Raw genomic sequence first — 56,962 nt, 5'->3', positions numbered from 1 at the left:
CGCCGTCGCTGGAAGATCGGCAGAACGCCACCAACGCCGCCGGGCCGTCGGCAACGACACCCAAGTCGCGTGCGACGGTGTCCGGATCGACCGGCCCACCGTCGGTGAGGCCGAGTAGTTGCTGCGTGCGCAGCGTCTGCGTCGACGGTCGGGCCGTCAGCCGGGACATGATGCGGGCGGCCAGCACCGCGGCGCCACGCAGTACCTCCTCGGCATCGTGGGCCAGCGGCCGGGACCCCTGCTGCACCCAGATGCAGCCCGCGAATGCGCGGCGGGCGTCGGCGCGGTGGATACCGACGGCCAGCCGCGGGCGCAGCCGCAACTCCGGGCGCTCAGCCACCCGGACCACGTCGCCGCCGGCGCGCAGGGCGTCGAAGATGCCCCACTGCCCGATCCACCGCAGATGTTCGGGTGGGCCGGCGCGGCCCAGGATCGACAGTCGCCGCAGCTCGTCGGCCTCGTCGTTGGACGCCGAGTAGGCCAGCACGTGCGATTGGTCGTCTTCGATGCTGACCATCCCGTGAACGCGGTCGGCCAGCGACTGTGCCAGCCCGAACAGGTCGGTGTCGGAGTCGTGCTGGGCGTCGCCGTGGTGCTCCAGCACATGGTCGACCAGCCGGTACAGCCGCTCCCATCGGGCCCGCGGATCCACCGCCACCACCGCGGTCCCGAGCGCGACCGCCCTGGTGACGAACGCGTCGGACGGCTCCTTCGCAAAGACGGCTACCGGGGCGGGTCCGGTGGCAGAGCTGCCCAGCCAATCCCGGGCCTCGGTGTCGGAGACGCCCAGCAGGAAGAACACGTCGGCGGCGTCCGCGCCCCGGCCGATCCCGAGCCGCACATCGTCGGAATCGATCAGCGCGGCCAAGGCGACGGTCAGGTCGAGGCCGCGGGGCGCGTCGATCAGTCTGGCCATGGTCGTATCCAGGGCCAACAGCAGTTGGCCGAGGCTGACACCGGCAACCGACATGTTGGCCGATTCTACTAGCCAAGACGACAAAGCTTAGCCAATCGGCCAACAGTAGCGGGCGTGGTCGCTGAGATCCTGAGACATGGACGCTGTCACCGACGTACCGCCACCCGTCAACGAGCCAATTCATGACTACGCGCCGCATTCGCCCGAACGGGCCAGGTTGCAGACCGCTCTCGCCGAACTCGCCGACCAGACGATCGACTTGCCGCACGTCATCGGGGGCGTCCACCGGATGGGCGGTGGTGAACGGATCGATGTCGCCGCACCGCACCGGCACTCGTTGACGCTGGGCACGCTGACCAACGCGTTGCACCGTGATGCGGCCGCTGCCGTGCAGGCCGCGTCGCTGGCTCGGATCGACTGGGCAGCAATGCCATTCGATGAACGGGCGGCGATTTTCTTGCGGGCTGCCGACCTGCTTGCCGGTCCGTGGCGAGAGACGATCGCGGCCGCGACGATGCTCGGGCAATCCAAAACCGCCTACCAGGCCGAGATCGACGCGTCCTGCGAGACGGCGGACTTCTGGCGGTTCAATGTCGAGTTCGCCCGCCAGATCCTGGCCCAGCAGCCGCGCAGCGCCCGCGGTGAGTGGAACCGCACCGACTACCGACCACTGGACGGATTCGTCTATGCCGTCACGCCGTTCAACTTCACCTCGATCGCCGCGAACCTGCCGACCGCGCCGGCCCTGATGGGCAACACGGTGGTGTGGAAGCCGTCGGTGACGCAGACGTTGTCCGCTTACCTGACCATGCAACTGTTGGAGGCCGCGGGACTCCCACCCGGCGTGGTCAACATGGTCACCGGCGACGGCTACGCGGTATCGGAGGTGGCACTGGCCGATCCACGGCTGGCGGGCATCCACTTCACCGGCTCGACGGCCACCTTTCAGCATCTCTGGCAACAGGTCGGCTCAAACATCGAGCGTTACCACAGCTATCCGCGACTGGTGGGCGAGACCGGCGGCAAAGACTTTGTGCTGGCGCACAGTTCGGCACCGCCCGACGTGCTGCGCACCGCGTTGATCCGCGGTGCTTTCGACTACCAGGGTCAGAAGTGTTCCGCGGCGTCACGGGCCTTCATCGCGCACTCGGTGTGGCAGCGGATGGGTGACGACTTTCTGGCCGCAACCGCCGAGCTCCCCTTCGGTGACGTCGCGGACCTGGCGAACTTCGGCGGCGCCCTGATCGACCGGCGCGCCTTCGCCAAGAACGTTGCCGCCATCGAGCGTGCCAAGAGCGCGCCCGGCGTGACGATCGCAGTCGGCGGCGAATATGACGACAGCGAAGGGTATTTCGTGCGCCCGACGGTGCTGGTGTCCGACGACCCGACCGACGAGTCGTTCGCCACCGAGTACTTCGGTCCGCTGTTGTCGGTCTATGTCTACCCCGACGACGAATTCGACCGGGTGATCGACGTGATCGACACCGGGTCTCGGTACGCGCTCACCGGCGCGGTGATCGCCGACGACCGTGACGCCGTACTCGCCGCGCAGAATCGGCTGCGGTTCGCGGCCGGAAACTTCTATGTCAACGACAAGCCGACCGGGGCGGTGGTCGGGCGTCAGCCGTTCGGCGGATCCCGTGGCTCGGGCACCAACGACAAAGCCGGCTCGGCGCTGAATCTGTTGCGCTGGACGTCCGCTCGTTCGATCAAGGAGACGTTCGTGCCGGCCACCGACCACCGTTACCCGCACATGGACACAGCATGAGCGGGCTGTTCGCCCGGACGCTACGGCCGGCGATCCTGGCCGCCGGCCGGTCGCACGGCCTGCAGCACACCGCCGAGCGGTTGACCGTCACCCGCCGGGTGGTCGATCGCTTCGTGCCGGGGACAACCCTGCGGGAGATCATGGACAGCGCTGCGGCGCTGCGCGATTCGGGTCGATTGATCAGCATCGACTATCTGGGAGAACAGGTCACCGACACCGACGGCGCCGCCGCCACCGTGAATGCCTACCTCCGTCTGCTCGAGGAGCTGGGCAGGCGGCCGGACGCCACCCAGCGCGGGGTGCGGCCGCTCGAGGTGTCGCTGAAACTCTCCGCACTGGGCCAGGCTCTGACGCGCGACGGCGAGCAGATCGCACTGTGGCACGCTCACCGGATCTGCGAGCGGGCCGAGCAGATCGGCGCCTGGGTCACCCTCGACGCCGAGGATCACACCACCACCGATTCCACGCTGGCGATCGCCGCCGAATTGCGTACCGACTTTCCCTGGCTGGGCGTGGTGCTGCAGGCTTACCTGCGACGAACGCCCGGCGACTGCGAACAGTTCGCGAGCTCGGGTGCCAGGGTCCGGTTGTGCAAGGGCGCTTACGACGAACCGGCGTCGGTGGCCCACCGCGACACCGCGGCGGTCACGGCGGCCTACCTGCGTTGTCTGCGGTTGCTGATGACGGGGCCCGGATACCCGATGGTCGCTTCGCACGACCCGGTGATTGTCGACGCGGCAGCCACGATGGCGCGCGAAACTGGCAGGGCTACAACAGATTTCGAATACCAGATGTTGTACGGAGTTCGAGACCCGGAGCAGCGAAGGCTGGCGGCGGCCGGCAGCCAGGTCCGCATCTACGTGCCGTTCGGCACCGCGTGGTACGGCTACTTCATGCGGCGGCTGGCCGAGCGCCCGGCCAATCTGACCTTCTTCATGCGGGCACTCGCCAACGTGGGCCACTGACCACGGCGTTTCGCGAATCCTCATACGGGTACGACCTGATGATGAAAGCTGTCACCTGGCACGGCAAACGCGATGTGCGCGTTGAGTCGGTGCCCGACCCCGAAATCCAGCAACCCACCGACGCCATCATCGAAGTCACCTCGACCAACATCTGCGGCTCGGATCTGCACCTCTACGAAGTGCTCGGTCCATTCATGAACGCCGGTGACATCCTCGGACACGAACCGATGGGCATCGTCCGGGAAGTCGGCAGCGAAACCGGGGACCTGCGCGTCGGTGACCGGGTGGTCATCCCGTTCCAGATTTCCTGCGGCAGCTGTCATATGTGCAAGGAACAGCTCTACACCCAGTGCGAGACAACCCAGGTGCGCGACCAGGGCATGGGGGCCGCGCTGTTCGGCTATTCAGAGCTCTACGGCGAGGTGCCCGGCGGCCAGGCCGAACTGCTGCGGGTGCCGCAGGCGCAGTTCACCCACATCAAAGTGCCTGTGGGACCGCCTGATTCGCGCTTCGTTTACCTCTCCGATGTATTGCCCACGGCGTGGCAGTCGGTGGCGTACGCCAATATCCCGGACGGCGGTTCGGTCACCGTGTTGGGCCTGGGCCCGATCGGCGACATGGCTGCACGCATCGCCGACCACCTCGGTTACCGGGTGATCGCCGTCGACCTGGTGCCGGAGCGGCTGGCCCGGCTCGCCGAACGCGGCATCCAGACCATCGACCTCAGCCACATCGACGCCGAAATCGGCGATGTGATCCGCGATCTCACCGATGGGCGCGGCACCGACTCGGTGATCGACGCGGTCGGCATGGAAGCCCACGGTTCACCGGTCGCCAAGGCGGCGCAGCAGATCACCGGGTTGTTGCCGGACATGCTGGGCAAACGACTGATGCAGACCGCCGGCGTGGACCGGCTCGGCGCCCTGTATTCGGCGATCGACATCGTGCGCCGCGGCGGAACGATCTCGCTGATCGGCGTCTACGGCGGAATGGCCGACCCGCTGCCGATGCTCACGCTGTTCGACAAACAGATCACGCTGCGGATGGGTCAGGCCAACGTCAAGCGGTGGTCGGACGACATCATGCCGCTGCTGACCGACGCCGATCCGCTCGGCGTCGACAGCTTCGCCACCCACATCCTCCCGCTCGACGATGCGCCGCACGCCTACGACATCTTCCAGAAGAAGGAGGACGGCGCGGTCAAGGTCATCCTGCGGCCCTGACCTCAGCGCCAGTCCAAGTCAGCCACGCATAACTGCTCATTTTCTGATGCCTAAGTTTAAAGTTAGGCTCACCGAAAACTAAGCAGCGAGGGGTGGTGGATGTCTGGACCTGCGTGGATGGCCTCGCCGCCCGAAGTGCATTCCGCATTGCTCAGCAGCGGACCCGGTGCCGGACCGATGTTGGCGGCTGCCGGCGCGTGGCGGTCGCTGAGTGCGGAGTACGCAGCGGCGGCCGAGGAGGCGCAGCAATTGCTGGCCGGAATCCAGGCGGGTCTGTGGGAGGGTGTCGGTGCGGAGTCCTACGCGGCCGCCCACGCGCCGTACATGGCGTGGTTGCTCCAGGCCGCGGCTGACAGCACCATGACCGCCGCCCAACTCGACACTGCGGCCGCGGCCTATGGCGTGGCACTGGCGACGATGCCGTCCCTGGCCGAACTTGCGGCGAATCACACCGTGCACGGGGTCCTGGTCGCAACGAACTTTTTCGGGCTCAACACGATCCCGATTGCGCTCAACGAAGCGGACTACGCGCGGATGTGGGTTCAGGCGGCCACCACGATGGGCGTCTACCAGGCGGTGTCCACCGCTGCGCTGTCGGCGACACCGCGGACCGCACCCGCCCCGCGAATCGTGAAAGCCGCTGCGGCACAGCCGCCGCAGTTCAACAATCCCTTGCAAGGTCTGCTGGACCAGCTCGCGCCGCTGCTGAAGGCTCTCGGTATCGAAGACACCGCGACCGCCCATGACCCGATGATCTCCAACGAGCTGACCACCTTCATCGCGCAGATCCTGCAGAACTTCGGCGCGAACTGGAATCCCGGCGCAGGCACTCTCAACGGGCAGGTCTACGACTATTACGTCGATGCCAGCCAGCCGATCTGGTACCTGGCCCGGTCCCTGGAACTCGTCGAGGATTTTCTGTACGTCTCGCAGAATCCGGGGCAGGCGGTGCAGGCATTCCAATACCTGGCGGCACTGGCGCTGTTCGACTGGCCCACCCATATCGCTCAGTTGGCCAGCACGGTCAGCCAGTCGCCGGCGCTGTTCGCCGTGGCACTCGGCGCGGTGGTGGCCCCGGCCGGAGCCGCGGGTGGTCTCGCCGGTCTGGCCGGGCTGGCCGGGCTTCCGCACCTGCAGCTGCCTGCGGGCCCCGCGAATCTGCCTGTCGTGCCGGGTGTTTGGCCCGCCTCGGCGACGCCGGTCCCGAGCGTCGCGCCGGGCACCGCGCCGAGTTCGGCGCCCGCTCCCGCATCCACCGCGACAGTCTCCGGTTCGACGCCACCACCGTCGCCGCCGTCGGCCGGCGCGACGGGGTTCGTGGCTCCCTACGCGATCGGACCGCCCGGCATCGGTTTCGGCTCCGGGCTGGGCATCGGCGCCAGCTCCACCGAGAAACGACGGGCGCCCGAACCGGATGCCGCCGCTGCCGCGGCCGCCGCCCAGCTGACCAATCCGAGGCAACGGCGGGCCCGCCGCCGCCAGCGCGAAGTACTCCGCGCCCATGGTGACGAATTCATGGATGCCGCCGGCGATGACCCGGCCGGTTTGGCGCAGACCGAGGCCTCGGATAGCGGCGGCGGACCGCTGGGCTTCGCCGGAACCACCGCCAAGCCCGTCCGCGCCGCCACCGGGTTCAGTGTTCGGACCGGTGACTCGTTCGGCTGCGATCCGGGGCTGCCGATGCTGCCGGCCAGCTGGGAACCGGGCGACGACTAACCGCGCCGTGGCCGCTGACGGTCGTTGGCGAACCCTTGCACCACATGTGCCCGCACGAAGTCGGCGACCACCTCGGGGTCGTCCATGTCCAGCGTCGACGACGGAGTGCTGAACAACGAGAACAAGATTCGGGCAAACCACTCGCCGCTGGCCTGGATGTCGAGATCCTTGCGCACCTCGCCGGTGAGCTTGGCGGCGGCCAGGTGTGGTGCCAGGAAGTCGACACATTCGCGCAGCAGCACCGCGGCGTCCTTGGTCAGCAGCAGGCTGACCGCCTCTTCGTCGAAGTACTTCTCCGAGGCGATGGCCCGCCGGGCCTGCGTGACGAAAACCGCTGCGCGCGCGAGCTTGTCCTCCAGCGAACCACCGGTGTCCATCGCGATCGACATCTGCCGGTAGAACTGCTCGGAGGTGTGCTCGGCGCAGGCCTCGACGATCGCCGCCTTGTCGCGGAAGTACTCGTAGATGGTGCTGCGGGCTACATTGGCCACCCGGGCGATGTCGACGATCGTCGCCTTCTGCAATCCCTGCTTGCGAAAGCAGGAATACGCCGACTCGATGATGATCTCGCGGGTGTCGGCCCAGGTCGATTCGGTCACCGGGCGGCTCACTGCCCGGAAGCGAGAATCAACCCGCTGGTCGGCACACCGGTACCCGAGGTGACGAGTACATGCTCGACATCGTCCACCTGGTTGTGCGAGGTCCCCCGAACCTGGCGCACGCCTTCGGTGATGCCGTTCATCCCATGAATGTAGGCCTCGCCGAGCAGCCCGCCGTTGGTGTTGATCGGCAGCTCGCCGCCCAGTGACAACCGCTCGACCGTCGCGAAGTCCTTGGCCTCGCCGCGTCCACAGAACCCGAGTTCTTCGAACTGGGTGAACACGAACGGGGTGAAATGGTCGTAGATGAAGGCGGTTTGGATGTCGCTCGGCTTCAGGCCGGAGTCGCGCCACAACTTGTCGGCGACCACGCCCATCTCGGGCAATCCGGTGATGTCGTCGCGGTAGTAGCTGGTCATCATCTCGCCGTTGTAGGCCGCACCCTGCGCGGCCGCAGAGATGATCGTGGGGGGTTGCCTCAGATCGCGGGCCCGCTCGGCGCTGGTCACCACGAGTGCCACACCGCCGTCGCTTTCCTGGCAGCAATCCAGCAGCCGCAGAACGGGTTCGATGATCCACCGCGAATTCTGGTGATCCTCCAACGTGATCGGCCGCTGGTAGAACCACGCGTCCGGGTTGTTGGCAGCATGGGCGCGGTCGACGACGGCGATCCGACCGAAGTCGGAGTTGGTGACTCCGTACGTCGACATGTAGCGCTGCGCATGCAGCGCGACCCACGCCGCGGGGGTGAGCAATCCGAACGGGGCGTAATGCGCCATGAACAAGGGGGTTTCGGCACTGGTGCGCCCGCTGCCACCGAAGCGAATCCCGGAGCGCTCGTTGAACGCGCGGTAGCAGACCACGACGTCCGCGACGCCGGCCGCCACCGCCATCGCGGCATGCGCGACGGTTCCGGCTGCGGCACCGCCGCCAGGGGGACGCGGGAGAAGAAGGTCAGATCACCGATGCCGACGTTGCGGGCGACCTCGATCTCGTCGCTGGAATCCATCGTGAACGTGACCATGCCGTCGACGTCACCGGGCGACAACCCGGCATCGTCGAGTGCGGCGCTGACCGCCTCGCAGGCCAATTGCAGTTCGCTGCGGCCGGATTCCTTGGAGAACTCGGTCTGGCCGATACCGGCGATGGCGGTGGTGCCGGCCAGCAGCGAAACACTCATGCGCCTGCTCCGTCCAACAGGCTGAGGACCGCGGTCCCGGAGACGTGGTTGCCGAGGCTGTTGGCCGCCTGGAAACTGACCTCGACGAAATTCTCCCCGTCCGAGCCTTCTTTCTTGCCGGTGACGTGTCCGGTGAAGCGCAGCGGGTCATCCGGAAACGACGGCACGCCAAGGCGAATGGACAGTTTTGTGACCATCGCCTCAGGGCCGGCCCAGTCGGTGAGGAACCGGACGCAGTAGCCGTTCGAGGTCAGGATGTTCATGAACAGATTGGGCGAGCCCTGCTGCTTGGCATAGGCCGCGTCGTGATGCACCGGCATGAAGTCACGTGAGGCGATGGCGCCGGCGACGATCATCGTGGTGGTCAACGGAATCTCCAGCGGTGTCACCTCGTCACCGACGCTGATGTCCGCCCACTTGCACGTGGAGGTGCGGGAGGCTGTCATGACCGTCCTTCCCCAGCCGGCCGGAACTGGTGCAGCACAAGCTCTTTTTCCCCGGCGTCATTGAATCCGCGGTAGTAGACCTCGACCGGCATTGAGACCTGCACATCGGCCGGATCGATATCGGTCAGGTTCGACACGATCCGGACGCCTTCGTCGAGTTGGATGAGCGCGACGATGTAGGGATAGTCGAAGAACGGGAACTGCGGCTGCTGCGGCATCACGTAGCTGTAGACGGTGCCGCGGCCGGAGGACTCGATCGCTTCCCAGTCCAACGAACGGCATTTCGGGCACATCGGCTGCGGCGGATTGCGGATTGCCTGACATCCGTTGCAGCGCTGGATCAGCAGCTTGTGTTCGCGCAGCCCGTCCCAGAAGAACTCGGTGTCCGGGCTGATGGCCGGCGCCAGTCGGGTGTCCATCAGTTCGCCGGCTTGAATCGCAGGACCCGGAACCGTTGCCTGCCAAGCACTTCACCGTGCTGATCGCTGTAGGTGAGCACCCACGTCACGAAGAATCCGGTGCCGAGTGCCGTGGTCTTCTCGTCGGAGACCTCTTCGTACACCGACGTCGCGCTGATCTCGTCACCCAGTTTGGGGTAACGGTTGATCTCGAACTCCGAGTTGGTCGCGACGATGCTGGTGTAGCCGGCTTCGTCGAGAAAAGCAGTGGGGTTGTTGGTGATCTCGACGGGGGAGCCGCCCCGCTCACCGATTCCTTCGAGCTTCGGCGCCGGCATGGTCCAGGTCTGCAGCATCACCGGCGGCGACACGATGCCGCCGAATCTCGACGCCGCGGCGAACTCCGGGTCGAGGTAGACCGGGTTCATGTCGTTGAGCGCATACGCCCAGTGCCGAATCATCGGTTGATTCACCGGATCCGGCGCGACCGAGGGTTTGGCGCTGCCGCCGGTCGGCTGGCCGACGAGGGCCTCGAGCTTGCTCTGCAGGTCGGCGTCGCTCACTGGGTGGATCCTCCCGATTTTCCGTTTTTAGACTGGGCCGTTGAACGACGGTGATCGGACAGGTTGTCTCGAAGTGTCCGGATCGTTCTGTCTACTCCGGGCGCTCTGGTGGTGTCAATATGCCTGCCATTGAGGAGAAATACCGTGCCACCAGGGCGAGCATTGACGACATCAGCGGAACCGGTGTAGACCAATCGATGAGCCGCCGGACCGTTCTGGCCCCGGACCCCCAAAGGAGTGGACATGGCTGACCCACGCTCGTTGATCGACACCTACGCGGTCTACATCGACGGCCGGTGGGTCGAGCCGGACGGTACGGCCGGGACCGGTGGCCGCTACGACGACGTCAACCCCGCCACCGAGGACGTCATCGCGTCGGTGCCCGACCCCGGCCAGGCCCAGGTCGGCAGCGCGATCGCCGCGGCCAGAGCGGCCTTCGATGCCGGCCCCTGGGCCGCCGCCGACCCCGAAGAACGCGCCGGCTATCTCAACCAGCTGGGCGAGGCGCTGCTGGCGCACGCCGACGAGTTCAATGCACTGGCCCAACAAGAATGGGGCTGCACGTCCAACGAGCGGGTCATCCACGTCGAAGGTCCGGCATTCGCTGCTCTCAACGCCGCCGAACTGGCCACCCATCCGATCGAAGAGCCGATCGAGGCATACGGCGCCGCGGGTAAGACGCTGTTGCGCTACGAGCCGCTGGGCGTGGTGTCGATCCTGACACCGTGGAATTTTCCGCACACCCTCAACGTGATGAAGCTCTGCGCCGCGTTGGCGGCGGGCAACACCGTGGTGCTCAAGCCGTCGCCGCTGGCACCGCTTGCCGGGTTGGCGCTGGCCCGAATCATCGACGAGCACACGGATATTCCCCCGGGCGTGGTCAACGTCGTGACGCCGACCGACATCGAATCCAGCAAGCTGCTCACCGTCGACCCCCGCATCGACATGGTCAGCTTCACCGGCAGCTCGGTGGTCGGCCGTGACGTGATGTCCGCCGCCGGTGCGACCATCAAGCGGCTGCTGCTCGAGCTCGGCGGCAAGTCGGCCAGCATCGTGCTCGACGATGCGACCCTGGACGACGACACGTTGCAGCGAATGTTGTTCGAGTCGTGCTCATTTCACGCCGGCCAGGCCTGCATCCTGCACAGCAGACTGCTGTTGCCCGACGCGATCCACGACGAGGTGGTCGAGCGACTGGTCGGTGTAGCCGATGCGGTCAAGGTCGGCGACCCCGCCGATCCGGACGTCACGATGGGCCCGTTGATCAGCGATGCGCAGTGCAAACGTGTTCAGGCCCATGTGGATCGAGCGGTCGACGACGGTGCCACGGTGGTCACCGGCGGCGGGCGCCCGGCCGGGGTGGAGCGTGGCTTCTACTTCGAGCCGACGATTCTGACCGGGGTCACACCGGATTCGACCATCGCCCAGGAGGAGGTGTTCGGTCCGGTGCTGTCGGTTCTGCGCTACAACGGCGACGACGAGGCGGTGCGGATCGCGAACAACTCGCAGTACGGGTTGTCCGGTGCGGTGTGGGGTGCTGACGTGGACCGGGCGATGGCCGTCGCGCGGCGGGTTCGCACCGGTCAGATCGCGGTCAACGGATTCGGGCCGGGCGGCGCGCCGTTCGGAGGCTTCAACCAGAGCGGAATCGGCCGGGAAAGCGGCGGGATCGTCGGGATCCGTCAGTACATGGAACCGAAGGCGATGGGATACCCGGCCTGAGTGGCCGACCGCGTGATCGGCGAATGGCCGATGGGCTAGCCTGCTGACGTGCTGCTGACCTCGCTGAACCCCTCCGTCGTGGCAGGTGGCCGCGATCTCGCCGACGCCGTGCGGTTCGGCGACGTCACCCTCAGCCGCAGTGACGTGGTCGGGGCAGCCAACTCGGTCGCCGAACGGGTCCGCGGCGCGGGTGTGATCGCCGTGCTGGCCACCCCGACCGCGCCGACAGCGCTGGCCATCGCCGGCTGCCTGATCGCGGGGGTGCCGGTGGTCCCGGTGCCCGCCGACGTCGGGCAGGCCGAGCGACGCCACATCCTCACCGACTCCGGCGCGCAGGCCTGGCTGGGCCCGGTCCCGGACGAACCCGAAGGGCTGCCGCACATTCCGGTGCGGATGGGCGCGCGGTCATGGCACCAGCAGCCCGAGCCGTCCGCGCGGGACACCGCGCTGATCATCTACACCTCGGGCACCACCGGTCCGCCGAAAGGTGTGCAGCTCAGCGGTCAGGCCCTCGCCGCGGACCTCGACGCGCTCGCCGAGGCCTGGCAGTGGAGCCCCGACGACACGCTGGTGCACGGTCTGCCGCTGTTCCATGTGCACGGTCTGGTGCTGGGTTTGCTCGGGTCACTGCGCGTCGGAAATCGCTTCGTGCACACCGGAAAACCCACACCCGAGGCCTACGCGGCCGCCCAGGGATCGCTGTACTTCGGTGTGCCGACGGTGTGGTCGCGGGTGGTGGCGGACACCGCGGCCGCCGAGGCGCTGCGCTCGGCGCGACTGCTGGTGTCCGGCAGCGCGGGTCTGCCCGTGCCGGTGTTCGACCGGCTGGTCGCGTTGACCGGGCATGCGCCCGTCGAACGGTATGGCGCCACCGAATCGCTGATCACATTGTCGACGCGGGCCGACGGCGATCGTCGTCCCGGCTGGGTCGGACTGCCGTTGACCGGCATCGAGAGCCGACTGGTCGACGACAACGACAACACGGTGCCGCACGATGCGGAAACCATTGGGCGACTGCAGGTTCGGGGGCCGACGCTGTTCAACGGCTACCTGAACCTCCCGGACGCCACCGCCGAGGCCTTCGATGCCGACGGCTGGTATCGCACCGGTGACGCCGCGGTCATCGACGGCGACGGCATGCACCGGATCGTCGGCCGCGAATCGGTCGACCTGATCAAGTCCGGGGGATACCGGGTAGGCGCCGGCGAGATCGAAACGGTCCTGCTCGGGCACCCGGGCGTTTCCGAGGCGGCGGTGGTCGGACTGCCCGACGACGACCTGGGCCAGCGGATCGTCGCTTTCATTGTCGGGGATGCGCAGCCTCGAGAGCTGATCGACTACGTCGCACAACAGCTTTCGGTGCACAAGCGACCGCGCGAGGTGCGGATCGTCGAGGAGTTGCCGCGTAACGCGATGGGCAAAGTGCTCAAGAAGCAGCTTCTGAACCAGGGCTGACCGGGCCCCGTCCGACCGCGCGCCAAGTGTGACAGCGGCGCGGGATTCTCCTACCGTCGTAGCCGTGCACCCCGCCGGCGAAACGACGATGATCGCAGACGCGCCCGCCGCGACGCCGATGAGCCGCGTTGCCGCCGCCTGTCTGGTCGGCTCGGCGATCGAGTTCTACGACTTCCTGATCTACGGCACCGCGGCGGCGCTGGTGTTTCCCACCGTCTTCTTCCCGCAGTTAAGCCCGACGGTCGCGACGATCGCTTCGATGGGCACCTTCGCCAGCGCCTTTGTGTCCAGGCCCATCGGCGGCGCCACGTTCGGCTACCTCGGCGACCGGTTGGGTCGCAAGAAGTCCTTGATCGCCACCCTGCTGATCATGGCGGTTGCGACGGTCGGGGTCGGCCTGGTCCCGACCACGGCCAGCATCGGTGTCGCCGCGCCAGTCATCCTGGTCTTGCTGCGACTGGTGCAGGGGTTCGCCGCCGGCGGTGAGTGGGCCGGATCGGCGTTGCTGAGCGTCGAGTACGCGCCGGCCGGCAAACGCGGCCGCTACGGCATGTTCACCCTGCTGGGCGGCGGTGTCGCGGCAATTCTCACCAGCCTGACGTTTCTGGGCGTCAGTGTGAGCATCGGCGAGAGCAGCCTCGCGTTCATGCGCTGGGGGTGGCGCATACCGTTCCTGCTCAGTTCGGTGCTGGTCGGAATTGCGCTGTATGTGCGGCTGAGAATCGACGAGACGCCGGTGTTCGCCGAAGAAGAGGCCCACCGGCAGGTTCCCAAAGCTCCGATCACCGAACTGCTTCGCAACCAGCGGCGAGAAACCGTCCTGGCCGGCGGGAGCATCTTGAGCGGGATGAGTTCCGTCTATATGGCGCACACCTACCTGCCCCACTTCGCCCACTCGCACTTCGGCTACAGCCGGAGCTTCATCTGGACCGTCGGGGCGCTCGGCGGGCTGGCGAGCATCACGGTCGTGACGATCTCGGCCATCGTGAGCGACCGGGTGGGCCGGCGCCGCATGATGATGCTGGGCTGGGCGGGTTGCGCGCTGTGGGCACTCGCGGTGGTTCCGTTGATCAACACCGGGGCGCCGCTCTGCTACGCGATCGCAGTGATCGGAATGCTGGCGATCGCCGCAATCGGATCCGGGCCGACGGGCGCGTTCATTCCCGAGCTCTTCGCGACCCGCTACCGCTACAGCGGATCGGCTCTGGCGATCAACCTCGCCGGGATCTTCGGCGCCGCGCTGCCACCGCTGATTGCCGGAACCGTGCAGGCGGCCTACGGGACCTGGGCCGTCGGCGTCATGCTCGCCGGTCTCGCGTTGGCCAGCTTCGGCTGCACCTATCTGCTTCCCGAGACCAAGGGAACTGCGCTCCGCTCCGCGTGACAATTCGGCACTACGGCGTCAAGCCGACGGTCATGCCCCGGCAGGTGTTCGCGTGATCAGTTGGCGTGCAGGTCCTCGTTCAAGGCGATGCCGCGGCCGCTGCGCTCGACGACCTCGACCGCGCCGCTCACCGAGTTGCGGCGGAACAACAGGTTGCTGCCACCGGCCAGCTCGCGCGCCTTGATCGAATTGCCATCTGGCAAAACGACTTTCGTACCCGCGGTGACGTAGAGACCGGCTTCGACGACGCAATCGTCACCCAGCGGGATGCCCAGCCCCGAGTTCGCGCCGAGCAGGCAGTGCTTGCCGAGCGAGATCACCTGGGTACCGCCACCGGACAGCGTTCCCATGATCGACGCCCCGCCGCCGACGTCGGAACCGTCGCCGACCACGACGCCCGCCGAGATGCGGCCCTCGACCATCGAGGTGCCCAGCGTGCCCGCATTGAAGTTGACGAAGCCCTCGTGCATCACGGTGGTGCCGGAAGCCAGATGCGCACCGAGCCGCACCCGGTCGGCGTCGGCGATGCGCACCCCGCTCGGCACGACGTAGTCGACCATCCGCGGAAACTTGTCCACGCCGTAGACCGCGACCGGTCCGCGCCCGCGTAACCGGGCCCGGGTCAACTCGAAACCCTCGACGGCACAGGGGCCGTGGCTGGTCCATACGACGTTGGTCAGCACCCCGAACAACCCGTCGGCGTTGAGCCCGTGCGGGGCGACCAGCCGGTGCGAGAGCAGATGCAGCCGTAGATAAGCGTCGTAGGCGTCGACGGCCTTGTCGTCCAGCGAACCGATCACAGTGCGCACCACGACGGTTTCGACGTCGCGCTCCTCGTCGCGGCCGGCCAGCACGGCCAGGTCGTCGGGAACCTCGGCCACCGACAACCGGGTGGTGCCGGGTTCGCCGGTGGCGATCAGTTCCGGTGCGGGGAACCAAGTGTCGAGAACCGATCCGTTGGCGGCCAGCGTCGCCAGCCCAATACCCGAAGCTGCAGTCACGGGCTTCACGCTACCGACCCACTACGCTGGCACCGTGCTGGACCTCCGCGGTGACCCGATCGAGCTGACGGCCGCTCTGGTCGACATTCCCAGCGAGTCGCGGCACGAAGAACGCATCGCCGACGAGGTCGAGGCGGCGTTGCGGGCGCAGACGCCCCCCGCCCTGGGTTACGAGGTGGTCCGCAACGGCAACGCGGTGCTGGCCCGCACCGCGTTGGGTCTGCCGAGCCGGGTACTGCTGGCCGGCCATCTCGACACCGTGCCCGCAGCCGGCAATCTGCCGAGCCGCCGCGACGCCGAGTCGCTGCACGGCTGTGGCACCAGCGACATGAAGTCCGGCGACGCGGTCTTCCTGCACCTGGCGGCGACGATCACCGCGCCCGCCCACGACCTGACCCTGGTGTTCTACGACTGTGAGGAAATCGAAGCAAGCGCAAACGGTTTGGGCCGCATCGAACGCGAGCTGCCGGACTGGCTGACCGCCGACGTGGCGATTCTCGGCGAGCCGACCGGTGGTTACATCGAAGCGGGCTGCCAGGGCACTTTGCGGGTCGTCATCCAGGCCAACGGGACTCGAGCCCATTCCGCGCGGTCGTGGTTGGGTGACAACGCGATCCACAAGCTGGGCGCGGTGCTCGATCGGCTCGCGGCGTACGAGGCCCGCAGCGTCGACATCGACGGATGTGTGTACCGCGAAGGACTTTCGGCGGTGCGCATCGACGGCGGGGTGGCCGGCAACGTGATCCCCGACGCCGCGTCGGTGACGGTGAACTTCCGGTTCGCGCCCGATCGGTCGGCCGACGCCGCGCTGCGCCACGTCCACGAGGTGTTCGACGGCCTGGATGTACGGATCGAGCAGACCGATGCGGCCACCGGGGCACTGCCCGGTTTGTCCGCGCCCGCGGCCCGGGCGCTCGTCGACGCGGCCGGTGGGCAGGTGCGGGCGAAGTACGGCTGGACCGACGTGTCGCGGTTCGCCGCCCGTGGTGTGGCCGCGGTCAACTACGGGCCCGGCGACCCCAACCTCGCGCACACCCGTGACGAATTGGTTCCGGTGCACCGGATCACCGACGCCGTCACCATGCTGCGCGCCTACCTGAGCCGCTAGCCGGACGCGCCGTCATTCAAGCCGGCGGGTGGCGGGCGCGGGGTGCAATCGGCTGTCACCAGAACGGCGGCACCGGGGGAGGCGGTCCCCACGGACCGGGTCCTGGGCCGGGAGGTCCCCAGGGGCCGGGAGGTCCCCACGGCCCTGGAGGTCCCCAGCCCGGTCCGGGACCTGGTCCCCATCCGGCGGGTCCAGGACCCGGAGGTCCCCAGCCCGGCCCTGGGCCGGGACCCCAGCCGCCAGGGCCGGGTCCAGGACCCCCAGGCCCCGGGCCGGGGCCCCAGCCACCGGGATGCGCGGGTTGCAACCCAGCCGGTGCGGAGTGGGCCGGTCCGGCCCCGGCCGCGGGCGCAGCGTTCGCCGCCGGTGCGACCCCCAACAGCAGTGCGCCCGCCAACACGCCGGCACTGGTGGCGCCGATCGTGAAGCGACGGGCTGATGCCAACGAAATAGACATCTCGTATGCTCCTTGGTCAATGGAACTTTGATATCCACGACGCTATACATTTACGCTTGGCAAATCTTAATCGGCTGCGAAAAATTGGCTGAGAATGAAAACATCAATCGACTGCTATTATCTGCATGCGGAACGCATCAGTTCCCTGATTTACTGATCGAAAAATTGTTGACCACCGTATAAAAGCAGCTCGAAGGACGCTTACTGATTTAATGAAGCGCACTTTTACGTACGTCATCATTCATGCCGTTCAGTAATCGCTGATTTGTCGGTCAGCGGGTGGCATCTGCGGTCGATAGCAAATGCATCTACCGGGGAGCGTGCGCAGGGTGAGCGCTCACACCCGCTTCGCCTGGGCGGTGGCATCGGCGGCCGCCGGATGTAGTCCGCGATCGGCCAGGTCGGCGGCGACGTCGGCCAGCCCGGCGGCATCGCCCGCGGCCAGCGCCCGGGCGTGCGCCAGCGTCAGTCGTCCCAGCACGCAGTCCACCTCGCCGGCCAGCCGCCCGGCCCGTTGTGCGGCCCGCACGTCGCCGAGGCGCGTGCAGTCCTGCACCGCGCGCAGCGCTATCGCCGACTGCCCGCCGCGCTCCGCGGTCTGCACCGCTTCCCGCGCGGCTTCGATCGCACCGGTGGTATCGCCGTGAGCCGCCTTCGACCACGCCTTGGCCAACGCCAGCTCCGGCGCGAACAACGCCGACTTCAGCCCATGCAGCGACTCCGCGCGACTGAAAGCCTTTGCCGCGTGCAGTTGTTCACCCTGCTGCCCCAGCGCCTGGGCCAGCAGCATCAGCGACAGCGGGCCCCAGGAGTAGCCGGTGCGGGCCAGCGGGTCGGCCGCGCGGCTGAGCAATGTCACGGCGGTGTCGAAATCGCCCTGCGCGATCGCCACATAGCCGACCAGCGTCTCGCCGATCGCCCGGCCGGGCTGCTGCAGCTCGGCGAAATCGGTGTAGCGCTGGGCCAGCGTGCGGGCCTCGGTCAGCCGGCCGGCCAGCACCAGAGCGGTGATCCGGCCGAAGCCGCTGGTGAACCGCAGCAACCCTGGATGGTCGGCAGCCGTCGCGCGCCGGGCCAGCGTCTCGACGTCGCCGAACTTCCCGGTGCGGGCCGCGCTCAGAGCCGCCGCCGAAGCGGCCCACCCCACCGCGACCCCGTCGGCGTGCGGCGACGCCAACACCTCGTCGGCGATCCGCAGGGTCCGCAGCGGCGTGCCGGCGTTCATCGCGAACGTGGCGGTCAACGCGTCGAGGGTGGCCTGCGCGCCCGGCGACGGGACGCGGCTGCGGGTGGTCTGCAGAAACGCGGTGGCCTGCGCGGGTTCGCCGAGCATCCAGAACTGGTTGGCCGCCCGCGGCAACGCCCAGGCCATCAGCTCGGGCGGCGACAGCCGATCGGGGTCCACGGCGGCCAGTGCCGCATCGGCCTCCCGGCCGCGGCCCTGCCAGGCCAGCGCGTATCCCAGCGCCAGCCGGGCCGGCAGCTCGTCGCGACGATCCAGCGCCGCGCGGGCCAGCCGTTCGGCGAAGGTCAGCTCGCCGAACCGCAGCGCCAATTGCGCCGCGCCCGCCAGGTCGTCGCGCCGGCCGTCGTCGTCAACTGGGCCGTCACCCGGGGCGTCGACAGCCAGCGCCGCGAGCCGCAGCCGGTCACCGATGTGACCGTGGTCGGCGAGTTGTCCGAGCAGCGCCATCCGCAGCGCCCGCGCGGTATCCGGCGCCTGCGCCGCCCCCGCCCGGGCCGCGTACAGCGGGTGGGCCGCGTAGACCATGGCGTCGTCGTCGACCGTCACCGCGTCGGCGGCCTCAGCCTGCCCGACGGCGTCGTCGCCGGCCAGCGCGGTCAGGTCGACACGCCGCAGCGGCTCGGCCAGCGCCAGATAGTCCAGCGCCGTACGTGCGGCTGACGGCAGCGCGGCAAGATAGTCGTCGACCCGTGCCGTCAGGTCGGCAGCCGTATCCGGCGCGGTGACCTCGACCCGGGTCAGCAACCCGTCGTCCCACAGCGCCGAGACGGCGTCGGGCAGCTCGGCGCCGGATCGGACGGTGACGATCAGCCGTGTCGCGCCGCTGAGCGCCAGCTGGTAGATCAGCGTGGCCGACATCCGGTCCAGCTGGTGGGCGTCGTCGACGACGAACAGTTCCCGGCCGGCGAGCCGATCCTGGGCGGCCCGCAACAGCTCGGCCGGACGGGCCTCGTCGCTCATCTGCCCGTCGGCCAGCAGCGCGCGGAACGCACCGAACGGGATCGCCCGCCCGGTCGCGGTCCCCACCACCCAGGAGGCGTCCGGCGCCGCCGCGGCGCGGGCCAACTGCGTCTTGCCGGCCCCGTCGGGCCCGACGATCGCCACGCCGCGATGCCGGGGGTCGTCCAGAGCGGCTGCGACCTCGCGCAGCACGGCGTCCTGCGGCGCAGCAATCCAGGCACTCGGCACCGCCGGATTTTATGGCGCGAGCACCAGACGGTATGCGGTTAGGCCCAAATGCGCTCGGCGGCAACGGGGGTCTACGTTGCGTGTGTGTCCCGCGACCCCGGTGCAGCCCAGCCCTGGGCGGTCTGTGTCTACTGCGCGTCCGGCCCCACCGACCCCGAGCTGCTGGCGCTGGCCGCCGAAGTCGGCGCCGCGATCGCCGACCGCGGGTGGACCCTGGTCTGGGGTGGCGGCAACGTCTCGGCGATGGGCGCGCTGGCCGTCGCTGCCCGCGCCCACGGCGGCCGGACGGTCGGGGTCATTCCGAAGATGCTGGTCAGTCGCGAGGTCGCCGACCACGACGCCGACGAGCTGATCGTCACCGACACCATGCGCGAGCGAAAACAGATCATGGAGGACCGCGCCGACGCGTTCATCACGCTGCCGGGCGGCATCGGCACCCTCGAGGAGTTCTTCGAGGCCTGGACGGGCGCCTACCTCGGCATGCACGACAAGCCGGTGGTCATGCTGGACCCCGGCGGGCACTTCGACGGACTGCGCGCCTGGTTAAGCGGGCTCGTCGACACCGGATACGTCTCGCAGGCCGCGATGAACCGGCTGGTGATCGTCGACGAGGTAGGCGCAGCGCTGGCGGCCTGCCGCGGCGATTAGGCTGACCCGCGACCTGCAGGCGCGCGAAATGAGGGTGGACGTGTCCGACAACAACTCCGGAACTGACACATCGGGTCCTGGCACGTCGATCGGACTGCTGGACATCGCGACGCGGGCGCCCGCGGTATTGGCCGACCTCCCGGTGATCGCCCGCAGCATTCTCACGCTCGCCCGGGCGCAGCCGAACTTCAAAGTCTCGATCGGCAAGGTCTTCCAGGACCGCGCCGAACGCTACGGCGACCGGATCTTCATCCGGTTCGGCGACGAGCAGCTGACCTACCGCGAAGCCAACGCCGCCGCCAACCGGTACGCGGCCGTGCTGGCCGCCCGCGGTGTCGGCCGCGGCGACGTCGTCGGGATCATGCTGCGCAACTCACCCAACGCCGTGCTGATGATGCTGGCGGCGGTCAAGTGTGGCGCGGTCGCCGGGATGCTCAACTACCACCAGCGCGGTGACGTGCTGGCGCACAGCATCGGCCTGCTGGAAGCGAAGGCTCTGGTCATCGAATCCGACTTCGTCGACGCGGTGGACGAGTGCGGCGCCGCCACCATCGCCCCGACGACCATCGAGGAGATGGAACGCCTGTCGGCCACCGCGCCGACCACCAACCCGCCGTCGGCGTCCGCCGTTCTGGCCAAGGACACCGCGTTCTACATCTTCACGTCGGGCACCACCGGCCACCCGAAGGCCAGCGTGATGACCCACAAGCGCTGGCTGTCGGCGCTGGCGGTGTTCGGCGGACTTGGCCTGCGGCTCAAGAGCTCTGACACGCTCTACAGCTGCCTGCCGCTCTACCACAACAACGCGCTGACGGTCGCCGTCGGATCGGTGATCAACTCCGGGGCGACGCTGGCGCTCGGCAAGTCGTTCTCCGCGTCACGGTTCTGGGACGAAGTGATCGCCAGCAAGGCAACGGCTTTCATCTACATCGGTGAGATCTGCCGGTATCTGCTGAACCAGCCCGAGAAGCCCACCGACCGCGCCCACAAGGTGCGGCTGATCGCCGGAAACGGGTTGCGCCCCGAGATCTGGGACGAGTTCACCAAGCGGTTCAACATCGGCCGGGTCTGCGAGTTCTACGCGGCCAGTGAGGGAAACACCGCCTTCATCAACGTGTTCAACGTGCCGCGATCGGCGGGCTGGGCGGCGCTGCCGGTCGCCTACGTCGCCTACGACGCCGACACCGGCGAACCGCAGCGTGGCGACGACGGATGGGTGCAGAAAGTGCCCTCCGGCGAACCCGGCCTGCTGCTCAGCCCGGTCAGCAAGCTACAGCCGTTCGACGGCTACACCGACAAGAGTGCCAGCGAGAAGAAGTTGGTACGCAACGCGTTTCGCAAAGGCGACTGTTACTTCAACACTGGCGACGTGATGAGCCCGCAGGGCATGGGCCACGCCGCCTTCGTCGACCGGCTCGGTGACACCTTCCGCTGGAAGGGCGAGAACGTCGCCACCACCCAGGTGGAGCGGGCGCTGAGTTCCGACAAGTCGGTGGAGGAGTGCACGGTGTTCGGGGTCGAGGTGCCGAACACCGGCGGTCGCGCCGGGATGGCCGCGGTCAAGCTGCGCGAGGGCGCCGAGTTCGACGGCAAGTCGCTCGCCCGGACCGTCTACGAGAAGTTGCCAGCGTACGCGCTGCCGCTGTTCATCCGGCTGGTCGAGTCGCTGGAGGCGACCAGCACGTTCAAGAGCCGCAAGGTGGACCTGCGCGAGCAGGCTTACAGCACCGACATCGAAGACCCGGTGTACGTGCTGGCCGGGCGCGACGAGGGCTACGTGCCCTTCTACGACGACTATCCCCAGGAAGTCGCCGACGGCAGTCGGCCGCAGGGCTGATTCGCCACATCTGCCACATCGGCACCGGCAGTGGGGTGCCACCCGATTTTCAAACCGTGACCACCGGCGATATCAGCCGGCGGTGGTCGGTGACGGACGATGCTGCTGAGTCCAGACCCTCAGAACCGGCATGCCGCCGACACCAGGCACCATGGACTCGTGCAGTCCACTCTGTGCGGTCGCCCGGTGAGCGACGAGCGCGCATTGATCATGGCCATCGTCAACCGCACCCCGGACTCGTTCTACGACCGCGGCGCGAATTTCGCCGATGACGCCGCCCGGGCCGCCGTGCACCGGCTGGTCGCCGAGGGCGCCGACGTGATCGATGTGGGTGGCGTCAAAGCGGGCCCGGGGGAGCGCATCGACGCGGACGCCGAAGTCGCCCGGGTGGTGCCGTTCATCGAGTGGTTGCGCGACGCCTACCCCGACCAACTGATCAGCATCGACACCTGGCGTTCGGAGGTGGCGCGGCTGGCCTGCCGGGCCGGCGCGGACCTGATCAACGACAGCTGGGGCGGCTATGATCCCGCGATGCCCGAGGTAGCGGCCGAATTCGGCGCCGGCCTGGTGTGCTCGCACACCGGGGGCGCACGGCCGAGAACCCGCCCGTTCCGGGTCAGCTATGGGACCACCGTCCGCGGCGTCGTCGACGACGTGATCGGCGAAGTCACCGCCGCGGCCGAACGGGCCGTCGCCGCCGGGGTGGCTCGCGACCGGGTTTTGCTCGACCCGACCCACGACTTCGGCAAGAACACTTTTCACGGGTTGGCGCTGTTGCGGCACATGGAAGATCTTGTTAACACCGGGTGGCCGATTTTGATGGCGTTGAGCAACAAAGATTTCGTCGGGGAGACTCTTGGGGTGGACCTGACCGAACGTCTGGAGGGAACCCTGGCCGCCACCGCGCTGGCAGCGGCGGCGGGAGCCAGAATGTTCCGGGTGCACGAGGTCGGGCCGACCCGACGGGTGTTGGAGATGGTGGCGTCGATCCACGGGCAACGCCCGCCGGCGCGCACCGTGAGAGGACTGGCATGACGGCATCTGAGCTGGTCGATCTCGCCGCCGAGGGGGCACTGGCCGCCTCGCCGGGCGATGTCTGGCTGGCCGACCGTAGCTGGACCCGTCCGCAGTGGACGGTCGACGAGCTGGAAGCGGCCAAAGCCGGCCGGACCATCTCGGTGGTGTTGCCTGCGCTCAACGAGGAAGACACCGTCGAGTCGGTCATCGAGAGCATCTCGCCGCTGGTCGGCGGGCTGGTCGACGAGCTGATCGTGCTCGACTCCGGATCCACCGACGACACCGAGATCCGGGCCATTGCCGCCGGCGCGCGCGTCGTCACCCGCGAGCAGGCCCTGCCCGAGATCGCCCCCCGCCCGGGCAAGGGCGAGGTGCTGTGGCGGTCGCTCGCGGCCACCAGCGGCGACTTCGTGGTCTTCGTCGACTCCGACCTGATCGAGCCGCATCCGATGTTCGTTCCGCGGCTGCTCGGCCCGCTGCTCACCGAGGACGGCATTCACCTCGTCAAGAGCTTCTACCGGCGCCCGCTGAACATCGGCGACGCCCAGGACGCCAGCGGCCGCGAGGGCGCCACCGGGGGTGGGCGGGTCACCGAGCTGGTGGCCAGGCCGCTGCTGGCTGCGCTGCGACCGGAACTGGGCTGCGTCCTGCAACCGCTGGGCGGTGAGTACGCGGCGTCCCGCGAGCTGCTGACCTCGGTCCCGTTCGCGCCGGGCTACGGCGTCGAGATCGGCCTGCTGGTCGACACCTACGACCGGCTGGGCCTCGACGCGATCGCCCAGGTCAATCTCGGTGTGCGGGCCCACCGCAATCGGCCGCTGGCCGAGCTGGGGCCGATGAGCCGACAGGTGGTTGCGACCCTGCTGTCGCGGTGCGGCATTCCCGACTCCGGCGTCGGCCTGACCCAGTTCTTCGTCGACGGCCCGGACGGGATGTCTTTCACCCCGCGGTACTCGACGGTGTCGCTGGCCGACCGGCCGCCGATGAACACCGTTAAGCCCGTGGCGGTCGGGCGCCGCCACACCTGCACGGAACCGTCGGACCGATAGGGCAATATCGACGCCGTGGCGTTGGTGTTGCTCTACGTGGTGGTTCTGATCCTGGTGGCGATCGTGCTGTTCGGGGTCGCCACGCTGCTCTTCGGCCGTGGTGAGCCGCTGCCGCCGCTGCCCCGTGGGACCACGCCGACCGTGCTGCCGGCCTCCGGCGTGACCCGCGGCGACGTCGAGGCCGTCAAGTTCACCCAGACCCTGCGCGGATACAAGACCAGCGAGGTCGACTGGGTGCTGGACCGGCTCGGCCAGGAGCTCGACCTGCTGCGCGGTCAGCTGTCGTCGGTGCATGCCGCCGCCGTGAACGAGGAATCGCGCGACGAGGCTGAGAATGACCCCGATGACGACGACTGACGACGGGCTGGTCCGCTGCGACTGGGCGATCGGTAAGCCTGGCAGCGCCGATTTCGAGCTCTATCGCGACTACCACGACCACGAGTGGGGCCGGCCGTTGCACGGCCAGGTCCCGCTGTTCGAGCGGATGAGCCTCGAGGCCTTTCAGAGCGGCCTGTCCTGGCTGATCATCCTGCGGAAGCGGGCGAATTTCCGGAAGGCGTTCGCCGGGTTCAAGCCCGCGAAGGTCGCCCGGTTCACCGATGCCGACATCACCCGGTTGATGGCCGACGAGGGCATCGTCCGCAACCGGGCGAAGATCGAGGCGACCATCGCCAACGCGCGGGCCGTCGCGGACCTCGACGTCGACCTGTCGGAGTTGCTGTGGTCGTTCGCGCCGGCCCGCCGGGCGCGGCCCGCGACGCTGGCCGACGTCCCCGCCGTCACGCCGGAATCCACCGCCATGGCACGCGAATTGAAGCGCCGCGGCTTCAAATTCGTCGGCCCCACGACGGCCTATGCGCTGATGCAGGCGACCGGGATGGTCGACGATCACCTACAGGCGTGCTGGGTGCCCGGCACGGTCGCTTGAAACGCCGAGCCGGAGGTCATGTGCACCTATTCGCGCGGATAAGGAACAATGGTCTGGTGAATGTGCAGTTGACGGGCCAGCTCGAATCTGGAGGGAGCGCTCGATGGCGGCGATGAAGCCCCGGACCGGTGACGGTCCACTGGAAGCGACGAAGGAGGGGCGCGGCATCGTGATGCGGGTACCGCTGGAAGGCGGTGGCCGGCTCGTTGTCGAGCTGACACCCGACGAAGCCGCTGCACTGGGCGACGAACTCAAAGGCGTCACCAGCTAGATCCCGCCGCATCACCCGCACGCGACGTCAGGTGTCACGCGCACACCTTCTGGTAGATCTCCAACGTCTGTTGCGCGATCTGGGCCCAGGAAAACTCGGCAATGCAGCGCTGTCGTCCCGCCTGGCCGTAGCGCGCCGCCCGCTGCGGATCGGCGACCACCGCGTTGACCCCGGCGGCGAGCCGGGCCTGATAGCCGGCCGCATCGTCCGGGTCGTAGTGCACCAGCGCACCGGTCACCCCGTCGTCCACCACCTCCGGTATGCCGCCGACGTCCGAGGCGACCACAGCGGTGCCGCAGGCCATCGCTTCCAGATTCACGATACCCAGTGGCTCGTATACCGACGGACACACGAAAGCCGTTGCTGCCGAGAGTATCTCGCGAATCTTACCGATCGGCAACATCTCCCTGACCCAGAACACCCCACTGCGTGCGGCGGCCAGCTCGGCGACTCCGGCACTGACCTCCGCGGCGATCTCCGGGGTGTCGGGCGCCCCGGCGCACAACACCAACTGCACGTCGGGCGCGAATTCGTGGGCCGCCGCCAGCAGGTGTGACACGCCCTTCTGCCGGGTGATCCGGCCGACGAACGCGACGATCGGCCGGTTGAGGTCCACACCGAGCTCAGCGAGCACCGACTCGCCGGGTAGCGGCGGGGCCGGGTACCAGACTTCGGTGTCGATTCCGTTGCGTACGACGTGAACTCGGCCGGGGTCGACGCCTGGGTAGACCCGCAACACGTCCTCACGCATGCCCGAACTGACCGCGATCACCGCGTCGGCGGCGTTCACCGCGGTCTGTTCGACCCACGACGAGATCCGGTAGCCGCCGCCGAGCTGCTCGGCCTTCCACGGGCGCAGCGGCTCCAGCGAATGCGCCGTCAGCACGTGCGGAACACCGTGCAACAGCGACGCCAGGTGCCCGGCCATCCCGGCGTACCAGGTGTGGCTGTGCACCACGCCGGCGTCCGCGGCGGCGGCGGCCATCACCAGATCCGACGACAGGGTGGCCAGCGCCGGATTGGCGCCCCGCAGTTGGGTGTCGGGTTGATAGGCGAACGCCCCGGGCCGCGGCGCACCCATGCAGTGCACGTCGACCTGGCACAGGTTGCGCAGTTGCGCGACGAGCTCGGTCACGTGGACTCCGGCGCCGCCGTAGACTTCCGGCGGGTACTCCCGAGTCATCATCGCCACTCGCATACCCGGCACCGTAGTAGTCACCGGCGTAGTGCGCAGGGGCCGACCCCCTGCCAGAATGTGACCGGCGTCTCTTTGTAGAGATCGAATTTTGTTGATGGACAGTCCCGCAGCGTGGGTATTCCCCGGTTTGATCTGGCAGGGGTTCGCGACGGCCGTTAGGTTTGATGCATGAGGGAAGCACCGCACGTGCTGGGCATCGTCCTGGCCGGGGGTGAGGGCAAACGGCTGTACCCGTTGACCGCCGACCGCGCCAAGCCCGCGGTTCCCTTCGGCGGCGCATACCGGCTGATCGACTTCGTGCTGTCGAATCTGGTGAACGCCCGCTATTTGCGGATCTGCGTTCTCACGCAGTACAAGTCGCATTCACTCGACCGCCACATCTCGCAGAACTGGCGGCTGTCGGGATTGGCCGGCGAATACATCACCCCGGTTCCGGCTCAGCAGCGACTCGGCCCGCGGTGGTTCACCGGCTCGGCGGACGCGATCTACCAGTCGATGAACCTGATCTACGACGAGGATCCGGACTACATCGTGGTTTTCGGTGCCGACCACGTCTACCGGATGGACCCCGAGCAGATGCTGCGTTTTCACGTCGAGAGCGGGGCCGGGGCCACGGTGGCCGGTATCCGGGTGCCGCGCGCGGAGGCCAGCGCCTTCGGCTGCATCGACGCCGACGAGTCCGGCCGGATTCGCAGCTTCGTCGAAAAGCCCCCCGACCCGCCGGGAACGCCCGACGATCCCGAGGCGACCTTTGTGTCGATGGGCAACTACATCTTCACCACCAAGGTTCTGATCGACGCGATCCGAGCCGACGCCGACGAGGACAACTCCGACCACGACATGGGCGGTGACATCATTCCGCGGCTGGTGTCCGACGGGATGGCCGCGGTCTACGACTTCAACGACAACGACGTGCCGGGCGCCACCGAACGCGACCGCGGATACTGGCGCGACGTCGGGACGCTGGACGCGTTCTACGACGCGCACATGGACCTGGTGTCGGTGCACCCGGTGTTCAACCTCTACAACAAGCGCTGGCCGATCCTCGGCGCGTCGGAGAACCTGCCGCCGGCCAAGTTCGTCAACGGCGGCTCGGCCCAGGAGTCAGTGGTGGGAGCGGGCAGCATCATCTCGGCTGCCTCCGTGCGCAATTCGGTGCTGTCGTCCAACGTCGTGATCGACGACGGGGCGATCGTCGAAGGCGCCGTGGTCATGCCGGGCGCGCGGGTCGGCCGCGGCGCCGTGGTGCGCCACGCGATCCTCGACAAGAACGTCGTCATCTTACCCGGCGAGATGGTCGGGGTGGACCTGGAGAAAGATCGCGAGCGTTTCGCGATCAGCGCCGGCGGCGTGGTCGCCGTGGGCAAGGGCATCTGGATCTAGCGTCGCCCGTCTGCCGCGAAACAGCAGCCATGGTCAAGGGACGGCCGGTTTCGCGACCGCTGCTGCTGTTTCGCGACCCCGGTCACGACGTCACCACACGTAGGGCACCAACCGGTAGCGCACCCGCTGGGTGTATTCGCGGTAGCCGGCCAGCTCCTGGTTCAGCAGGTCCTCTTCGTCGCGGATGCGCAACACCAGCACCAGCACCCCGGGGACCAGGAGGAAGAAGTCCCAATAGGTGCCGAGCGCCAGCGGGATGCCCAGCATCAGCACCACGTTGCCGGTGTACATCGGGTGTCGGACCAGCCCGTACAGTCCGGTCGACACCAGCGTCTGCCCGGTCTCGACGGTGATATTGGCTGCGGCGTAACCGTTTTGAACAATGACCAGCATCGCCATGCCGAGCCCGGCCGCGACCAGCACGTCGCCGACCACCGACAGCGCCACCGGCATCGACGACCAGCCGTATCGGTGATCGAGACCGCCGACCACGAACGACAGCGGGAACGCGATGAAGATGACGGTGATGAGAATCCGCTGCAGGGGCCGGGCCTCGGCGGTGGGCCCGGCTCGCATGCGCCGTTCGAGTGCCGCGGGATTGGTGCGGCTCAGGTAGACGATGGGGATCCAGGTGATCAGGGTGAACACTCCCAGAAACGCCCAACCCTGCCAGTAGTGTGTGGTTCCGGCCGGTATGAACAGCATCAGCCCGAATGCGACCAAGCCCAGAACAGCTGAGAGTGCGCCTTTGGCAAGGGTTTTCATGACGTCCTCCCGCTACGCCTGGATGTCCCGGCGGCGGAAGGCCGCTAGGCCCAGTGCGAGCAGCGCGGCGTCGATCGTCAGCAGGGCGAGCAGGGGCGCGGGTGTGAATGTGTCGCCACCGACCAGCGGGATGTGGGCGAACGGCTCCAGGTCGAGCACCCACTGCGGGAAACCGGACAACTCGCCGATCAGGTAGAGCGCGACGAACCCGGTCAGCACGCCCCACGCCACCGAGCTGAAACGTGGTGCCAGCCCGAACAACACGACGGTCAGCGCAGCGGGCAGCCACACGGCCGGCAACTGAACCAGCGCGGTGCCGACCACCATCGGGAGCTTGCCGCCGACATCGTGTGCCGCGACGCCGTAGGTCAGCCCCGCGACCCCGCCGGCGATCACGATCGCGGTGGCCGATCCGACCAGTGCGATCACCAGATGTCCGGTCAGCCAGCGACTTCGGCTCACCGCCCCGCTCAGCAGCGTCTCGGCCCGCTGGCCGGTCTCTTCCTGGTGCAGCCGCAGGATGAGCGAGACGGCGAACGCGGCGGCCATCATGCCCAGCATGCTGAATGCGGCGGCCACGAATGCCTGTTCCAGCACCTTGGTACCGCCCATCCGCACGACGATGTCGCGCGCGGTGTCGCCGCCGAGCTCGTCGCCGATGCCGTGGACGATGCTGCCGATCAGCGCGCCGTAGAGGCACAGGCCAACCGTCCAGAGCAGCAGGGCGCCGCGGTCCAGCCGCCAGGCCAGCCCGAAAGCGCTGCGCAACAACGTCGTAGCGCTGGAAGGGCCCGGGCGTTCGGCGATCAGCCCGGCGCCGACGTCACGGCGGGCGAGCAGCCGGTACGCCAGCGCGGTCAGCAGCGCCGCCGTCGCCAGATGCAGCACCAGCACCCACCACCGATCGCCGGCGTAGGGACGGACCTGCAGCGACCAGCCCAGCGGCGAGAGCCACGACAGTGCGGCCGACCCGGCGTCACCTGCGGCGCGCAACGTGAAAGCCGTTGCCAGCACGGCGAATGCGGCGCCACGGCCGAACCGCGCACTCGTCGACAGTTGAGCGGTCACCGCGGCGACCGCGGTGAACACCAGACCCGAGCAGGCCAGCGCCGCGCCGAAGGCCAGCGAACCGTGCGGCGGGACGTCGGTGCCCAGCAGTCCGGCCGACCCGATCAGACCGGTGCACAGCGACCCTCCGAACGACAACAGCAGCGCCGCGGTCAGGCTGGCGTAGCGGCCGACGGCGGTCGAGTCGATCAGTTCGGCGCGACCGGTTTCCTCGTCGGCGCGGGTGTGGCGGATGACGGTCAGGATCACCGCCACACCGATCAGCACATGGAACATGCCGGCTTTCCAGATGCCGGTCGCACCCAGGCTGTCGTTGTAGATGTTTCCGTACAGTGCCCGCTGCGCCGGGCTGGCCATGATGGTGGCGGCGAAGCCGGCGCGCGCCGCCTGGTCCGGGTAGACCTTCTCGATGCCGCCGATGTAGACGGTTGCCAGCGGTGTCGACAGCAGGAGCACCCAGAGCGGCAGCACAATCCGGTCGCGGCGCAGATAAAGCCGGAGCATGCCGAGGGTTCCGGTGAACGCCGACGCATGTGAAGGCGCCTCGTGCACTCCGCGTTCCAGCGTCGCGGTGCTCATGAGCGCGCCAGTTCGCGCTGGCCGTCGGCGCCGTAGTGCCGCATGAAGAGTTCCTCGAGCGTCGGCGGCTGACTGACCAGGCTGCGCACCCCGGTGTCGCCGAGTACCCGGATCAGTTCGCCGAGGCCTTCGCTGTCGACCTGGGCGTGCAGCGTGGTCCCCTGGTAGCTGACGTCCTCCACACCGCGGATGCGGGTGAGGTCGCCGGGGTCGCGCAGCAGTTCGGCGGTGATCGTCGTCCGGCTCAGGTGCCGCATCGACTCCAGTGTCCCGCTTTCGACCGTCTTGCCGGCGCGGATGATGGTCACCCGCTCACGCAGTCGCTCGGTTTCCGCGAGGATGTGGCTGGACAGCAGGACGGTGGCGCCGCGATCGCGGGCCTCGGCGACGCATTGCTGAAAGATGTTCTCCATCAACGGGTCCAGGCCGCTGCTCGGCTCGTCGAGCAGCAGCAGTCGCGCCCGCGACGAGAAGGCCGAGATCAGCGAAACCTTCTGCCGGTTTCCCTTGGAGTACGTCCGCGCCTTCTTGGTCGGATCGAGTTCGAACCGCTCGATCAGCTCGGCGCGCCGGTGCTCGTCGATACCGCCGCGCATGCGGGCCAGCAGGTCGATGGTCTCGCCGCCGGTCAGATTCGGCCACAGCGTGACATCGCCTGGTACGTAGGCGATCTGACGATGCAGTTCGACCGCGTCGGCCCAGGGATCACCGCCGAGCAGGCGTGCCGTTCCGCTGTCGGCCTTCACCACGCCGAGCAGCACCCGGATCGTCGTCGACTTCCCGGCTCCGTTGGGCCCGAGGAAACCGTGCACCTCGCCCTCGTGCACCGTCAACTCCAGGCCGTCGAGCGCCCGGGCCTTGCCGAACGCCTTTCTCAGGTCGTGAATCTCAATGGGATGCATCGCCTTCTCCTTCCGCTTGGGCCAGAAATGCGTCATACATGTGGCTGTCGGTCATCAACCCATCGGTGTACAGCTCGAGTGCGGGCAGCACCATGTCGTCGGCGTAGTCGCGCAGCACCGCCCGCAGATCGGTTGGGGTTTCATGCATCTGGATGTAGAGCAGGAATCCGCCGCCACCGGTGATCGCCAGGTATTTTGCCCGGGCGGCCGGGTCGCGACTGGGCTTCAGGATCCCGGTCTTCACACCCTCGTCCAGGTAGCTTTTGGTGTTGTCGATCATGTTGCGCCACAACGTCTTCGCCAGCTCGCCGCCGGACTGCATGCTGCGCACCAGATACGCCATCATCGGCGCGTACTCCTCGATCTCGGCCATCGCGGCGAACCAGGTCGCCGGGTCGCTGGAGTTCATCGCCTCGGACTTGCCGGTGCGGATCTCCTCTGCGACGTAGTCGTCGCAGGCCTTGCGCAGGCCGTCCTTGGACCCGAAGTGATGGATCACCAGCGCGGCGCTCACCCCGGCCGTCTCGGCGATCGAGCGCAACCCGACGGCGAAGCCCTCGTCGCCGAACCGTTCGATCGCCGCATCGCGGATCCGCGCCACGGCGGTGAGATCGTCGGCTGAACGCATGTTCAAGACACTAAACACTCGTTTAGTGACGTGTCAAGGGCGGACCGGTCACGAATTCATCGACGCGGTGGTTGGCAAAACCGGGGTGGTAGGGAAACCCTTGACGCATGACCAAGCGCATCGTGCACGTCGTCAGCAACGTCTCGCACTACGACGACCCGTCCGAGCCGACGGGACTGTGGCTCTCCGAACTGAGCCACGCCTACGAGGTGTTCGCCAAGGCCGGCTACCAGCAGACCATCATCAGCCCGAAGGGTGGTCGTTCACCGCTGGAGCCGCGATCGGTGAAGTTCCCGAACTACAACAGGAGCGCGAAAGCGTGGAAGTCCGACGACCGCAAGATGATGCTGCTGCACCGGACACCCTCGCCGGAGGAGATCGACGGGCAGGAGTTCGACGCGATCTACTTCACCGGCGGCCATGCGGTGATGTTCGACTTCCCCGATAGCGCAGGCCTGCAATGCATCACCCGCGAGATCTTCGAGAGCGGCGGTGTCGTCTCCTCGGTCTGTCACGGCTACTGCGGGCTGCTCAACACCACGCTCTCGGACGGATCGCATTTGGTCGCCGGGCGAAAGCTCACCGGGTTCGCCTGGTCGGAGGAGGTGCTGGCCAGGGTCAGCAAGCTGGTGCCCTACAACGCCGAGGAAGAGATGAAAAAGCGCGGCGCGCAGTACGGCAAAGGCCTGATTCCTTTCGCCCCGCACGTCGTCGTCGACGGGAGACTGGTCACCGGCCAGAACCCCGGCTCGGCGAAAGCGACCGCCAAGAAGGTGGTCGCGGTGCTGGAGAGCTGAACGTCAGTCGCGAACGGCGGCCAGCAGGCCGTCGCCGAGCGGCACCAGGGCCGGGGTGAGCAGCTCGTTCTCGGCGATCAGCCGCGCGGCCTCACGGACCGCCGCCACCTGGGCGTCGTGCGCCGCCGGGTCACCGGCTCGTCCGCCCGCAGCCGCGCCGTGCACCACGATCACGCCCCCGGAGCGCAGCAGCCGCACACCTTCGACGACGTACTCGGGCTGGTCGAGCGGGTCGGCGTCGATGAAGACCAGGTCATAGGAGTCGTCGGCCAGCCGGGTCAGGACTTCCTGGGCCCGGCCCCCGATCAGCCGGGTGCGCGACGGGCCGATGCCGGCGTCGGAGAACGCCTCCTTGGCGATCCGCTGGTGCTCCGGCTCGATGTCGATCGTGGTCAGTACGCCGTCGTCGCGCATCCCGGACAGCAGCCACAAGCTGCTCACCCCGGCGCCGGTGCCGACCTCGACAACGGCCTTGCCGCCGCTGAGTTTCGCCAGCAGGCTGAGCAGCGCCCCGACGGCCGGCGTGACGGCGCCGGCGCCGATGTCGGCGGCTCGCTCGCGGGCCGCCAGCAGGACGCTGTCTTCGGAGATCGAGCCCTCGGCGTGCGCCGCGAGCGACTCGGCCCGACTCGTCCCGGGTGTGCGGTCGGTCGTGGCCATGGCGTGAGCGTAAGTCCAACCCCCGGCGCCCGCGATCAGGCGCGCCCGATACCCGCCCGGCGACACGCGTGAGCGATCGTCGTGATCGAAACGTGATGTGACCGATATGACCAGCGCAACGGGGGTTTCGGCGCCGTTCTCAGTGAAAGCTCAGTGCGGTCATATCCCGCACATACGCCGATAGACGACGGTATCTTTCATGGAGCGTGGTGGCCGCTGGTCCGGGAATACATCCCGTTTTTTTCGCGTTGCGCGCGGGTATGAACTGTCCAACATTGATGGCAGTCTCAACCCCGAGGATGTTGACATAACCACCTTGATGAGCCCGTCCAGCATGACGCACCCCGAGCGGTACCGCGATGCTGACTGGGTCGAGCCCGCGGAGGAGCCGTACGGCACCGCGGTGTTCGACGCGACCGGCGACAAAACCGCCATGCCGTCCTGGGACGAGCTGGTGCGCCAGCACGCCGACCGGGTCTACCGGCTGGCGTATCGCCTGTCCGGAAACCAGCACGACGCCGAAGACCTGACCCAGGACACCTTCATCCGGGTTTTCCGCTCGGTGCAGAACTACCAGCCCGGCACCTTCGAGGGCTGGTTGCACCGCATCACCACCAACCTGTTCCTGGACATGGTGCGCCGTCGCGGCCGGGTCCGGATGGAGGCGCTGCCCGAGGATTACGACCGGGTGCCGGCCAACGACCCCAACCCCGAAGAGATCTACCACGACGCACACCTCGGGCCTGACCTGCAGGCGGCCCTGGATTCGCTGCCGCCGGAGTTCCGCGCCGCGGTGGTCCTGTGTGACATCGAGGGACTGTCCTACGAGGAAATCGGCGCCACGCTCGGGGTCAAGCTCGGCACCGTCCGCAGCCGCATCCACCGCGGACGGCAGGCGCTGCGCGACTATCTGGCGACGCACGCGGACACGACCGCTGCGGCCGACGGCGGCGGCAGAGGCTAGACACACGCTGCCTGATCGGCTGTTCAGTGGTGTTCGGTATTCGGTCGGCGCGCTACATTCGACGTAGTGCCGCGACACCTGACGCGATACCGAGAGGAGCTGGTGATGGTCGAGCGGGGACATGTGTTCCGCCGAGCCTTCTCCTGGTTGCCCTCCCAGTTCGCTTCGCAGAGCGATGCGCCGGTGGGCGCGCCGCGGCAATTCGGCTCCACCGAGCACCTCTCGATCGAGGCCATCTCGGCGTTCGTCGACGGGGAACTGCGGATGAACGCTCATCTGCGCGCCGCGCATCACATCTCGCTGTGCCCGGAATGTGCCGCCGAGGTGGACGGCCACCGTCGGGCCCGCGCCGCCCTGCGCGACTCGCACCCGATCAGGATCCCCAGCTCACTGCTCGGGTTGTTGTCGCAGATTCCGCACTGCCCGCCCGAGGACGAGCCGGACCACCAGCCCGACGGCCAGTGGCGCGACACCGCGGCGCGGCGACACAGTGACCCGCCGCCGGAACGCCGCCGACCGGAGACGATGCGTGACCGATTCACCGACGGCAACAGGCGCGATCGCCCAGAGCCTCGGTAGGGTGGATAGCAATTTGGCCAAGCCGGTGCGCGACGCCGTGCCCGAATCCACAGCGCTTGCCCTGGGCGCTCGGAAGAGGATGACGTGACCTCTGATCAAGACAGCAACGGCGCCCCCCGGCTGGCGCCGCGTCCGGTGTCCCGGCCGCCGGTCGACGCCGCGACGGGTCAGGCCTTCGGCCGTCCCGACGGGGTACACGGCTCGTTCGTCGCCGAGCGGGTTCGGCCGACGAAGTTCCGCGACTCCGGTGAATTCACGCCACAGACCGCGCCGGCCGATCCGGTCCTCACCGAGGCCTTCGGCCGACCCTTCCCCGGCGGCGACTCCCTGCAGCGGCACCCGGCCGACGCGGGCGCGCTCGAGGACGGCAAGGCCGGCGACGAGCTCGAAGATCCCGAAGACCCGTGGCGCGACCCGGGTGCGGCCGCCGCTCTCGGCGACCCGGCGATCACCAAGTCCGGCGCATCGGGCGGCGAAGCGGTCCGCGACGTGCTCGGGGTGCGCGACGTGCTGTTCGGCGGACGGGTGTCCTACCTCGCGTTGGCGGTGCTCGCCGTGCTGGCGCTGCTGATCGGGTTGGTCGGCGGTGTGGTCGGACGCAAGACCGCGGAGGTCGTCGAGGCCTTCACCACGTCGAAGGTGACTCTGTCGACCAACGGCAACAGTGAGGCTCCTGCCGGCAGGTTCGCCAAAGTGGCTGCCGCAGTGGCAGATTCGGTGGTCACCATCCAGTCGGTGTCCGACCAGGAAGGCATGCAGGGGTCGGGCTTCGTGGTCGACGGCCGCGGCTACATCGTCACCAACAACCACGTCATCTCCGAGGCGGCCAACAACCCGAGCCAATTCAAGACCACGGTGGTGTTCAACGACGGCAAGGAAGTGCCCGCACACCTGGTGGGCCGCGACCCCAAGACCGACTTGGCCGTGCTGAAGGTCGACAACGTCAACAACCTCTCGGTCGCCAAGCTCGGGGACTCCGACAAGGTTCGCGTCGGTGACGAGGTGCTTGCCGCCGGCGCCCCGCTCGGCCTGCGCAGCACCGTCACGCACGGCATCATCAGCGCGCTCCACCGCCCGATTCCGTTGTCGGGGGAGGGTTCTGACACCGACACCGTGATCGACGGCATCCAGACCGATGCCTCGATCAACCACGGAAACTCCGGTGGTCCGCTGATCAACATGGACTCTCAGGTCATCGGCATCAACACCGCCGGCAAGTCGCTGTCCGACAGCGCCAGCGGACTGGGCTTCGCGATTCCGGTCAACGAGGCGAAAGTCGTTGCGCAGACCCTGATCAAGGACGGCAAGATCGTCCACCCGACGCTGGGGCTGAGCGCCCGGTCGGTGAGCAACGCCATCGCGCAGGGCGCGCAGGTCGCCAACGTCAAGGCCGGCGGTCCCGCCGAAAAGGGCGGCGTGAAAGAGAACGACGTGGTGGTCAAGGTCGGCAACCGCGGGGTGGCGGATGCCGACGAGTTCGTGGTCGCGGTGCGGCAGTTGACCGTTGGGCAGCCCGCCCCGATCGAAGTGGTCCGCGACGGTCGCCACGTCACGCTGACGGTGACCCCGGGGCCGGACGGCGGCTAATGTTCGCCAATGTCGGCTGGGGCGAGATCCTGGTCCTCATCGTCGTCGGCCTGGTCGTCCTGGGGCCCGAGCGTTTGCCCGGTGCCATCCGGTGGATGTCGTCATCGCTGCGGCAGGCCCGCGACTATCTGAGCGGGATGACCACCCAACTGCGCGAGGACATGGGCCCGGAGTTCGACAACCTGCGCGAGCCGCTCTCGGAGTTGCAGAAGCTTCGTGGCATGACGCCGCGGGCGGCGCTGACCAAGCATCTGTTCGACGGGGACGACTCGTTGTTCCGCAGCTTCGAAGAACGGCCGATCAACGGCACGCCGGCTACACCGTCGCCGAACGGGCCGGTGGTGCAACCGATCACGGCGCATCAGGCGAAGCCCGCCACCGGTCCGGCGCCGTATGACACCGACGCCACCTGAAGCTCAGCCGCGCACAGCGGCGGTGGCCTTGACCAGAAGATCCGACAGCAGCTGCTGGGGGTGGAGGTCGTCTTCGGCGCCACCCAGGACGGCGATTGATGTCTGGTCGCTCAGCGCGGCCGTGAAGACGTACCCGCCGGGTGACTTGTCGGTGGCAGGCTTCAGCCTCAACCCTGTGGTCGTGACGCCCGCGATCTGAGGCGCGGGCACAGCTTCGGCTGTTCCGGTCGATTCGTCAGACCCGGACATCGCGACATGACCACAGCCTGCCGGCGGTGGACTGACCGAAACCGGATGTGGCAATCGCAGTGCGACGATGAAGAATTCACCTCGATCACCCTCCGCGCTCAGTATCGCGGCCTGGGCGCCCACCACCGGCTCGACATAGGACGGGATGACAAGCGCCCGACACTGTGGCGGATCGTAGGTGGCTTTGGTGAAGGGGATGATGCGCGCGTTGTCGATGTCGTCCTGGGTCAGGGTCGTCGGCGGGCTCGGCGCCGTCTTGAAGGCGGCGGGCACGTCGTTCTTGACGTTGTTGACGCGGGAGATGTCGTACTGCTCGGTGCTGCTACTCGACGACGACCCCGCCTGGGCGGCGGACGGCTTCGACTCGTGCGACCCGCCGCAGGCGCTGGCGGATGCGGCGACCAAGGCCAACGCGGTGAGTGTGGAACCAATCTGTCGCGCAGCTCGTCGCGAGAGTGTCAGCACGTGTCCACCGTAGCGGCGCAGGGCTCAGCGTCGGCTGGTGTCCAGTCCCAGTGACATACCGGCCAACCCGCGGCGCCGCGCCGACAGCGCGTCGGCGACCTTGCCGAGTTCCTTGCCGACGGGGGAGTCGGGCGCGCTGAGCACGACCGGCAACCCGGCGTCGCCGGCGGTGACCAGCGCGGGATCCAACGGGATCTGGCCGAGCAGTGGCACGTCGACACCCATTGTGCGGGAGAGCCTTTCAGCGACCTGAGCGCCGCCGCCCGCGCCGAACACCTGCATCGTCGAACCGTCGGGCAGCAGCAGCCCGGACATGTTCTCCACCACGCCGATGACGCGCTGCTTGGTCTGCAGTGCGATGCTGCCGGCCCGTTCGGCGACTTCGGCCGCCGCGAGTTGCGGCGTTGTGACGACGATGATTTCGGCGTTGGGAATCAGCTGGGCGACCGAGATCGCGATGTCTCCGGTGCCCGGTGGCAGGTCGAGCAGCAACACGTCGAGGTCACCCCAGTAGACGTCGGCCAAGAACTGCTGCAGCGCCCGGTGCAGCATCGGCCCGCGCCACACCACCGGGGTGTTCTCACTCGTGAATTGGGCGATGGAGATGACTTTGACCTCGTGCGCGATCGGCGGCAGGATCATCGACTCGACCTGGGTGGGCCGGTCGGTGGTGCCCATCATGCGGGGAATCGAGTGGCCGTGGATGTCGGCGTCGAGCAGGCCGACCGCGATGCCGCGCGCGGCCATCGCCGCGGCCAGGTTGACCGTCACCGTCGACTTGCCGACGCCGCCCTTGCCGGAGGCGATGGCGTACACCCGGGTCAGCGACCCGGGCTGGGCGAATGGGATGACCGGCTCGCGGGAATCGCCGCGCAACTGCTTGCGCAGTTCGGTGCGCTGCTCGTCGTTCATCACGTCGAGGCTGACCCGGACCGCGCCGGTTCCCGGCACGTCGGCGACGGCTTGGCGCACCCGGTCGCTGATCTCGGTCTTCTTCGGGCACGCCGCGGTGGTCAGGTAGATCTCGACGTGCACGTCGCCGCCCGCGTCGCTCTCGATACTTTTGACCATCCCGAGTTCGGTGATGGGGCGGCGCAGTTCGGGATCGATCACCTTCGCCAGCGCGGCACGAATGTTCGCAGTCGGATCAGACATCACCGCCGAGTCTAGTGGTGCGACGATGCAGGCGGATAACGCCTGCTGAGGAGCGGCACCGTGGGGCTCAGGCGTGCGACGATGCAGGCGGATAACGCCTGCTGAGGAGCGGCACCGTGGGGCTCAGGCGTGCGACGATGCAGGCGGATAACGCCTGCTGAGGAGCGGCACCGTGGGGCTCAAGCGTGCGACGATGCAGGCGGATAACGCCTGCTACCGGCGCGAGGATGCGGCCTCGCCGGACTGGCCCGGGTCGGGGCTCCAGCTGCTGGGCATCATCGGCATCCGGGGGCCCTCGCCGTATTCGGTGCCGGCCAGCGTGGTCCACCCCGCCGCCCCGGCCACGCGGTCCAGGATCGCGGTTCCGGCGAAACCCACGCCTGCCGAACCCCGGTCCGATGCGACGGTCGAGGCGATGTGCGCATCGAGGGTCGCGGGCCCTGGTAGATCGTCGTCGAGGTCCATGTATTCGACGCCCCGAACACGTTCGACGACCGTCGCGTGCCTGCGACGCCGTCGCGCCGGGGCTTTCCCTGCCGCGGCTGCCGCCGCCGACTGCGCTGTGGCCGCGGCGGCCCCACTGGCGGTCGGCTCCTGCGCCTTGGCGCTCATGCTCGGGCCGAACCCCACTCCGGGCGGAGCCACCAGGTAGGGGTAGGCAAACGCTTCCACCCCCGTGACCGCCGGCAGCGGTGGCGGTGAACCGGCCGGCGGCGGGCCGGGCGCAACAGCGTGCGCGGTGGCCGGAGCCGAACTCGGACTCACGGTGATCGTGGTCGGCGTCGGTGTCACCGCCGGCAGCGCGGCTTGCGCTTGCGCCGGGACCGGCCCGACGTCGGCGGGCACGACCGGCGCCGGGACAAGGCCGGCCAGTCCGGACAACCCGGCGAGCCCACCCAGCGCTCCGAGACCGATGACTGGCACCACCGCCATCGGAGCCAGCAGGGGGGCGGCGAGCATCACCAGTTGACTTCCGTGGACCGCAGCCATCGACACCTAGACGACCAGCAGGAGAAACGTGCCGCTGGTCGGCTGCGTGAGCAATTGCGGGAGGATGTCGGTGAACAGTCCCTCGATCGTGCCGGTGAAGCCCTCCAGGACCATCTCCGGCGTGAAACCGGTACTGGCGGGGTCGATCATCCACTGGATCAGGAAGTCGTACTGCACGGTCAACTGGTCGATCAGCCAGCCGAGTTGTTGGGCGGGGTCGGACGGCGGAACCGGGGGGCCCATGTCACCCATGTCGTCGCCCATGTCCATGCCGCCTGACCCGTCGCCCATATCGCCCATGGCCGACGCGGATTGCTGCATGATGCGAGGCGCCGGCTCAGCCGGCGGCACGGCTGCCACGGCGGCGGTGGTGGTGGCTTGATAGACGCTCATCGTGGTGGCGGCCTGAATCCACATCCGCAAGTAGTCCGCCTCGTTGAGTGCGATCGGAATCGTGTTGATGCCAAAGAAATTCGTCGCCAGCAACGCCCCGTGCGTGACGTGGTTGGCGGCCAGTTCGGGCAGCGTGGGCATGGTGGCCAGGGCGGTGGTGTAGGCGGCTGCCGCGGTCAGGTGCGAGTCGGCCGTCACCGTGCTGTCGGCGCCGGTTCGAGCCAGCCACGCCAGGTACGGCGCGTGGGCGGCCAGGTACGCCTCGGCGCTGGGTCCCTGCCAGGCCCCGGCCTGCACCGCACCCAACAGTCCGGTCAACTCCTGTGCCGCGGAGGCGTATTCAGTACTCAGCGACGACCACGCCTCGGCGGCGGCCAGCAGTGGCCCGGGCCCGGGGCCGCTGCCGAGCAATGTCGAATGCACCTCCGGTGGCAACGCCATCCAGACCGGAGCAGTCATCAGCCGTTGCCCTCGCACGCAGCAACCCAGGCGCTCACGCCGTCGCTCATCACATCGCGGATTGAATACGACGCAGCGTCGTAGCTACAAGACCCTCACCGGGTATGGGGTATCCGAGCTACGAGTCCTGTTGTGAGATAACAAGATCCGGCCAACTGACGTTCGGCCGCCTGGTTTGCGACAGGTCAGGCCGGAGGGCCCGGCGGCGTGCCGGCGGGTTGCGCGGGCGCCGGGACGACCGGAGCGGCAGGTGGAACGGCGGCGGGGACCGGTACGGCGGGCGCCGGCGCGGCCGGCGGAACAAATGCCGGCGGAACAACGGCGGGCGGCGGGACCTGCGGGGGCAGGAACGCGGGTCCGAACGGCGGCGGCACCATCCCGGCCGGGGCCTGAGGTGCCAGCGCGTCGGGCGTCGGCACGTTGATCTGGGCGGGTCCCGGCGCTTGCTGGCCGATGCAGATCACCGTGCACGACGGGCCGTAGCCGACCGGGCCCTGCGCCGACCAGGGTTGGCCGTTGCCCGCGTTGCCGCTGAGGTCGATCAACGGCGATCGGGCCATCGGGTCGCTGCCTGCCAGGCCGTGCATGTTCAACGGCAGGTTGGGCCCGAGGCCTTCGGCGTGCTCGAGGTGCGCGTCGCCCAGTGGTGGGGCGGGCCCGGTCAGCGGCGGCAGGTCGACCGGCACGACGCCGGTGGCGTACGCCGCGGCCCAGCCCAGCACATTCTGGGCGTAGGGCATCGAGTTGTTGTAGCGCAGGATCGACGACAGCACCTGCGACTGATCGCGCAGGTTCAGCCCGCCGCTGCACAGGTATCGGGCGGCCGCAAGCGTGGCGTCGTACAGGTTCTGGGGGTCGGCCGTGCCGTCGCCGTCTCCGTCGGAGGCGTAGCGCGCCCAGGTGCCCGGCAGGAACTGCATCGGCCCCATCGCGCGGGCGTAGTTGACCCGCCCCTGCGCGCTGCTCTGGACGATCACCTCGTTGCCCGGCAGCGTGCCGTCCAGCGTCGGCCCGTAGATCGGCCGGACCGCGGTGCCGCGCGCGTCGGTGGCGCCGCCGTTGGCGTGGCCCGACTCGATGCGACCGATACCGGCGAGCAGGTTCCAGCTGATGCCGCAGCCCGGTTCGGAGGTGGCCAGCATCCGCTCGGCGTTGCGGTAAGCGGTCAGTGCCATCGCCGGAATGCCCAGTGTCCCTGGGGTATTGACGACCAGTGTCGGCGGCGGAGCCGACGCGGCGGCTTCGGCGACGTGGAAGCCGACCTTCGGGTGCTCGACCGCGACCACCAGGGGGCCGGCCGGGTCGGTGGACGCCCGCGCCACCGCGGCGACCGGGGTGATTGCGGCGTCGCGCACCGTCGACTTGGTCAGCGGGAACGGCGGTGCACCGGCACCGTCGACGCTGGCGTAGATCAGGCAGGCGATCATCGCCACGCCGAACGCCGGCGACTTGGCGCCGCTCGTCAGTGATCGCTGGACGGTCGAGGTGGCGGCCCGGGCGGCGAAGGCGACCGCGTCGTAGCCGTCCACCACGAGGTCGTAGGCGTACAGGATGCGCAGGTTGTCGGCCGTGTGGAAAAGCGCGCCACCGACCGCAGAGGCCGTATTGCCAACGACGGCAGGCAGTTTCGGGGCTTTTGGCATGCGAAGGACTGGCTTTCGCATCTTTGCAAGGGCTGGACGTAAGCCCATGCGTCCCCCTACCCGCCTCGACCTGTTTGGTGCTCGAGAGCCTCGTGAACTACGTCACCATACATAACAGTGGTGACTCCAGTGACAACAATGGCGGACTCGCTGCCTGTGAAAACGCCGTGTCCGCGCCGCCGTGTCAATTAGGCGAGGGAGCGCGCCGGCCGACCTCGTCGCCGGCGTCTTTCTGTCCTCTGGAGATCTGTTCCTGCAGCAGGTCTCGCAGATCTTCGATCTCGCGGCGCAAGGACTCGCGGTTCTTTGCCACGTCGCCGATCGCCAGTCGCAGCGCGGCCAGCTCGCGGGCCAGGTATTCGGTGTCGGCCTTGGTTTCCTCGGCGCGTCGCCGATCCTGTTCCAGGGTGACCCGGTCGCGGTTCTCCTGGCGGTTCTGGGCCAGCAGGATCAACGGGGCTGCGTAGGCGGCCTGGGTGGAGAACGCAAGGTTGAGCAGGATGAACGGGTAAGGGTCCCAGCGCAGGCTGACCGCGAAGACATTGAGCAGAATCCAGACCATCACCACGATGGTCTGGATCAGTAGGTAGCTGCCGGTGCCGAAGAAGCGGGCGATCGACTCGGTGAAATTCCCGACGGCATCGGCGTCCAACCGCGGGGCCGACAGCCGTGAGATGCGCGGGGTGTAGAGCCGCGAGCGCGGCGCAGACGACTTGCTCACGCCATGCCTCCCACGCCGAGCGCCGGGTCTTCGGTGGAGTCCCGCCAGTCGTGCGGCAGCAGATGATCGAGCACGTCGTCGACCGTCACCGCGCCCAGCAGGTGATGCTGCGCGTCGACGACCGGGCCGCAGACCAGGTTGTATGCCGCGAAGTAGCGGGTCAGCACCGGCAGCGAGGTGTCGGGCTCCAGCCACGGCAGGTCCGCGTCGACGATGCCGCCGACCAGCATCGACGGGGGTTCGCGCAGCAGGCGCTGCAGCGCCACGCAACCCAGGTACTGGCCCGTCGGGGTGGCCGTCGGCGGGCGGACCACCAGCACCAGCGACGACAACGCGGGCGTCAGATCCGGGTCGCGGACCCGGGCCAGCGCCTCGGCGACCGACGTGTCCGGCGTCAACACCACCGGTTCGGACGTCATCAACCCGCCCGCGGTGTCCGGTGAGTGCTTCAACAGCCGTCGCACCGGATCGGACTCCTCGGGATCCATCTGCCGCAGCAACCGCTCGGCCAGCGTCGGCGCCATGGTGCCGAGCAGGTCGGCGGCGTCGTCGGGGTCCATCTCCTCGAGCACGTCGGCCGCTCGCTCGTCGCCCAGCTGCATCAGCAGCTCGGCCTGCTCCTGTTCGGGCAGCTCCTGCAGGATGTCGGCGAGCCGGTCGTTGTCGAGGGCGGAGACCACCTCGTACCGCCGTTTGGCCGGCAGCTCGCGCACCGCGTCGGCCACTTCGATCGGCCGCCATTTCTCGAACTGGTGCAGCAGCTGCGCGACGCCCTGGCCGGGCATCGCCAGCGCCGACGGAGTCAGTCCGGACACGTTGCGCCAGCCGACGATGTAGGTCGCGCTGCGCCGGCCGAGCTTTCGTGGCATCCGCAGCGAGACCCGGGTGGCCAGCCAGTCCCGGGTGCGGGTCTGCTCCAGGCCCAGGTCGGTGACGACGACGTCGACGTCGGCCAGCTCGGGTAGTTCGGGATCGTTGACCCGCACCCTGGTGTCGATGATCTGGCCCAGCACCAGGACCTCACCGGGCCGTTGCTGGAATCGCAGCATCGACACGTTGTTGGTGGTCAGCGTGACCGCGTTGGGCTCGATCGAGGACACCCGCAGGATCGGTACGAAAATTCTTCGGCGCGAGGCCATTTCAACGACGAGTCCGAGAACTCGGGGTTGCTGGCGAACGATGCTGATGCTGACCACGACGTCGCGCACCCGGCCGAGTGACTCGCCCATCGGTCCCAGGACCTGCATTCGCGCCAGCCGCGCGGCGTACACCCTGTTGATCGAGGCCATGGCTCAAAGGGTAGGAGTGAGGGGTGAACAACGCTTACCGACCCCGCCGCACCTGCCTGTCGGTGCCGGGTAGCAGCCAGAAGATGATCGACAAGTCCAAAGGCCTTCCCGCCGACGAGGTGTTCCTCGATCTGGAGGACGCGGTGGCCCCCGACGCCAAGGCCGATGCCCGCGGCCGGGTCGCCGCCGCACTGGCCGCGCCGGGTTGGGCCGGTCAGCTGCGCGGGGTGCGGGTCAACGACTGGACCACGCCGTGGACGCACGCCGACATCATCGAGGTGGTCTCCGCCGTCGGCGCGGCACCCGACGCCAAGCTCGACGTGGTGGTGCTGCCGAAGGTGTCGGACGTCTCCCATGTCCAGGCGCTCGACCTGCTGCTCACCCAATTGGAGACCGTGCACGGTCTGCCGGTCGGCGAGATCGGCATCGACGCGCAGATCGAAGACGCCCGGGGCTTGACCAACATCAACGCGATCGCCGCCGAGCCCCGGGTCCAGGCGCTGGTGCTCGGGCCCGCGGACCTGATGGCGAACCTCAACACCCGCACGCTGGTCGTCGGCGAGCAGCCGGAGGGCTATGACGTCGGCGACGCCTATCACCACGTGCTCATGACGATCCTGGTGGCCGCACGCGCCCACGGCAAAGCCGCCGTCGACGGCCCCTATCTCAAGGTCCGCGACGTCGAGGCGTTCCGGCGGGTGGCCGGCCGGTCGGCGGCGCTGGGCTACGACGGCAAGTGGGTGCTGCATCCCGACCAGATCGCCGCGGGCAACGAGATCTTCAGCCCGCGCCAGGCCGATTACGACCATGCCGAGCTGATCTTGGAGGCCTACGAATGGCACACCTCGGCGGCCGGCGGCGCCCGGGGTGCGGTGATGCTCGGTGACGAGATGCTCGACGAGGCCAGCCGCAAGATGGCGTTGGTGATCGCCGCGAAAGGACGCGCGGCGGGTATGGAGCGAAAGTCCGATCCGTTCGAGCCGCCGACCGACTAACCCATGAACACCGGCGCGTGCATCATCGCGGCGGTGTACATCACCATGAACAGCAATAGCAGCGCCGCGGTGCCGGCGCCCACGACCACCCCGGCGATGGCTAACCCGCGGCCCTCCTGACCGGTCCGCTTGATCTGGTTCAGCGCGACGGCGCCCATCACCGCCGCGGTGACCGGAATCAGCCAGCCCACGAAGCAGAAGATGGCCAGCGGAATGCCGAGTATCACCCCGGCGATCGAGGTGACCAGCGACGCGACGGCCAGCCCGTTGGTCTCCCGCAGATTGGCGCCGTAGGCCTGATACGGGTCGTAGGAGTAAGGCGGCGGCGCGCCGTATCCGCCCGGGCTGCCGTACGGCGACGGCGGGACGCCGTAGCCACCGGGGCCGCCGTAGGGCGGTGGCGGCGGATAGCTGTATGGCGACTGCGGCGGCGGGCCCGGGTACGGCGGAGCCGGCGGGTAGTCCGGATAGTTCACCGGCTGCTGCGGATCGGCCGGCGGATGCTGGTACTGCTGCCACGGGCCGGGCTGATCACGGCTGGGGTCACCGCCACCCGGAGCTGTCATGCCGTTCAACCTATCGCGGCTGGGCGGCTTGACTCTGCGCTGAGGGCGTCAGCTACTCGCAGTCCTGCGCCGTGGACGCAGAGTCAAGGGATTGCCGCGGCGTTTGCGCAGGTCGCGGTCGCGGTTTGCCGGTGGCGCAGATCCGGCGAGGGCTCAGCGCGCACAATGTAAGCCATGAGCAGCCCTTTTCAGCCTGGACAGGTTCCCGGTGCCGCCCCCGGCACCCCGGCCGGGAGTAAGCGCGCACCGGGACTGCCGACGCCGCCCAGAGGCTGGCCGGTCGGTTCGTATCCCACCTACGCCGAGGCGCAACGCGCCGTCGACTATCTGTCTGATCAGCAGTTTCCGGTGCAGCAGGTCACCATCGTCGGGGTCGACCTGATGCAGGTCGAGCGGGTGACCGGCCGACTGACCTGGCCGAAAGTCCTGGGCGGCGGCGTGGTCAGCGGGGCGTGGCTGGGCCTGTTCATCGGGCTGATGCTGAGCCTGGTGTTCTCCAACCCGCACCCGTTGGGGGCGTTGACCACCGGTCTGGTCGCGGGTGTGATCTTCGGGTTGATCAGCTCCGCGATCCCGTACTCGATGGCGCGGGGCACCCGCGACTTCAGTTCGACGCTGCAGCTGGTGGCGGGCCGCTACGACGTGCTCTGCGACCCGAAGAACGCCGAGCAGGCCCGGGATCTGCTGGCCCGCCTGGCCATCTGAGCCGTGCATCGCCGGTGGGGGGCGATCGCCGCTGCGGTGCTGACGGCCGCGTCGGCGCTGTCGGGCTGCGGATCACACGACGACGGCCGCGTGGTGGGCTTCTACACCCCGGCCGGTGACGCGGCGGCGTTCGCGGCGCTGGCGCGGCGGTGCACCGACCAGCTCGGCGGCCGGTTCAGGATCCGGCACTTCAGCCTGCCGAAGTCCACCGACGATCAGCGCATCCAGCTGGCCCGCCGGCTCAGCGCCGACGACCACAGCGTCGACATCATCGCGATGGACGTGATCTGGACCGCCGAGTTCGCCGAAGCGGGCTGGGTGCTGCCGCTGTCCGACGATCCGGCGCACCGCGCCGAGGACGACGCCCGCACCGACACGCTGCCGGGACCGCTGTCCACCGCGACCTGGAAGCATCGACTCTTCGGCGCGCCCGTCACCACCAACACCCAATTGCTCTGGTATCGGCCGGATTTGATGGACAAGCCGCCGACCACCTGGGACGCCGTCATCGCCGAGGCCACCCGCCTGCACGCCGTCGGCGGGCCCAGCTGGATCGGTGTGCAGGCCAACCAGAACGAAGCCGTGATGGTGTGGTTCAACACTCTGCTGGAAAGTGCTGGCGGCCAAGTGCTTTCCGACGACGGCGGCACGGTCACCCTCACCGACACCCCAGAGCACCGCGCGGCAACGGTCAAGGCCCTGCAGATCATGAAGTCGGTGGCCGACGCGCCGGGCGCCGACCCGTCGGTGATCCGGTCCGACGCCGGCACCGCGCGGCTCGCATTCGAGCAGGGCCGATCCGCGCTCGAGGTCAACTGGCCCTACGCGCTGGCCTCCATGCTGGAGAACGCGGTGAAGGGGGGCGTGCCTTTCCTGCCATTGAACCAGCGGCCGGACCTGGCCGGCAGCGTCAACGACGTCGGCTCGTTCGTGCCGACCGAGCAGCAGTTTCGCGAGGCATATGACGCCAGCACAAAGGTTTTCGGTTTCGCGCCCTACCCGCGGGTGCAGCCGGGTCAGCCGGCCAAGGTGACCATCGGCGGGCTCAACCTCGCGGTGTCGGCGACCAGCCGTCGCAAGGCCGAGGCGTTCGAGGCCATCCGGTGTCTGCGGAGCCCGGCCAGCGAGAAGTTCATCTCGCTGCGCGGCGGGCTGCCCGCGGCGCGCGCGTCGCTGTACGCCGACCCGCAGTTCCAGGCGAGGTACCCGATGTACGACATCATTCGCCGGCAACTCACCATTCCCGCGGTCCGGTTCGCGACACCGGCCTATCAGGCGGTGTCGACCCGGATCGCCGCGACCCTGGCGCCGATCACCCGGATCGATCCGGAGCGGACGGCTGACCAGCTCGCGGTACAGGTGCGAAAGGCGATACAGGGCAAAGGATTATTGCCGTGAACCGCGCGCCGACGACGATGCAGAGCAGGAGCGGCGCCAAGAATGACAGGACGTCGGGGGACCGGCGGCTGGCGTTCGCTCTGATCGCGCCCGCTGCGGTGCTGATGCTGGCCGTCACCGCGTACCCGATCGGTTACGCGGTCTGGCTGAGCCTGCAGCGCAACAACCTGGCCACCCCGAACGACACCCGCTTCGTCGGCCTCGGCAATTACCAGACCATTCTGACCGACCGGTACTGGTGGACCGCGCTCGCGGTGACGCTGGCGATCACGGTGGCCTCGGTGTCGATCGAATTCGTGCTCGGCCTGGCGTTGGCACTGGCGATGCATCGCACGCTGATCGGCAAGGGTCTGGTGCGCACCGCGGTGCTGATTCCCTACGGCATCGTGACGGTGGCCGCCTCCTACAGCTGGTTCTACGCGTGGACGCCGGGCACCGGCTATCTCGCCAACCTGCTGCCGGACGGCAGTGCGCCACTGGCACACCAGTACTCGGCCCTGGGGGTGGTGGTGATCGCGGAGGTGTGGAAGACGACACCGTTCATGTCGCTGCTGCTACTGGCCGGCCTCGCGCTGGTGCCGGCGGATCTGCTGAAGGCGGCCGAGGTGGACGGCGCCGGCGCCTGGCGGCGGCTGACGAAAGTCACGCTGCCGTTGATCAAGCCGGCGATCCTGGTCGCGCTGCTGTTCCGCACACTGGACGCATTCCGCATCTTCGACAACATCTACGTGCTCACCGGTGGCACCGGCAACACCGGGTCGGTGTCGGTCCTGGGATACGACAATCTGTTCAAAGGGTTCAATGTCGGTCTGGGTTCGGCGATTTCGGTGTTGATCTTCTGCTGCGTCACGATCATCGCGCTCGTCTTCATCAAGTTCTTCGGCGCGGCGGCCCCGGGTGGCGGCGATGGTCGCTGAGCGGATCGGCGCCCGGCGCGCGGCCGGCTGGGTGGTCGTCGACGCGCTGGTGCTGACCTACGCGCTGGTGCCGGTGCTGTGGATTCTGAGCCTCTCGCTCAAGCCGACGTCAATGGTCAAGGACGGCAGGCTGATTCCGTCACGCCCGACGTTCGACAACTACCGCGGCATCTTCCGCGGTGACTACTTCAGTGCGGCGCTGCTCAATTCGGTCGGCATCGGCGTGCTCACCACGGTGATCGCGGTGGTGATCGGCGCGATGGCGGCGTACGCGGTGGCGCGGCTGGACTTTCCCGGTAAGCGGCTGTTGATCGGTGCGGTGCTGCTGATCTCGATGTTCCCGGCCATCTCGTTGGTCACGCCGCTGTTCACCATCGAACGCCGGATCGGGCTGTTCGACACCTGGCCCGGTCTGATCATTCCGTACATCACGTTCGCACTGCCGCTGTCGATCTACACGCTGTCGGCGTTCTTCCGGGAGATCCCGTGGGATCTGGAGAAGGCGGCCAAGATGGACGGCGCCACATCGGCGCAGGCCTTTCGCAAGGTGATCGTGCCGCTGGCCGCGCCGGGAATCGTGACGACGGCGATCCTGGTCTTCATCTTCGCCTGGAACGACCTGCTGCTGGCGTTGTCGCTGACCGCCACCAAGGCGGCGGTCACCGCGCCGGTGGCGATCGCGAACTTCACCGGCAGTTCGCAATTCGAGGAGCCCACCGGCTCGATCGCCGCGGGCGCCATGGTGATCACGGTGCCGATTATCGTTTTTGTTCTAGTCTTCCAGCGACGGATCGTCGCGGGGCTGACGTCCGGTGCGGTGAAGGGATAGCGCGATGGCCGAGATTGTGTTGGACCGGGTGACCAAGAGTTACCCCGACGGCGCGCTGGCCGTGCAGGAGTTCAGCCTCACCATCGCCGAGGGCGAGTTCATCATCCTGGTCGGCCCGTCCGGCTGTGGAAAGTCGACGACGCTGAATATGATTGCCGGACTTGAGGATATCTCGTCAGGCGAACTGCGCATCGGCGGCCGGCGGGTGAATGACAAGGCGCCCAAGGACCGCGACATCGCGATGGTCTTCCAGTCTTACGCGCTCTACCCGCATATGACCGTGCGCCAGAACATCGCCTTTCCGCTCACCTTGGCGAAGATGAAGAAGGCGGACATCGCCAAGAAGGTCGAGGACACCGCGAAGATCCTCGACCTGACCGAGGTGCTCGACCGCAAGCCCGCGCAACTGTCCGGCGGGCAGCGCCAGCGGGTGGCGATGGGCCGCGCGATCGTGCGCCAGCCCAAGGCTTTTCTGATGGACGAGCCGCTGTCCAACCTCGACGCCAAGCTGCGGGTGCAGATGCGCGGCGAGATCGCCCGGTTGCAACGGCGGCTGGGCACCACCACCGTCTACGTCACCCACGACCAGACCGAGGCAATGACGCTCGGCGACCGGGTGGTGGTGATGCGCGCCGGTGTGGTGCAGCAGATCGGTACGCCCGACGAGCTGTACGAGCGGCCCGCCAATCTGTTCGTCGCCGGTTTCATCGGATCACCGGCGATGAACTTCTTCCCGGCCGGCCTGACATCGACCGGGCTGCGCCTGCCGTTCGGCGAGGTGACGCTCACCCCGCCCGTTCTCGAGGCGCTGGCCGCGCACCCGGCGCCGGAGGACGTGATCGTCGGTGTGCGTCCGGAGCATCTCAAGGACGCGGCGCTGATCGACGGATACGAGCGCATCAGTGCGCTGACGTTCGAGGTCAAGGTCGACATGGTCGAGTCCTTGGGCGCCGACAAGTACGTCTACTTCACCACCGAGGGATCGGCCGTGCACGCCGAGCAGCTGTCTGACCTGGAGGACGAATCCGGTTCGGGGGAGCACGAATTCGTCGCCAGGGTGCCGGCCGCGTCCAAGGCCGCCAAGGGCGCCACCATCGAGCTCGCCTTCGACCCCACGCAGATCGCCGTGTTCGATCCCGGCACCGGGGCCAACCTGACACTCGCGCCCGTGGCGACGTGAGCCGGCCGCTGGACCGGGTCCGCGCTCACCTGGACACCCACTTCGGTCACGCCGAACCCGATGTCGCCAGCGTGACCTTCCTGGGCGCCGACGCAATCGACGTGCTGCGGTATCGCGTCGACGACACCGTGCACTACGTCTCGCTGGGCTGCTCGCGACGGCCGATGGTCGACCCGACGACGATGGTCGCCGACCCCGAACTCGGCCCACGCGCCGAAGTCGTTCTGCGACTGCGCAATACCGAAGCCATCACCGGACTGGCCCGCACCCTGGCGATCGTGGCGGCATCACCGGCGGTCGAGGGTCTGGTGCTGGTGCCCGACGCACTGGTCGACCTCAGCGGTCCGCTGTGGACTCACCCGTCGGCGAGGGTGCCGTTCACCGCGGTGTTGTTGGGCGACAGCGACATCGCCGAGCTGCCGCTGGGGCCGCCACGCGACCCGGTGCGCTTCCTTTCCGCGACGCCGATCACCGCGACCGAGGCGGCCTGGGTGCGGCTCAAGGGCGCCGACGCGATGCGGGAGGCCTGGCGTACCGACGGGGTCGACGTGCTGGACCCGTACCGGCCCGCCGCGCAACCACAGTGACCCGTTACGTCACACCCGTCGCGTCTGTATCCGCGCCCAGCCACATACCGGCGTGCCCGCCTCTGAGCGAAAACGGAACTGAATTCGCTCAGAGGTGGGCACTTCGACGGTCGGAATTACCAGATACGCGAGGGGCGGATGTGACCGGCGCGCCCGCTACAGCCAGTCCCGGCGCCGGAAGTTTCGGTGCAGCAGCAGACAGATCAACGCCGTGCCGACGATCGTGGTCGGATAGCCCCAATGCCATTTGAGCCCCGGCATGTACTCGAAGTTCATCCCGTAGATGCCGGCCACCATGGTGGGGATCGCCAGCAGCGCCGCCCACGCCGACATCTTGCGCATGTCGGTGTTCTGCTGCATCTCGACCCGGGCCAGCGCTGCCTGCACCAGCGAACTGAGGTTCTCGTCGTAGCTGGCGATCTGATCGGCGGCGTGCGAGTGGTGGTCGCCGACGTCGCGCAGATAACGCCGGACCTCCTTGGAGACCAGGTCCTTGTGTTCGGTCTGCAACCGCGCGAACGGCACCGACAGCGGGTTGACCGATCGGCGCAGCTCGACCACCTCGCGTTTCATCTGGTAGATCGGCTCGATCTGGGTGCGGTGGTCCGGCGCGAAGGCCTCCTCCTCGATCGCGTCGATGTCGCCTTCCATCAACTCGGTGACTTCGAGGTAATGGTCGACCACCGAGTCCGCGATCGCGTGCATCACCGCGAACGGCCCCAGCCGCAGGTGGTCGGGGTCGGAGTCCATCCGCTTACGCACGTCGGAGAGCCGACCGTGATCGCCGTGCCGGACCGTCACCACGAAGTCTCGGTTGACGAAGACCATGATCTCGCCGGTCTCGACGATCTCGCGGGCCAGCAGCGTCGACTCGTGGGGCACGTAGTTCAGCGTCTTGAGCACCAGGAACAGCGACTCGTCGTAGCGCTCGAGCTTGGGCCGCTGGTGGGCGCAGACCGCGTCCTCGATGGCGAGTTCGTGCATGCCGAACGCGTCGCCCACCTCCAGCATCTGATGCTCGGTCGGAGCGTGCAGCCCGATCCAGGCGAAGGCATTGCGGCCACCCAGCTGCAGGTCGGTCACCTTGGCCCGGGCTTCGGCGTAACTGAACGACCCGGGAAGCCGCACGCCGTCGACGTAGATCCCGCAGTCCACCACTGCCAGGTCGGCCGGCGGGTCCAGCGGCGGAAGACTGGGAGGCTCGTCCCGTTCAGGCCGTGCCAGAGGACGCAGCGTTTCCGGTATGTCGCGAAACGAAGGCATCCTTCACCTCCCGTCGCAGCTCGGATCGGATAAAGCCTCGGTCATGCTACGCGCGTTAAATGGCAATCGCCTGCCAGCAGAATGGCGCAGCTCACAGCGAGGTGGGGTAGGGATTTTCCAGGTGCGCCGGTGCGCTAGTTTCGACGCGACGCATAGCGCATCAAGCTGCCCCACACTCCACTTAAGGAGCGAATGACCGTGAGCACTACACCCCTGAAGGTTGCCGTCACCGGTGCCGCCGGCCAGATCGGCTACAGCCTGCTGTTTCGCCTGGCCAGCGGCTCGCTGCTGGGCCCCGACCGGCCGATCGAGCTGAGGCTGCTGGAGATCGAGCCCGCGCTGAAGACGCTCGAGGGTGTGGTGATGGAGCTCGACGACGGCGCGTTCCCGCTGCTGTCCGGCGTCCAGATCGGCGCCGACCCGAACAAGATCTTCGACGGCGTGAACCTGGCGCTGCTGGTCGGCGCCCGCCCGCGCGGTCCGGGCATGGAGCGTGGCGACTTGCTGGAGGCCAACGGCGCGATCTTCACCGCCCAGGGCAAGGCACTGAACTCCGTGGCCGCCGACGACGTCCGCATCGGTGTCACCGGCAACCCGGCCAACACCAACGCGCTGATCGCGCACAAGAACGCCCCCGACATCCCCAAGGAGCGGTTCTCCGCACTGACCCGCCTGGACCACAACCGGGCCATCTCGCAGCTGGCCAAGAAGACCGGCGCCAAGGTCACCGACATCAAGAAGGTGACCATCTGGGGCAACCACTCGGCCACCCAGTACCCCGACATCTTCCACGCCGAGATCAACGGCAAGAACGCCGCCGAGACGGTCAACGACGAGAAGTGGATCGCCGACGACTTCATCCCGACCGTCGCCAAGCGCGGCGCGGCGATCATCGATGCGCGCGGCAGCTCCTCGGCCGCCTCGGCCGCGTCGGCCACCGTCGATGCCGCCCGTGACTGGCTGTTGGGCACGCCGAAGGACGACTGGGTGTCGATGGCCGTCGTCTCCGACGGCTCCTACGGCGTGCCGGAGGGCCTGATCTCGTCGTTCCCGGTCACCACCTCTGGTGGCGACTGGAGCATCGTGCAGGGGCTTGACATCAACGACTTCTCCCGCAGCCGGATCGACAAGTCGACCGCCGAGCTGGCCGACGAGCGCACAGCGGTCACCGATCTGGGCCTGATCTGAGCACTCGTCGATTAGGGCTACTAATGAGTAGTCAGTACGCTGGGCTGTGTGTCCGAGTTGGTTGAATCGATACAGACCCGTAACGACGAGGGTGCGATCACCGATGCGGAAATCTTCGAGGCGCACTCGGGCGGCAAGCTCTCCGTCGGTCTGACGACGGCGCTGGACACCCAGCGCTCGCTGTCGATCGCCTACACCCCGGGTGTGGCGCAAGTGAGCCGCGCGATCGCCGGCGATCACACCCTGGCGGCCCGCTACACCTGGTCGGGCCGGCTGGTCGCGGTGGTCAGCGACGGCAGCGCGGTGCTCGGCCTGGGCGACATCGGGCCGGCCGCGTCGCTGCCGGTGATGGAAGGCAAGTGCGGGCTGTTCAAGGAGTTCGCCGGCCTGGATGCCATCCCGATCGTGCTGGACACCAAGGATCCCGACGAGATCGTCGAGACGCTGGTTCGGCTGCGTCCGACGTTCGGGGCGGTCAACCTCGAGGACATCTCGGCGCCGCGCTGCTTCGAGATCGAGCGCCGCGTCATCGAGGCGCTGGACTGCCCGGTGATGCACGACGACCAGCACGGCACCGCGATCGTGGTGCTGGCCGCGCTGATGGGCGCCGCCACCGCCCTCGACCGCGACATGACCACGCTGCGCGTGGTGGTCTCCGGTGCCGGCGCTGCCGGGGTGGCGTGTGCGAATCTGCTTCAGACCAAGGGCATTTCAGACATCACCGTGCTCGACTCGCAGGGCATCCTGCACCGCGACCGGGCCGGCATGAACGTCGTCAAAGCCGAGCTCGCCGGGCGCACCAACCCGTCGGACCGCACCGGTGGCATGGTCGAGGCGCTCGAAGGCGCCGACGTGTTCATCGGGGTGTCCGGCGGCGTGATTCCCGAGGAACTGATCGCCACCATGGCGCCCCGGAGCATCGTGTTCGCGTTGTCGAACCCCGACCCGGAGGTGCACCCGGACACCGCGGCCAAGCATGCCGCGATCGTGGCCACCGGGCGAAGTGATTTCCCGAACCAGATCAACAACGTGCTGGCCTTCCCCGGCGTGTTCCGCGGCGCACTGGACGCCGGCGCGCGCCGGATCACCGAAGCGATGAAAGTGGCTGCGGCCGAAGCGATTTTCTCCATCGCCGCTGACGACCTGACGCACGACCGGATCGTGCCGAGCCCACTCGATCCGCGGGTCGAGCCGGCGGTTGCCGCCGCGGTGGCGGCCGCCGCCGATACGTCGGAGTGACGCGCGGCCGGCTCGGCGCGCTGGCGCTGGCGGCTGCGCTGGCGGTGGCGGGGTGCGGCCACGCCGGGAATCGTCCGGACGAGCTGGTGGTCGGATCGCGTGCCGGTGTCGAGTCGACGCTGCTGGCTGATGTGTACACCGGGGCGCTACGGTCGTACGGCTTTCCGGCCCACACCGAGCAGGCGTCAGACCCATTGTCCAAGTTGGACTCCGGCGCTTTCGTGGTGGTTCCCAGTCTGACCGGCCGGGTGTTGCGGACCTATCAGCCGGAGGCCAAGGTGTGGTCCGACGCGCAGGTCTACAAGGCGATGATCGGCGCGCTGCCGGAGGGTATCGCCGCCGGTGACTATGCCACCGCCGCCGAGGACAAGCCCGCGCTGGCGGTGCCCGCCGCGACGGCGAAGGATTGGGGCGCAACCGATCTCAGCGTGCTGACCAAGCATTGCGATGGGCTGACGGTCGGATCACTCGCGGGCGCCGTGACGCCCGCGGCGGTCGGTCAGTGCCGACTGCCGGAGGCGCGTGAATTCCCGGACACCGCAGCGCTTTTCGCGGCAGTGCGATCCGGTGAGGTGACGGCGGCGTGGACCTCTTCGGCCGAGCCGAACATCCCTGCCGACCTGGTGGTGTTGAACGACGGCAAGCCGGCGCTGGTGCAGGCCGAGAACGTGGTGCCGCTGTACCGCCGCAACGAGTTGAGCACCCGGCAGCTACTGGCGGTCAACGAGGTGGCCGGTGTGCTGGACACCGCCGCACTGGTCGACATGCGCCGCCAGGTGGCTTCGGGGGCCGATCCGCAGGCGGTGGCCGACGCCTGGCTGAGCGAACACCCGCTCGGCCGCTGACGACGATGCAGACCGGAACGGTCTGAGGAGGAGCAGCGAAGAGGGCCCCGCTGACGACGATGCAGACCCCTAGCGCGAGGGCGGCTTGAGCCGCGCGATGACGGGGGCGAACAGTCGCTGATAGTTGGGGCCGCTGAGCCGCACCAGCGCGTCCAGGACGACCGCGTCCGGCCCGACCAGCACCCGCACCTTTTTCTTGCGTACGCCGTCCAGGATGATCTCGGCGGCCCGTTCCGGGGTGGTGTTGGCCAGTCGCCGGTCGAACAGCTTCGCCGTCTTCTCGGCGTCCACGCCCTCGGCGGCCAGGCCATTGCGGGCGATCGCGGTCTTGATACCGCCCGGGTGCACCGAGGTGACCCCGACCGGGTGACCGTTGTGCGCCATCTCCTGGGCCAGCGATTCGGTGAACCCGCGCACCGCGAACTTGGCGGCGTTGTAGGCGGCCTGGCCCGGCATCGACATCAATCCGAACAGGCTGGAGATGTTGATGACGTGGCCGTCGCCCGAGGCGATCAGGTGCGGCAGAAAAGCCTTGGTGCCGTTGACAACTCCCCAGAAGTCGACGTCCATCACCCTCTCGATTTCTTTGAACTGGGTGATTTCGACGTCGCCGGTGAACGCGATGCCGGCGTTGTTGTAGATCTGGTTGACCTTGCCGTAGTGCTCCTTGATGGTGTCGGCGTAGATCTGAAAGGCCTCCCGCTCGGTGACGTCGAGACGGTCGGACCGCACCGGCGCCGAGATCGCCTTGAGTTGCTCCTCGGTGTGCGCCAACCCTTCCAGGTCGACATCGCTGATCGCCAACGAGGCGCCCGAGCGGCCGAGTTCGAGAGCAAGTGCCTGACCGATTCCCGAACCGGCACCGGTCACGACGGCTACTTTGCCGGCAAAGCCTTCCATGAACGCTCCTTGTCTGGCGGTTGCGGTTCAGGCTAGCCGGTACCGGCGGTATCACCGGTCGGCGGGTGGTCGCGTAGCAGGGGATCGGCCGCGCGACCTCCCTCAGGCATGGCCAGCTCGGTGCTGGCCAGATGGGCCGTGCTGGTTGGCTTGCGCGTCGCAACGGCATGAAAAACGCCGGCAGGTCCGCGCGATGCGGACGCTGCCGGCGCCTCGAAAGCCGTTCAACGCCAACGCAGTTGGCGCTGTGCGGGGGTCAGGCCCAGCTGCCGCCGACGGCGGCGTCGGTGCTCGACATGTTGTTGCCGGCGGTCTGCACCTTCTGGCCGTGGCTGTTGGCCTGCTCGTAGATCACCTGGAAGTTGCGTCCCAACGAGG

Annotated in this window: 52 protein-coding genes and 3 pseudogenes (1 of these 55 cut by a window edge); 31 read left to right on the top strand and 24 right to left on the bottom strand. The window is 68.2% G+C overall.

The features are described from left to right. A protein-coding gene (locus CYU59_RS05950) for a helix-turn-helix domain-containing protein (RefSeq protein ID WP_292980279.1) crosses the window boundary here: on the bottom strand, positions 1-970 show its 5' portion. 614 nt of this gene lie to the left of the window's left edge; only the first 970 of its 1,584 coding nucleotides appear in the window; the start codon lies at positions 968-970; its stop codon lies off the left edge, out of view. An 82-nt stretch (positions 971-1,052) separates the two neighbouring features. On the opposite strand from CYU59_RS05950, the gene pruA reads away from it, so the two are divergent. From pruA to CYU59_RS05930, 4 genes are all read left to right on the top strand, one after another. After that, a complete protein-coding gene (pruA, locus tag CYU59_RS05945; RefSeq protein ID WP_292980276.1) occupies positions 1,053-2,684 on the top strand; it encodes an L-glutamate gamma-semialdehyde dehydrogenase in 1,632 nt (543 codons plus the stop codon). Beyond that, positions 2,681-3,649 (top strand): proline dehydrogenase family protein, encoded by a 969-nt coding sequence (locus CYU59_RS05940; protein WP_292980273.1) that lies wholly within the window; start codon positions 2,681-2,683, stop codon positions 3,647-3,649. Before pruA ends, CYU59_RS05940 begins: the two co-directional genes overlap by 4 nt. Before the next feature lie 41 nt (positions 3,650-3,690). Next, a complete protein-coding gene (locus CYU59_RS05935; protein ID WP_292980270.1) occupies positions 3,691-4,872 on the top strand; it encodes a zinc-dependent alcohol dehydrogenase in 1,182 nt (393 codons plus the stop codon). Positions 4,873-4,971: 99 nt separating this feature from the next. Next, positions 4,972-6,588 (top strand): PPE family protein, encoded by a 1,617-nt coding sequence (locus CYU59_RS05930; protein ID WP_292980267.1) that lies wholly within the window; start codon positions 4,972-4,974, stop codon positions 6,586-6,588. Here the strand turns inward: CYU59_RS05930 and CYU59_RS05925 are convergent. The 5 genes and pseudogenes from CYU59_RS05925 to CYU59_RS05905 all read right to left on the bottom strand — a co-directional run bounded on the left by CYU59_RS05925 (position 6,585) and on the right by CYU59_RS05905 (position 9,774). Beyond that, positions 6,585-7,199 carry a TetR/AcrR family transcriptional regulator gene (locus CYU59_RS05925; protein WP_292980264.1) on the bottom strand — a complete coding sequence of 205 codons (615 nt, stop codon included), beginning with the start codon at positions 7,197-7,199 and terminating at the stop codon, positions 6,585-6,587. The genes CYU59_RS05930 and CYU59_RS05925 overlap by 4 nt on opposite strands. Further along, positions 7,196-8,367: pseudogene (locus CYU59_RS05920) on the bottom strand (lipid-transfer protein). Before CYU59_RS05920 ends, CYU59_RS05925 begins: the two are co-directional and overlap by 4 nt. Next, entirely contained in the window at positions 8,364-8,813 is a 450-nt protein-coding gene (locus CYU59_RS05915) for a MaoC family dehydratase (protein ID WP_292980262.1), read from the bottom strand. The pseudogene CYU59_RS05920 and the gene CYU59_RS05915 overlap by 4 nt, the downstream one beginning before the upstream one ends. After that, positions 8,810-9,232 (bottom strand): Zn-ribbon domain-containing OB-fold protein, encoded by a 423-nt coding sequence (locus CYU59_RS05910; RefSeq protein ID WP_292980260.1) that lies wholly within the window; start codon positions 9,230-9,232, stop codon positions 8,810-8,812. The genes CYU59_RS05915 and CYU59_RS05910 overlap by 4 nt, the downstream gene beginning before the upstream one ends. After that, complete coding sequence (locus CYU59_RS05905; RefSeq protein WP_292980257.1) at positions 9,232-9,774, bottom strand: MaoC family dehydratase N-terminal domain-containing protein; 543 nt, start codon at positions 9,772-9,774, stop codon at positions 9,232-9,234. The genes CYU59_RS05910 and CYU59_RS05905 overlap by 1 nt, the downstream gene beginning before the upstream one ends. Before the next feature lie 243 nt (positions 9,775-10,017). On the opposite strand from CYU59_RS05905, the gene CYU59_RS05900 reads away from it, so the two are divergent. The 3 genes from CYU59_RS05900 to CYU59_RS05890 all read left to right on the top strand — a co-directional run bounded on the left by CYU59_RS05900 (position 10,018) and on the right by CYU59_RS05890 (position 14,335). Then, on the top strand, positions 10,018-11,496 hold the full coding sequence (locus CYU59_RS05900) for an aldehyde dehydrogenase family protein (RefSeq protein ID WP_292980254.1): 1,479 nt from the start codon (positions 10,018-10,020) through the stop codon (positions 11,494-11,496). 48 nt (positions 11,497-11,544) lie between these two features. Continuing rightward, complete coding sequence (locus tag CYU59_RS05895; protein WP_292980251.1) at positions 11,545-12,951, top strand: acyl-CoA synthetase; 1,407 nt, start codon at positions 11,545-11,547, stop codon at positions 12,949-12,951. Positions 12,952-13,069: 118 nt separating this feature from the next. Continuing rightward, positions 13,070-14,335: an MFS transporter gene (locus tag CYU59_RS05890; protein WP_292980459.1), complete on the top strand. Its 1,266-nt coding sequence runs from the start codon at positions 13,070-13,072 to the stop codon at positions 14,333-14,335. Positions 14,336-14,391: 56 nt separating this feature from the next. On the opposite strand, the gene dapD is transcribed toward CYU59_RS05890, so the two are convergent. Then, a complete protein-coding gene (gene dapD / locus CYU59_RS05885; protein WP_292980248.1) occupies positions 14,392-15,345 on the bottom strand; it encodes a 2,3,4,5-tetrahydropyridine-2,6-dicarboxylate N-succinyltransferase in 954 nt (317 codons plus the stop codon). A gap of 25 nt (positions 15,346-15,370) precedes the next feature. Here dapD and dapE point away from each other — a divergent pair, with 25 nt between their 5' ends. Continuing rightward, a complete protein-coding gene (dapE, locus tag CYU59_RS05880) occupies positions 15,371-16,444 on the top strand; it encodes a succinyl-diaminopimelate desuccinylase (protein ID WP_292980245.1) in 1,074 nt (357 codons plus the stop codon). Between the two features lie 794 nt (positions 16,445-17,238). On the opposite strand, the gene CYU59_RS05875 is transcribed toward dapE, so the two are convergent. Next, positions 17,239-19,335: an AAA family ATPase gene (locus CYU59_RS05875; protein WP_292980242.1), complete on the bottom strand. Its 2,097-nt coding sequence runs from the start codon at positions 19,333-19,335 to the stop codon at positions 17,239-17,241. Between the two features lie 84 nt (positions 19,336-19,419). Here CYU59_RS05875 and CYU59_RS05870 point away from each other — a divergent pair, with 84 nt between their 5' ends. The 7 genes from CYU59_RS05870 to CYU59_RS05840 all read left to right on the top strand — a co-directional run bounded on the left by CYU59_RS05870 (position 19,420) and on the right by CYU59_RS05840 (position 25,085). Further along, on the top strand, positions 19,420-19,983 hold the full coding sequence (locus CYU59_RS05870; RefSeq protein WP_292980239.1) for a TIGR00730 family Rossman fold protein: 564 nt from the start codon (positions 19,420-19,422) through the stop codon (positions 19,981-19,983). Positions 19,984-20,023: 40 nt separating this feature from the next. Further along, positions 20,024-21,820, top strand: a complete 1,797-nt coding sequence (fadD6, locus tag CYU59_RS05865; protein WP_292980236.1) for a long-chain-acyl-CoA synthetase FadD6 — start codon at positions 20,024-20,026, stop codon at positions 21,818-21,820. A gap of 210 nt (positions 21,821-22,030) precedes the next feature. Then, positions 22,031-22,855, top strand: coding sequence for a dihydropteroate synthase (gene folP, locus CYU59_RS05860; RefSeq protein WP_292980456.1), 825 nt, complete (start codon positions 22,031-22,033; stop codon positions 22,853-22,855). Next, positions 22,852-23,886 carry a glucosyl-3-phosphoglycerate synthase gene (locus CYU59_RS05855; RefSeq protein WP_292980233.1) on the top strand — a complete coding sequence of 345 codons (1,035 nt, stop codon included), beginning with the start codon at positions 22,852-22,854 and terminating at the stop codon, positions 23,884-23,886. Before folP ends, CYU59_RS05855 begins: the two co-directional genes overlap by 4 nt. Positions 23,887-23,901: 15 nt before the next feature. Continuing rightward, the gene (locus CYU59_RS05850) at positions 23,902-24,243 is read left to right on the top strand and encodes a DivIVA domain-containing protein (protein ID WP_292980229.1); all 342 of its coding nucleotides are present in this window, start codon (positions 23,902-23,904) and stop codon (positions 24,241-24,243) included. Beyond that, positions 24,230-24,814, top strand: coding sequence for a DNA-3-methyladenine glycosylase I (locus CYU59_RS05845; protein WP_292980226.1), 585 nt, complete (start codon positions 24,230-24,232; stop codon positions 24,812-24,814). The genes CYU59_RS05850 and CYU59_RS05845 overlap by 14 nt, the downstream gene beginning before the upstream one ends. 103 nt (positions 24,815-24,917) lie before the next feature. Beyond that, a complete protein-coding gene (locus CYU59_RS05840) occupies positions 24,918-25,085 on the top strand; it encodes a DUF3117 domain-containing protein (protein WP_003406247.1) in 168 nt (55 codons plus the stop codon). Positions 25,086-25,119: 34 nt separating this feature from the next. On the opposite strand, the gene glgA is transcribed toward CYU59_RS05840, so the two are convergent. Beyond that, the gene (glgA, locus tag CYU59_RS05835; RefSeq protein ID WP_292980453.1) at positions 25,120-26,283 is read right to left on the bottom strand and encodes a glycogen synthase; all 1,164 of its coding nucleotides are present in this window, start codon (positions 26,281-26,283) and stop codon (positions 25,120-25,122) included. Between the two features lie 168 nt (positions 26,284-26,451). On the opposite strand from glgA, the gene glgC reads away from it, so the two are divergent. Next, positions 26,452-27,666 carry a glucose-1-phosphate adenylyltransferase gene (glgC, locus tag CYU59_RS05830; protein WP_292976846.1) on the top strand — a complete coding sequence of 405 codons (1,215 nt, stop codon included), beginning with the start codon at positions 26,452-26,454 and terminating at the stop codon, positions 27,664-27,666. Positions 27,667-27,756: 90 nt separating this feature from the next. On the opposite strand, the gene CYU59_RS05825 is transcribed toward glgC, so the two are convergent. The 4 genes from CYU59_RS05825 to CYU59_RS05810 are packed head-to-tail and all read right to left on the bottom strand — an operon-like array spanning position 27,757 to position 31,608. After that, the gene (locus CYU59_RS05825) at positions 27,757-28,431 is read right to left on the bottom strand and encodes an isoprenylcysteine carboxylmethyltransferase family protein (RefSeq protein ID WP_292976845.1); all 675 of its coding nucleotides are present in this window, start codon (positions 28,429-28,431) and stop codon (positions 27,757-27,759) included. Positions 28,432-28,443: 12 nt separating this feature from the next. Then, on the bottom strand, positions 28,444-30,078 hold the full coding sequence (locus CYU59_RS05820) for an ABC transporter permease (protein ID WP_292976844.1): 1,635 nt from the start codon (positions 30,076-30,078) through the stop codon (positions 28,444-28,446). Then, positions 30,075-30,980 carry an ABC transporter ATP-binding protein gene (locus tag CYU59_RS05815; RefSeq protein ID WP_292976843.1) on the bottom strand — a complete coding sequence of 302 codons (906 nt, stop codon included), beginning with the start codon at positions 30,978-30,980 and terminating at the stop codon, positions 30,075-30,077. The genes CYU59_RS05820 and CYU59_RS05815 overlap by 4 nt, the downstream gene beginning before the upstream one ends. Continuing rightward, a complete protein-coding gene (locus CYU59_RS05810) occupies positions 30,967-31,608 on the bottom strand; it encodes a TetR family transcriptional regulator (protein ID WP_292976842.1) in 642 nt (213 codons plus the stop codon). The genes CYU59_RS05815 and CYU59_RS05810 overlap by 14 nt, the downstream gene beginning before the upstream one ends. A gap of 107 nt (positions 31,609-31,715) precedes the next feature. Between CYU59_RS05810 and CYU59_RS05805 the strand changes: the two genes are divergently transcribed. Further along, the gene (locus tag CYU59_RS05805; protein ID WP_292976841.1) at positions 31,716-32,405 is read left to right on the top strand and encodes a type 1 glutamine amidotransferase domain-containing protein; all 690 of its coding nucleotides are present in this window, start codon (positions 31,716-31,718) and stop codon (positions 32,403-32,405) included. 3 nt (positions 32,406-32,408) lie between these two features. Here CYU59_RS05805 and CYU59_RS05800 read toward each other — a convergent pair whose 3' ends face one another. Next, positions 32,409-33,065 carry an O-methyltransferase gene (locus CYU59_RS05800; protein WP_292976840.1) on the bottom strand — a complete coding sequence of 219 codons (657 nt, stop codon included), beginning with the start codon at positions 33,063-33,065 and terminating at the stop codon, positions 32,409-32,411. A 199-nt stretch (positions 33,066-33,264) separates the two neighbouring features. On the opposite strand from CYU59_RS05800, the gene sigE reads away from it, so the two are divergent. From sigE to tatB, 4 genes are all read left to right on the top strand, one after another. Beyond that, entirely contained in the window at positions 33,265-34,029 is a 765-nt protein-coding gene (gene sigE, locus CYU59_RS05795; protein ID WP_292976839.1) for an RNA polymerase sigma factor SigE, read from the top strand. Positions 34,030-34,134: 105 nt separating this feature from the next. After that, the gene (rseA, locus tag CYU59_RS05790; protein ID WP_292976838.1) at positions 34,135-34,608 is read left to right on the top strand and encodes an anti-sigma E factor RseA; all 474 of its coding nucleotides are present in this window, start codon (positions 34,135-34,137) and stop codon (positions 34,606-34,608) included. 84 nt (positions 34,609-34,692) lie between these two features. Further along, positions 34,693-36,195 carry a trypsin-like peptidase domain-containing protein gene (locus CYU59_RS05785; protein ID WP_292976837.1) on the top strand — a complete coding sequence of 501 codons (1,503 nt, stop codon included), beginning with the start codon at positions 34,693-34,695 and terminating at the stop codon, positions 36,193-36,195. Further along, on the top strand, positions 36,195-36,608 hold the full coding sequence (gene tatB, locus CYU59_RS05780) for a Sec-independent protein translocase protein TatB (RefSeq protein WP_292976836.1): 414 nt from the start codon (positions 36,195-36,197) through the stop codon (positions 36,606-36,608). The genes CYU59_RS05785 and tatB overlap by 1 nt, the downstream gene beginning before the upstream one ends. Positions 36,609-36,611: 3 nt before the next feature. On the opposite strand, the gene CYU59_RS05775 is transcribed toward tatB, so the two are convergent. From CYU59_RS05775 to CYU59_RS05750, 6 genes and pseudogenes are all read right to left on the bottom strand, one after another. Beyond that, the gene (locus tag CYU59_RS05775) at positions 36,612-37,268 is read right to left on the bottom strand and encodes a DUF5642 family protein (RefSeq protein WP_292976835.1); all 657 of its coding nucleotides are present in this window, start codon (positions 37,266-37,268) and stop codon (positions 36,612-36,614) included. Between the two features lie 78 nt (positions 37,269-37,346). Then, the gene (locus CYU59_RS05770) at positions 37,347-38,477 is read right to left on the bottom strand and encodes an Mrp/NBP35 family ATP-binding protein (RefSeq protein WP_292976834.1); all 1,131 of its coding nucleotides are present in this window, start codon (positions 38,475-38,477) and stop codon (positions 37,347-37,349) included. Between the two features lie 213 nt (positions 38,478-38,690). Then, positions 38,691-40,319 (bottom strand): annotated as a pseudogene (locus CYU59_RS05765) (PPE family protein). Between the two features lie 185 nt (positions 40,320-40,504). Further along, positions 40,505-41,746, bottom strand: coding sequence for a lytic murein transglycosylase (locus CYU59_RS05760; RefSeq protein WP_292980450.1), 1,242 nt, complete (start codon positions 41,744-41,746; stop codon positions 40,505-40,507). A 400-nt stretch (positions 41,747-42,146) separates the two neighbouring features. Then, positions 42,147-42,683, bottom strand: coding sequence for a DUF1003 domain-containing protein (locus CYU59_RS05755; RefSeq protein ID WP_292976833.1), 537 nt, complete (start codon positions 42,681-42,683; stop codon positions 42,147-42,149). Further along, positions 42,680-43,972 carry a CBS domain-containing protein gene (locus CYU59_RS05750; RefSeq protein ID WP_292976832.1) on the bottom strand — a complete coding sequence of 431 codons (1,293 nt, stop codon included), beginning with the start codon at positions 43,970-43,972 and terminating at the stop codon, positions 42,680-42,682. The genes CYU59_RS05755 and CYU59_RS05750 overlap by 4 nt, the downstream gene beginning before the upstream one ends. A gap of 23 nt (positions 43,973-43,995) precedes the next feature. Here CYU59_RS05750 and CYU59_RS05745 point away from each other — a divergent pair, with 23 nt between their 5' ends. Further along, entirely contained in the window at positions 43,996-44,967 is a 972-nt protein-coding gene (locus CYU59_RS05745; RefSeq protein WP_292976831.1) for a CoA ester lyase, read from the top strand. On the opposite strand, the gene CYU59_RS05740 is transcribed toward CYU59_RS05745, so the two are convergent. After that, positions 44,964-45,533 carry a DUF4190 domain-containing protein gene (locus tag CYU59_RS05740; RefSeq protein WP_292976830.1) on the bottom strand — a complete coding sequence of 190 codons (570 nt, stop codon included), beginning with the start codon at positions 45,531-45,533 and terminating at the stop codon, positions 44,964-44,966. The two genes, CYU59_RS05745 and CYU59_RS05740, sit on opposite strands and share 4 nt — an antisense overlap. A gap of 174 nt (positions 45,534-45,707) precedes the next feature. On the opposite strand from CYU59_RS05740, the gene CYU59_RS05735 reads away from it, so the two are divergent. Genes CYU59_RS05735 through CYU59_RS05710 form a run of 6 tightly spaced genes read left to right on the top strand, consistent with a single transcriptional unit; the run spans position 45,708 to position 51,149 of the window. Further along, complete coding sequence (locus tag CYU59_RS05735) at positions 45,708-46,238, top strand: general stress protein (protein WP_292976829.1); 531 nt, start codon at positions 45,708-45,710, stop codon at positions 46,236-46,238. A gap of 3 nt (positions 46,239-46,241) precedes the next feature. Next, positions 46,242-47,636 carry an extracellular solute-binding protein gene (locus tag CYU59_RS05730; RefSeq protein WP_292976828.1) on the top strand — a complete coding sequence of 465 codons (1,395 nt, stop codon included), beginning with the start codon at positions 46,242-46,244 and terminating at the stop codon, positions 47,634-47,636. A 17-nt stretch (positions 47,637-47,653) separates the two neighbouring features. After that, positions 47,654-48,553 carry a sugar ABC transporter permease gene (locus tag CYU59_RS05725; RefSeq protein ID WP_292980447.1) on the top strand — a complete coding sequence of 300 codons (900 nt, stop codon included), beginning with the start codon at positions 47,654-47,656 and terminating at the stop codon, positions 48,551-48,553. A gap of 4 nt (positions 48,554-48,557) precedes the next feature. Continuing rightward, positions 48,558-49,382, top strand: coding sequence for a carbohydrate ABC transporter permease (locus CYU59_RS05720; RefSeq protein ID WP_292980444.1), 825 nt, complete (start codon positions 48,558-48,560; stop codon positions 49,380-49,382). Between the two features lie 4 nt (positions 49,383-49,386). Then, positions 49,387-50,562: a sn-glycerol-3-phosphate ABC transporter ATP-binding protein UgpC gene (ugpC, locus tag CYU59_RS05715; RefSeq protein WP_292976827.1), complete on the top strand. Its 1,176-nt coding sequence runs from the start codon at positions 49,387-49,389 to the stop codon at positions 50,560-50,562. Beyond that, positions 50,559-51,149 (top strand): suppressor of fused domain protein, encoded by a 591-nt coding sequence (locus tag CYU59_RS05710; protein ID WP_292976826.1) that lies wholly within the window; start codon positions 50,559-50,561, stop codon positions 51,147-51,149. The genes ugpC and CYU59_RS05710 overlap by 4 nt, the downstream gene beginning before the upstream one ends. 156 nt (positions 51,150-51,305) lie before the next feature. Here the strand turns inward: CYU59_RS05710 and CYU59_RS05705 are convergent, their stop codons facing one another. Next, on the bottom strand, positions 51,306-52,412 hold the full coding sequence (locus CYU59_RS05705) for a magnesium and cobalt transport protein CorA (RefSeq protein ID WP_292976825.1): 1,107 nt from the start codon (positions 52,410-52,412) through the stop codon (positions 51,306-51,308). A gap of 198 nt (positions 52,413-52,610) precedes the next feature. Here CYU59_RS05705 and CYU59_RS05700 point away from each other — a divergent pair, with 198 nt between their 5' ends. From CYU59_RS05700 to CYU59_RS05690, 3 genes are read left to right on the top strand one after another with little or no spacing between them, the layout of a single operon-like run. Next, positions 52,611-53,600 (top strand): malate dehydrogenase, encoded by a 990-nt coding sequence (locus CYU59_RS05700; RefSeq protein ID WP_292976824.1) that lies wholly within the window; start codon positions 52,611-52,613, stop codon positions 53,598-53,600. A 48-nt stretch (positions 53,601-53,648) separates the two neighbouring features. After that, the gene (locus tag CYU59_RS05695; RefSeq protein ID WP_292976823.1) at positions 53,649-54,839 is read left to right on the top strand and encodes an NADP-dependent malic enzyme; all 1,191 of its coding nucleotides are present in this window, start codon (positions 53,649-53,651) and stop codon (positions 54,837-54,839) included. Beyond that, the gene (locus CYU59_RS05690) at positions 54,836-55,684 is read left to right on the top strand and encodes a glycine betaine ABC transporter substrate-binding protein (protein ID WP_292976822.1); all 849 of its coding nucleotides are present in this window, start codon (positions 54,836-54,838) and stop codon (positions 55,682-55,684) included. The genes CYU59_RS05695 and CYU59_RS05690 overlap by 4 nt, the downstream gene beginning before the upstream one ends. Before the next feature lie 69 nt (positions 55,685-55,753). On the opposite strand, the gene CYU59_RS05685 is transcribed toward CYU59_RS05690, so the two are convergent. After that, positions 55,754-56,584 (bottom strand): SDR family oxidoreductase, encoded by an 831-nt coding sequence (locus CYU59_RS05685; RefSeq protein ID WP_292976821.1) that lies wholly within the window; start codon positions 56,582-56,584, stop codon positions 55,754-55,756. A 256-nt stretch (positions 56,585-56,840) separates the two neighbouring features. Continuing rightward, positions 56,841-56,962 (bottom strand): annotated as a pseudogene (locus CYU59_RS05680) (type VII secretion protein EsxI); the annotation flags it as partial.

The organism is Mycobacterium sp. (assembly GCF_002863225.1).
Lineage (GTDB): Bacteria > Actinomycetota > Actinomycetes > Mycobacteriales > Mycobacteriaceae > Mycobacterium.
This window is presented reverse-complemented; position numbering and strand designations above follow the sequence as displayed.

What these genes read in the sequence shown, in the direction of transcription:
- pruA (WP_292980276.1), top strand. Translation starts at nt 1,053, where the DNA reads ATGGACGCTGTCACCGACGTACCGCCACCCGTCAACGAGCCAATTCAT.
- sigE (WP_292976839.1), top strand. Translation starts at nt 33,265, where the DNA reads ATGGAGCGTGGTGGCCGCTGGTCCGGGAATACATCCCGTTTTTTTCGC.
- CYU59_RS05935 (WP_292980270.1), top strand. Translation starts at nt 3,691, where the DNA reads ATGAAAGCTGTCACCTGGCACGGCAAACGCGATGTGCGCGTTGAGTCG.
- CYU59_RS05825 (WP_292976845.1), bottom strand. Translation starts at nt 28,431, where the DNA reads ATGAAAACCCTTGCCAAAGGCGCACTCTCAGCTGTTCTGGGCTTGGTC.
- CYU59_RS05750 (WP_292976832.1), bottom strand. Translation starts at nt 43,972, where the DNA reads ATGGCCTCGATCAACAGGGTGTACGCCGCGCGGCTGGCGCGAATGCAG.
- CYU59_RS05845 (WP_292980226.1), top strand. Translation starts at nt 24,230, where the DNA reads ATGACGACGACTGACGACGGGCTGGTCCGCTGCGACTGGGCGATCGGT.
- CYU59_RS05940 (WP_292980273.1), top strand. Translation starts at nt 2,681, where the DNA reads ATGAGCGGGCTGTTCGCCCGGACGCTACGGCCGGCGATCCTGGCCGCC.
- CYU59_RS05810 (WP_292976842.1), bottom strand. Translation starts at nt 31,608, where the DNA reads ATGCGTTCAGCCGACGATCTCACCGCCGTGGCGCGGATCCGCGATGCG.
- folP (WP_292980456.1), top strand. Translation starts at nt 22,031, where the DNA reads ATGGCCATCGTCAACCGCACCCCGGACTCGTTCTACGACCGCGGCGCG.
- CYU59_RS05820 (WP_292976844.1), bottom strand. Translation starts at nt 30,078, where the DNA reads ATGAGCACCGCGACGCTGGAACGCGGAGTGCACGAGGCGCCTTCACAT.
- CYU59_RS05685 (WP_292976821.1), bottom strand. Translation starts at nt 56,584, where the DNA reads ATGGAAGGCTTTGCCGGCAAAGTAGCCGTCGTGACCGGTGCCGGTTCG.
- CYU59_RS05840 (WP_003406247.1), top strand. Translation starts at nt 24,918, where the DNA reads ATGGCGGCGATGAAGCCCCGGACCGGTGACGGTCCACTGGAAGCGACG.
- CYU59_RS05890 (WP_292980459.1), top strand. Translation starts at nt 13,070, where the DNA reads ATGAGCCGCGTTGCCGCCGCCTGTCTGGTCGGCTCGGCGATCGAGTTC.
- CYU59_RS05705 (WP_292976825.1), bottom strand. Translation starts at nt 52,412, where the DNA reads ATGCCTTCGTTTCGCGACATACCGGAAACGCTGCGTCCTCTGGCACGG.
- CYU59_RS05805 (WP_292976841.1), top strand. Translation starts at nt 31,716, where the DNA reads ATGACCAAGCGCATCGTGCACGTCGTCAGCAACGTCTCGCACTACGAC.
- CYU59_RS05800 (WP_292976840.1), bottom strand. Translation starts at nt 33,065, where the DNA reads ATGGCCACGACCGACCGCACACCCGGGACGAGTCGGGCCGAGTCGCTC.
- glgA (WP_292980453.1), bottom strand. Translation starts at nt 26,283, where the DNA reads ATGCGAGTGGCGATGATGACTCGGGAGTACCCGCCGGAAGTCTACGGC.
- CYU59_RS05815 (WP_292976843.1), bottom strand. Translation starts at nt 30,980, where the DNA reads ATGCATCCCATTGAGATTCACGACCTGAGAAAGGCGTTCGGCAAGGCC.
- CYU59_RS05855 (WP_292980233.1), top strand. Translation starts at nt 22,852, where the DNA reads ATGACGGCATCTGAGCTGGTCGATCTCGCCGCCGAGGGGGCACTGGCC.
- CYU59_RS05770 (WP_292976834.1), bottom strand. Translation starts at nt 38,477, where the DNA reads ATGTCTGATCCGACTGCGAACATTCGTGCCGCGCTGGCGAAGGTGATC.
- CYU59_RS05910 (WP_292980260.1), bottom strand. Translation starts at nt 9,232, where the DNA reads ATGGACACCCGACTGGCGCCGGCCATCAGCCCGGACACCGAGTTCTTC.
- CYU59_RS05735 (WP_292976829.1), top strand. Translation starts at nt 45,708, where the DNA reads ATGAGCAGCCCTTTTCAGCCTGGACAGGTTCCCGGTGCCGCCCCCGGC.
- CYU59_RS05740 (WP_292976830.1), bottom strand. Translation starts at nt 45,533, where the DNA reads ATGACAGCTCCGGGTGGCGGTGACCCCAGCCGTGATCAGCCCGGCCCG.
- CYU59_RS05900 (WP_292980254.1), top strand. Translation starts at nt 10,018, where the DNA reads ATGGCTGACCCACGCTCGTTGATCGACACCTACGCGGTCTACATCGAC.
- CYU59_RS05760 (WP_292980450.1), bottom strand. Translation starts at nt 41,746, where the DNA reads ATGATCGCCTGCCTGATCTACGCCAGCGTCGACGGTGCCGGTGCACCG.
- CYU59_RS05725 (WP_292980447.1), top strand. Translation starts at nt 47,654, where the DNA reads ATGCAGAGCAGGAGCGGCGCCAAGAATGACAGGACGTCGGGGGACCGG.
- rseA (WP_292976838.1), top strand. Translation starts at nt 34,135, where the DNA reads ATGGTCGAGCGGGGACATGTGTTCCGCCGAGCCTTCTCCTGGTTGCCC.
- glgC (WP_292976846.1), top strand. Translation starts at nt 26,452, where the DNA reads ATGAGGGAAGCACCGCACGTGCTGGGCATCGTCCTGGCCGGGGGTGAG.
- tatB (WP_292976836.1), top strand. Translation starts at nt 36,195, where the DNA reads ATGTTCGCCAATGTCGGCTGGGGCGAGATCCTGGTCCTCATCGTCGTC.
- CYU59_RS05930 (WP_292980267.1), top strand. Translation starts at nt 4,972, where the DNA reads ATGTCTGGACCTGCGTGGATGGCCTCGCCGCCCGAAGTGCATTCCGCA.
- ugpC (WP_292976827.1), top strand. Translation starts at nt 49,387, where the DNA reads ATGGCCGAGATTGTGTTGGACCGGGTGACCAAGAGTTACCCCGACGGC.
- CYU59_RS05915 (WP_292980262.1), bottom strand. Translation starts at nt 8,813, where the DNA reads ATGACAGCCTCCCGCACCTCCACGTGCAAGTGGGCGGACATCAGCGTC.